Source organism: Pseudomonas sp. CFII64 (assembly GCF_000416235.1).
GTDB lineage: Bacteria > Pseudomonadota > Gammaproteobacteria > Pseudomonadales > Pseudomonadaceae > Aquipseudomonas.
Map to the genome: position 1 here is coordinate 168,633 of NZ_ATLO01000051.1, position 57,671 is coordinate 226,303.

The 57,671-nt window shown below is 58.1% G+C and carries 49 protein-coding genes and 2 pseudogenes (1 of these 51 only partly in view); 24 read left to right on the forward strand and 27 right to left on the reverse strand.

Annotation, left to right across the window (positions count from 1 at the left end):
- Positions 1-83: 83 nt before the first annotated feature.
- Entirely contained in the window at positions 84-788 is a 705-nt protein-coding gene (locus CFII64_RS26350) for a YafY family protein (RefSeq protein ID WP_020293921.1), read from the reverse strand.
- A 2-nt stretch (positions 789-790) separates the two neighbouring features.
- Positions 791-1,723: an NAD(P)-dependent alcohol dehydrogenase gene (locus CFII64_RS26355; RefSeq protein ID WP_020293922.1), complete on the reverse strand. Its 933-nt coding sequence runs from the start codon at positions 1,721-1,723 to the stop codon at positions 791-793.
- Between the two features lie 336 nt (positions 1,724-2,059).
- Between CFII64_RS26355 and CFII64_RS26360 the strand changes: the two genes are divergently transcribed.
- The 3 genes from CFII64_RS26360 to CFII64_RS26370 are packed head-to-tail and all read left to right on the forward strand — an operon-like array spanning position 2,060 to position 3,785.
- A complete protein-coding gene (locus CFII64_RS26360) occupies positions 2,060-2,401 on the forward strand; it encodes a putative quinol monooxygenase (protein WP_020293923.1) in 342 nt (113 codons plus the stop codon).
- 57 nt (positions 2,402-2,458) lie between these two features.
- Positions 2,459-2,854, forward strand: coding sequence for a DUF1330 domain-containing protein (locus CFII64_RS26365; protein WP_020293924.1), 396 nt, complete (start codon positions 2,459-2,461; stop codon positions 2,852-2,854).
- Between the two features lie 16 nt (positions 2,855-2,870).
- Positions 2,871-3,785, forward strand: a complete 915-nt coding sequence (locus CFII64_RS26370; RefSeq protein ID WP_020293925.1) for a LysR family transcriptional regulator — start codon at positions 2,871-2,873, stop codon at positions 3,783-3,785.
- A gap of 838 nt (positions 3,786-4,623) precedes the next feature.
- On the opposite strand, the gene CFII64_RS26375 is transcribed toward CFII64_RS26370, so the two are convergent.
- Genes CFII64_RS26375 through CFII64_RS26390 form a run of 4 tightly spaced genes read right to left on the reverse strand, consistent with a single transcriptional unit; the run spans position 4,624 to position 8,429 of the window.
- Entirely contained in the window at positions 4,624-5,241 is a 618-nt protein-coding gene (locus CFII64_RS26375; RefSeq protein WP_020293926.1) for a UbiX family flavin prenyltransferase, read from the reverse strand.
- The gene (locus tag CFII64_RS26380; RefSeq protein ID WP_020293927.1) at positions 5,238-6,182 is read right to left on the reverse strand and encodes a LysR family transcriptional regulator; all 945 of its coding nucleotides are present in this window, start codon (positions 6,180-6,182) and stop codon (positions 5,238-5,240) included. Before CFII64_RS26380 ends, CFII64_RS26375 begins: the two co-directional genes overlap by 4 nt.
- A 25-nt stretch (positions 6,183-6,207) precedes the next feature.
- Positions 6,208-7,650 carry an aldehyde dehydrogenase family protein gene (locus tag CFII64_RS26385; protein ID WP_020293928.1) on the reverse strand — a complete coding sequence of 481 codons (1,443 nt, stop codon included), beginning with the start codon at positions 7,648-7,650 and terminating at the stop codon, positions 6,208-6,210.
- A gap of 20 nt (positions 7,651-7,670) precedes the next feature.
- A complete protein-coding gene (locus CFII64_RS26390) occupies positions 7,671-8,429 on the reverse strand; it encodes an SDR family NAD(P)-dependent oxidoreductase (RefSeq protein WP_020293929.1) in 759 nt (252 codons plus the stop codon).
- 373 nt (positions 8,430-8,802) lie between these two features.
- Here CFII64_RS26390 and CFII64_RS26395 point away from each other — a divergent pair, with 373 nt between their 5' ends.
- From CFII64_RS26395 to CFII64_RS26410, 4 genes are read left to right on the forward strand one after another with little or no spacing between them, the layout of a single operon-like run.
- Positions 8,803-10,182, forward strand: coding sequence for a sodium:solute symporter family protein (locus CFII64_RS26395; protein WP_020293931.1), 1,380 nt, complete (start codon positions 8,803-8,805; stop codon positions 10,180-10,182).
- Complete coding sequence (locus CFII64_RS26400) at positions 10,179-11,831, forward strand: thiamine pyrophosphate-dependent enzyme (RefSeq protein ID WP_020293932.1); 1,653 nt, start codon at positions 10,179-10,181, stop codon at positions 11,829-11,831. Before CFII64_RS26395 ends, CFII64_RS26400 begins: the two co-directional genes overlap by 4 nt.
- Positions 11,828-13,093, forward strand: coding sequence for an alpha-hydroxy acid oxidase (locus CFII64_RS26405; protein ID WP_020293933.1), 1,266 nt, complete (start codon positions 11,828-11,830; stop codon positions 13,091-13,093). The genes CFII64_RS26400 and CFII64_RS26405 overlap by 4 nt, the downstream gene beginning before the upstream one ends.
- Positions 13,094-13,142: 49 nt before the next feature.
- On the forward strand, positions 13,143-14,549 hold the full coding sequence (locus CFII64_RS26410; RefSeq protein WP_020293934.1) for a UbiD family decarboxylase: 1,407 nt from the start codon (positions 13,143-13,145) through the stop codon (positions 14,547-14,549).
- Positions 14,550-14,717: 168 nt separating this feature from the next.
- Here CFII64_RS26410 and CFII64_RS26415 read toward each other — a convergent pair whose 3' ends face one another.
- From CFII64_RS26415 to CFII64_RS26425, 3 genes are all read right to left on the reverse strand, one after another.
- Positions 14,718-15,254 (reverse strand): cupin domain-containing protein, encoded by a 537-nt coding sequence (locus CFII64_RS26415; RefSeq protein WP_020293935.1) that lies wholly within the window; start codon positions 15,252-15,254, stop codon positions 14,718-14,720.
- Positions 15,255-15,318: 64 nt separating this feature from the next.
- Entirely contained in the window at positions 15,319-16,434 is a 1,116-nt protein-coding gene (locus tag CFII64_RS26420) for an alcohol dehydrogenase catalytic domain-containing protein (protein WP_020293936.1), read from the reverse strand.
- A 70-nt stretch (positions 16,435-16,504) separates the two neighbouring features.
- A complete protein-coding gene (locus tag CFII64_RS26425) occupies positions 16,505-17,086 on the reverse strand; it encodes an amino acid synthesis family protein (RefSeq protein ID WP_020293937.1) in 582 nt (193 codons plus the stop codon).
- Between the two features lie 124 nt (positions 17,087-17,210).
- Here CFII64_RS26425 and CFII64_RS26430 point away from each other — a divergent pair, with 124 nt between their 5' ends.
- The 3 genes from CFII64_RS26430 to CFII64_RS26440 all read left to right on the forward strand — a co-directional run bounded on the left by CFII64_RS26430 (position 17,211) and on the right by CFII64_RS26440 (position 20,403).
- The gene (locus CFII64_RS26430; protein ID WP_020293938.1) at positions 17,211-18,062 is read left to right on the forward strand and encodes a fumarylacetoacetate hydrolase family protein; all 852 of its coding nucleotides are present in this window, start codon (positions 17,211-17,213) and stop codon (positions 18,060-18,062) included.
- Positions 18,063-18,104: 42 nt separating this feature from the next.
- Complete coding sequence (locus CFII64_RS26435) at positions 18,105-18,665, forward strand: VOC family protein (RefSeq protein WP_020293939.1); 561 nt, start codon at positions 18,105-18,107, stop codon at positions 18,663-18,665.
- 100 nt (positions 18,666-18,765) lie between these two features.
- On the forward strand, positions 18,766-20,403 hold the full coding sequence (locus CFII64_RS26440) for a bifunctional 3-(3-hydroxy-phenyl)propionate/3-hydroxycinnamic acid hydroxylase (RefSeq protein WP_020293940.1): 1,638 nt from the start codon (positions 18,766-18,768) through the stop codon (positions 20,401-20,403).
- 87 nt (positions 20,404-20,490) lie between these two features.
- On the opposite strand, the gene CFII64_RS26445 is transcribed toward CFII64_RS26440, so the two are convergent.
- Entirely contained in the window at positions 20,491-21,177 is a 687-nt protein-coding gene (locus CFII64_RS26445; protein ID WP_020293941.1) for a GntR family transcriptional regulator, read from the reverse strand.
- A 234-nt stretch (positions 21,178-21,411) separates the two neighbouring features.
- On the opposite strand from CFII64_RS26445, the gene CFII64_RS26450 reads away from it, so the two are divergent.
- The 5 genes from CFII64_RS26450 (at position 21,412) to CFII64_RS26470 (ending at position 28,610) form a co-directional block, all read left to right on the forward strand.
- A complete protein-coding gene (locus CFII64_RS26450; RefSeq protein ID WP_020293942.1) occupies positions 21,412-23,064 on the forward strand; it encodes a DUF1302 domain-containing protein in 1,653 nt (550 codons plus the stop codon).
- Positions 23,065-23,088: 24 nt separating this feature from the next.
- Positions 23,089-24,441: a DUF1329 domain-containing protein gene (locus tag CFII64_RS26455; RefSeq protein ID WP_020293943.1), complete on the forward strand. Its 1,353-nt coding sequence runs from the start codon at positions 23,089-23,091 to the stop codon at positions 24,439-24,441.
- An 87-nt stretch (positions 24,442-24,528) separates the two neighbouring features.
- A complete protein-coding gene (locus CFII64_RS26460) occupies positions 24,529-25,623 on the forward strand; it encodes a YCF48-related protein (RefSeq protein ID WP_020293944.1) in 1,095 nt (364 codons plus the stop codon).
- Positions 25,620-28,022, forward strand: a complete 2,403-nt coding sequence (locus tag CFII64_RS26465) for an RND family transporter (RefSeq protein WP_020293945.1) — start codon at positions 25,620-25,622, stop codon at positions 28,020-28,022. The genes CFII64_RS26460 and CFII64_RS26465 overlap by 4 nt, the downstream gene beginning before the upstream one ends.
- On the forward strand, positions 28,023-28,610 hold the full coding sequence (locus CFII64_RS26470; protein WP_020293946.1) for an NADPH-dependent FMN reductase: 588 nt from the start codon (positions 28,023-28,025) through the stop codon (positions 28,608-28,610).
- Between the two features lie 348 nt (positions 28,611-28,958).
- On the opposite strand, the gene CFII64_RS30635 is transcribed toward CFII64_RS26470, so the two are convergent.
- From CFII64_RS30635 to CFII64_RS26480, 3 genes and pseudogenes are all read right to left on the reverse strand, one after another.
- Positions 28,959-29,822, reverse strand: a complete 864-nt coding sequence (locus CFII64_RS30635; RefSeq protein ID WP_371106474.1) for a methyl-accepting chemotaxis protein — start codon at positions 29,820-29,822, stop codon at positions 28,959-28,961.
- Positions 29,814-30,584 (reverse strand): annotated as a pseudogene (locus tag CFII64_RS30640) (MCP four helix bundle domain-containing protein); the annotation flags it as partial. The gene CFII64_RS30635 and the pseudogene CFII64_RS30640, both read right to left, overlap by 9 nt.
- Before the next feature lie 66 nt (positions 30,585-30,650).
- Positions 30,651-31,586 carry a LysR substrate-binding domain-containing protein gene (locus tag CFII64_RS26480; protein ID WP_020293948.1) on the reverse strand — a complete coding sequence of 312 codons (936 nt, stop codon included), beginning with the start codon at positions 31,584-31,586 and terminating at the stop codon, positions 30,651-30,653.
- A 148-nt stretch (positions 31,587-31,734) separates the two neighbouring features.
- Here CFII64_RS26480 and CFII64_RS26485 point away from each other — a divergent pair, with 148 nt between their 5' ends.
- Both CFII64_RS26485 and CFII64_RS26490 read left to right on the forward strand, forming a co-directional pair.
- A complete protein-coding gene (locus tag CFII64_RS26485) occupies positions 31,735-32,679 on the forward strand; it encodes a glycine betaine ABC transporter substrate-binding protein (RefSeq protein WP_177325455.1) in 945 nt (314 codons plus the stop codon).
- A gap of 82 nt (positions 32,680-32,761) precedes the next feature.
- Positions 32,762-34,795 (forward strand): NADH:flavin oxidoreductase, encoded by a 2,034-nt coding sequence (locus CFII64_RS26490; RefSeq protein ID WP_020293950.1) that lies wholly within the window; start codon positions 32,762-32,764, stop codon positions 34,793-34,795.
- 190 nt (positions 34,796-34,985) lie between these two features.
- Here the strand turns inward: CFII64_RS26490 and CFII64_RS26495 are convergent.
- Both CFII64_RS26495 and CFII64_RS26500 read right to left on the reverse strand, forming a co-directional pair.
- Positions 34,986-35,732: pseudogene (locus tag CFII64_RS26495) on the reverse strand (NADPH-dependent F420 reductase); the annotation flags it as partial.
- A 113-nt stretch (positions 35,733-35,845) separates the two neighbouring features.
- Positions 35,846-36,604: an SDR family oxidoreductase gene (locus CFII64_RS26500; protein WP_020293952.1), complete on the reverse strand. Its 759-nt coding sequence runs from the start codon at positions 36,602-36,604 to the stop codon at positions 35,846-35,848.
- A gap of 99 nt (positions 36,605-36,703) precedes the next feature.
- On the opposite strand from CFII64_RS26500, the gene CFII64_RS26505 reads away from it, so the two are divergent.
- A complete protein-coding gene (locus CFII64_RS26505; protein ID WP_020293953.1) occupies positions 36,704-37,294 on the forward strand; it encodes a TetR/AcrR family transcriptional regulator in 591 nt (196 codons plus the stop codon).
- Positions 37,295-37,527: 233 nt separating this feature from the next.
- On the opposite strand, the gene CFII64_RS26510 is transcribed toward CFII64_RS26505, so the two are convergent.
- Both CFII64_RS26510 and CFII64_RS26515 read right to left on the reverse strand, forming a co-directional pair.
- On the reverse strand, positions 37,528-38,238 hold the full coding sequence (locus CFII64_RS26510; RefSeq protein WP_177325456.1) for a hypothetical protein: 711 nt from the start codon (positions 38,236-38,238) through the stop codon (positions 37,528-37,530).
- Positions 38,239-38,500: 262 nt separating this feature from the next.
- Positions 38,501-39,484, reverse strand: coding sequence for an aldo/keto reductase (locus tag CFII64_RS26515; RefSeq protein WP_177325457.1), 984 nt, complete (start codon positions 39,482-39,484; stop codon positions 38,501-38,503).
- A 388-nt stretch (positions 39,485-39,872) separates the two neighbouring features.
- On the opposite strand from CFII64_RS26515, the gene CFII64_RS26520 reads away from it, so the two are divergent.
- On the forward strand, positions 39,873-40,868 hold the full coding sequence (locus CFII64_RS26520) for an AraC family transcriptional regulator (RefSeq protein ID WP_020293956.1): 996 nt from the start codon (positions 39,873-39,875) through the stop codon (positions 40,866-40,868).
- A 24-nt stretch (positions 40,869-40,892) separates the two neighbouring features.
- On the opposite strand, the gene CFII64_RS26525 is transcribed toward CFII64_RS26520, so the two are convergent.
- The 4 genes from CFII64_RS26525 to CFII64_RS26540 are packed head-to-tail and all read right to left on the reverse strand — an operon-like array spanning position 40,893 to position 45,494.
- Positions 40,893-41,348 carry a response regulator gene (locus tag CFII64_RS26525; protein WP_020293957.1) on the reverse strand — a complete coding sequence of 152 codons (456 nt, stop codon included), beginning with the start codon at positions 41,346-41,348 and terminating at the stop codon, positions 40,893-40,895.
- Positions 41,345-43,663 (reverse strand): ATP-binding protein, encoded by a 2,319-nt coding sequence (locus CFII64_RS26530; RefSeq protein WP_044901709.1) that lies wholly within the window; start codon positions 43,661-43,663, stop codon positions 41,345-41,347. The genes CFII64_RS26525 and CFII64_RS26530 overlap by 4 nt, the downstream gene beginning before the upstream one ends.
- Positions 43,660-44,313: a response regulator transcription factor gene (locus CFII64_RS26535; RefSeq protein WP_020293959.1), complete on the reverse strand. Its 654-nt coding sequence runs from the start codon at positions 44,311-44,313 to the stop codon at positions 43,660-43,662. The genes CFII64_RS26530 and CFII64_RS26535 overlap by 4 nt, the downstream gene beginning before the upstream one ends.
- Entirely contained in the window at positions 44,310-45,494 is a 1,185-nt protein-coding gene (locus CFII64_RS26540) for a sensor histidine kinase (protein ID WP_020293960.1), read from the reverse strand. Before CFII64_RS26540 ends, CFII64_RS26535 begins: the two co-directional genes overlap by 4 nt.
- A gap of 174 nt (positions 45,495-45,668) precedes the next feature.
- Between CFII64_RS26540 and CFII64_RS26545 the strand changes: the two genes are divergently transcribed.
- From CFII64_RS26545 to CFII64_RS26560, 4 genes are all read left to right on the forward strand, one after another.
- Positions 45,669-46,187, forward strand: a complete 519-nt coding sequence (locus CFII64_RS26545; RefSeq protein ID WP_020293961.1) for an SgcJ/EcaC family oxidoreductase — start codon at positions 45,669-45,671, stop codon at positions 46,185-46,187.
- 226 nt (positions 46,188-46,413) lie between these two features.
- Complete coding sequence (locus tag CFII64_RS26550; RefSeq protein WP_020293962.1) at positions 46,414-47,502, forward strand: ABC transporter substrate-binding protein; 1,089 nt, start codon at positions 46,414-46,416, stop codon at positions 47,500-47,502.
- A 24-nt stretch (positions 47,503-47,526) separates the two neighbouring features.
- On the forward strand, positions 47,527-51,240 hold the full coding sequence (locus tag CFII64_RS26555; RefSeq protein WP_020293963.1) for an ATP-binding protein: 3,714 nt from the start codon (positions 47,527-47,529) through the stop codon (positions 51,238-51,240).
- Positions 51,241-51,472: 232 nt separating this feature from the next.
- A complete protein-coding gene (locus tag CFII64_RS26560) occupies positions 51,473-51,865 on the forward strand; it encodes a VOC family protein (protein ID WP_020293964.1) in 393 nt (130 codons plus the stop codon).
- A gap of 86 nt (positions 51,866-51,951) precedes the next feature.
- Here CFII64_RS26560 and CFII64_RS26565 read toward each other — a convergent pair whose 3' ends face one another.
- The 4 genes from CFII64_RS26565 to CFII64_RS26580 all read right to left on the reverse strand — a co-directional run bounded on the left by CFII64_RS26565 (position 51,952) and on the right by CFII64_RS26580 (position 55,736).
- Positions 51,952-53,232 (reverse strand): TRAP transporter large permease, encoded by a 1,281-nt coding sequence (locus tag CFII64_RS26565; protein ID WP_020293965.1) that lies wholly within the window; start codon positions 53,230-53,232, stop codon positions 51,952-51,954.
- On the reverse strand, positions 53,233-53,850 hold the full coding sequence (locus tag CFII64_RS26570) for a TRAP transporter small permease subunit (RefSeq protein WP_020293966.1): 618 nt from the start codon (positions 53,848-53,850) through the stop codon (positions 53,233-53,235).
- Positions 53,851-53,938: 88 nt separating this feature from the next.
- Positions 53,939-54,994 (reverse strand): TRAP transporter substrate-binding protein DctP, encoded by a 1,056-nt coding sequence (gene dctP / locus CFII64_RS26575; RefSeq protein ID WP_020293967.1) that lies wholly within the window; start codon positions 54,992-54,994, stop codon positions 53,939-53,941.
- A gap of 73 nt (positions 54,995-55,067) precedes the next feature.
- Positions 55,068-55,736, reverse strand: coding sequence for an RraA family protein (locus CFII64_RS26580; protein ID WP_020293968.1), 669 nt, complete (start codon positions 55,734-55,736; stop codon positions 55,068-55,070).
- A 112-nt stretch (positions 55,737-55,848) separates the two neighbouring features.
- On the opposite strand from CFII64_RS26580, the gene CFII64_RS26585 reads away from it, so the two are divergent.
- Positions 55,849-56,748: a LysR family transcriptional regulator gene (locus CFII64_RS26585; protein WP_044901710.1), complete on the forward strand. Its 900-nt coding sequence runs from the start codon at positions 55,849-55,851 to the stop codon at positions 56,746-56,748.
- 73 nt (positions 56,749-56,821) lie between these two features.
- On the opposite strand, the gene CFII64_RS26590 is transcribed toward CFII64_RS26585, so the two are convergent.
- Both CFII64_RS26590 and CFII64_RS26595 read right to left on the reverse strand, forming a co-directional pair.
- On the reverse strand, positions 56,822-57,619 hold the full coding sequence (locus CFII64_RS26590; RefSeq protein ID WP_020293970.1) for an HpcH/HpaI aldolase/citrate lyase family protein: 798 nt from the start codon (positions 57,617-57,619) through the stop codon (positions 56,822-56,824).
- Positions 57,620-57,657: 38 nt separating this feature from the next.
- Positions 57,658-57,671, reverse strand: the end of a protein-coding gene (locus tag CFII64_RS26595; protein WP_020293971.1) for a carbon-nitrogen hydrolase family protein. Its footprint extends 790 nt past the window's final position; 14 of the gene's 804 nt are visible here — the last part of the coding sequence; its start codon lies beyond the right edge, outside the window; it ends in the stop codon at positions 57,658-57,660.

Here is a 57,671-nt window from a genome sequence, read left to right on the forward strand (position 1 = left end):
GCACTGAACAACTGCGCTTGATGCGGCCTGTGTGGCGTATCGGTAACCTTCACCCAGGCGTCCGACCTCTTTTATTCCTCCGATCAGCACACCTCGCCGGAGCCGCTACAAGGCAAGATCTCATGAGCTCGCCATTCCTTGATGAGCTGGCGTCGGTTACGACTGTAGCGCTCGGCAAGCACTTCCAGTTTTGCGATGTCATCCATAGCTATCACGCGGAACCGGTTGTCCGCTTCACACCACGCCGACAGGAAGCGCTTTGCGTCGATAAAGCCCAGCATGATCGGCCAGACAATTTGTTTATCTGCAGGTGCGTGGGTTATCGACAAGGTGATAAGCAGTTTGCGCTGGTCGCGCAATGCGAACCGGACTTCACTCAGGTCGATTGAAGTGGAAAGGTTGGAGTGGGCGCCCACGTAGAATGTTTCGTCGTCAAAGGTGTGACGCATATCCAGAGGCAACACGGCGTTAATTTTGGCCAGCGCGTTCTTTACCGCGAAGGCAAATTTATCGTCTGTCTGACGACTGACCCACTGGGCACCGACTACAAGCGCCTGTATTTCTTCTTCTGTAAATGCCAGCGGGGGTAACAGAAAGCCAGGTTTCAAAATATAACCCAAGCCCGGCTCACCCTCGATGTCGGCGCCCATCCCCTGCAAGGTCACCACATCGCGACGTATGGTGCGTAATGAAACGCCCAACTCCCGCGCAAGCGTCTGGCCCGACACCGTTCTACGATGTCGGCGCAGCACTTGCATTAGCTCAAACAAACGGTGACTCCTGGCCATGTCTACTCCATCGCGATGAGACCTTTACCGCCGAGCTTACGGCCTTTCTCAAGCTCAGTGATCAGTCGAGTCGCCTCGGACATCGACACGGTTTCTGCTACCCGAACGTTGTAGCGCCTCTCACTGGCAGCCTTGGCAAGCTGATCCAATATCTCGGCGCGCGGTGAGCCGATAATCATTTTGAGTCTGCGATCAAAAAAAGCGCGGACAAACTTACCTGGGCCAGGGTTTAGATCAAGAAATACGCCGCCCGATTTCAGTGTCGCAACGCCTTCAGATATCGGCAGCGTTGCCGCGGTGTCGTAAACCACGTCGAATCGAGTGGCAATAGTTGATAGCTGCATGTTCCGATAATCATAAACAGTGTCCATACCCAACGACTGTGCTAGCTGCATGTCCCTGTCGCTGCAACTGCCCGAGACGACGGCCCCCTGCATCAGAGCTATTTGTACAGCCGCTTCGCCTACGGCTCCGGCACATCCATTGACGAAGACATGCTGGCCGGCTCGCAGCCTGGCCTTGTCTATAAGGCCGTTCCAGGCGGTTATACCTGGAGTACCCAGGCAGGCGGCGTGCTCGAATGACACATCATCAGGCTTATGGGCTAAAAACGCCTCTTTTGTGATAACGGCTTGGCCAAACGCTCCGCTTTCTTTAAATCGGGCAAGTCCAAAAACCGCATCCCCGACCTTGAATCGCGTGACACCTGCGCCGACCGATATAACCCTGCCGGAGAAATCCATGCCCATCGCGCGAGGGAATTTCCTACCGGTAACGATCTTCATTTGCCCAGTCCGCAGCTTCCAGTCAATGGGATTGATCGCTGAAAACTTGACGCTGACACCGACCTGACCTTTGCCTGGGGCAGGCAGTTCGAAGTCCTGAACCTGCATGACCTCTGGCCCGCCATATCTGCTGTACTGAATGCGTTTCATGATGCGTCTCCAAACTCCGGCATACGATTGGGGTAGTCACCGGGCGGAATCTACAGGCCAAGGCGGTCAGTTTTTGTCACCATTCAATGAAATAGCGAGCAGGGCTCAGCAATGCGCGTTGAGTCCCTAGAGCGCATAGGGTTGGCGTCTTTGCAATCTTTGATCCTGGTTGGGCTGACGCTGCCCGCGAAGTGTTTTGGGTTCATAACAGTTATCTGATCTGCTCATGAATACTCTTGGCGCGTGCGCTGTAGCATGACTTCGCTAATAACTATCAGAGATCTATGAATGCGGATATCAGCCCTGCACGCCACTGTTGTCATGAGTTGCCTCTGGATGGGATCAGTGCTCGCCGCACCGCCGGCAGAACAAGTCGTGCGTATTGCGCAACTGGTGATTGATCCTGCGCAACTGGCGGCCTATCACGCTGCAGTCAAAGAGGAAATGGCTGATTCCGTTCGTCTTGAGCCGGGAGTGCTGGCAATTTATTCGGTCGCGGAAAAAGAACACCCGAACCGGCTGCACTTCTTCGAGATCTATGCCGATGAAGCGGCGTATCGAAGCCATATTGCGTCCGCGCATTTTCAGAAGTATGTGACAACGACCCAGCCGATGATCCTGTCCAGAGTGCTGATTGAAACCGATCCGGTTCAACTCAGCGCCCAGCCCGGTCGATGATCGATCTAAGGGGCCGGTCGGTGCGCCGAACAATTTGGTCTTTCAATGGAGGAAGTGATGAAAAATGTGAAGGTCATGGCACTTGCAATCGCGGGCCTGGCGTTTTTTGCAGCAGGTAGTTGCCGGGTAATGGCATCAGAAGCCTTGTCTGCAACAGCCCCGGCCTACTATGTTGCCGAGTTTGAGGTCACCGATCCTGAGGGGATGAAGCCTTACAGTGCGCAGGTGGAGGCAACCTTCAAACCCTATGGTGGGCATTTCATCGTGCGTGGCGGCAAGACCATTTCGCTTGAAGGTTTAGCGCCAAAACGTCGCCGTGTTGTCATTGAGTTTGCCAGCGTCGAACAAGCCCGGGCTTGGTATAACTCGGCGGAGTACACCGAGCTGAGGAAAATCCGCCAGCGTTCAGCCAAGACAGATGTCTATTTGATCGAGGGGGTATCAGCGCAATAGTCAAGGGAGTAGCAAAATGCTGCGCGAGAACGCGAACGACCTACTGGTCTTCATTGCAGTGGCGCGAGAAAGAAGTTTCACCAAAGCGGCTTCACAACTGCGAGTGTCTCAATCTGCGATGAGCCATACCATCAAGGCATTCGAAGAAAGATTAGGGATGAGGCTCCTAACCCGCACCACACGCAGTGTCACATTGACCGATGCCGGACAGGCGCTCTACGACAGCATGAACCCTCACTTCGAGGCCATGGAGGCCAATTTTCAGAGCTTGCTGGGCCTACGAGAAAAGCCCGCCGGCACCCTGCGGATCACTGCGGCAGACTTCAGCTTTCATACGGTGTTATGGCCAGTGCTGGAAACCTTTTTGGCGAGGTACCCGGACATCAACGTTGAGGTGAACTGTGACTATCGACTGGTCGACATCGTAGCCGACCGTTATGACGCAGGCGTCCGGTATGGCGACACGGTTGGAGAGGGGATGATCGCTACACGGATAGCCCCTGACATGCGCATGGCCGTCGTAGCGACGCCGGCCTACTTCGCGCTACATGTACCGCCTGGAGAACCCGACGAACTTGTCAGCCATAACTGCATCAACATGCGATTCCCCACCCATGGCGGTATCTATACTTGGGAGTTCGAAAAAGAAGGCACTACCAAGAATATTCAAGTCAGTGGGCAGCTCGTCGTCAATGGCGTTTATCAGACACTCGATGCCTGCCGGAGCGGGGCGGGGTTGGGGTATTTGCCGGAAACACTGGTTCTGCAGCACATTGACAAGGGCGAGTTGATTCGGGTGCTGCAAGACTGGTGCCCGCCGTTCGCCGGATTCCACCTGTATTACCCCAGTCGCCTTCAATCCTCACCGGCGTTCAGCCTTTTGGTAGAAGCACTGCGCTATCCCCGGCGCCCCCAAGTGGGAGAAGACTGAATAGCTCCGCGCGGCATCCCTTTCAAACCATCAAACAGCCTGCCCGACGACACCTACAGACTATCCGGATCGCCGAAAAACATTTTGACTTGGCTCTAGCACGGTGTTTACAGCCCGAAAAAAACTAATTGTGCCCCCAATTTTGCCCCCATTCGCACCGGGTGCGCGGGCGATCGCGAATGGCGATTTCCCACGGTCTCAAGTCTGGCAGTGCGTGGATCAGTGTATTTCGTTTGGGGTTCGGTGTGGGCTTGAGGTTTCTTCGCGTAAATAAGTCTATGGTTGTTTGAGATGAAGGTTTGATCGGCCATTTCCATAGCGGCCAGCGGTGCGTTGGCGCCCAATGCCCGTGCTCGAGCATAACCTCGGGTATCACGCCAATCCACAAGATGCGCAACCACTGTTTGCCGATGGGGCTTTGGGGACAGCCGGGCTTTCAACAATGACGCCGGCATGAGCGGTGAGGTGCAACAAGCCTAATCGGAGCAGGTCGGTTTTGGCCCCTATGCGATAACTGCGTGCGAAGCACAGGAATTTGGCAACCTGGGCCGCGCCAAGGATCTCAACTCTTAGAGTATCTCCGCCTTGGCCCCGTGCATATCTGCCTACCCCATGTATGGGGTGCTAGGGATCGAGTATTCGACTCGCTGCGTCCCGGCCATTTAATTCAAGGGGTTGCAGCTTTTTTCTCGCGGCCCCTTTTTTATTTTTAGCATTTTTACCCCTCCAACCGACCAGCCGTTGGCGGGACGTAAGTGCTGCCGATTGGGCGTCCGCAATGTTAGCAAGCGCGTTGTATGGTTACTTAGCACGTCGTCCTCACCTTTTCACCGATTGATCAGGTGCAGCCGTTCAGTTCGTCAAGGGTTAAAACGTCTTCGGCCTGTTCACGCCAGCGACGCACAATGCCCAGCTCTATGTCGAACATGTCCAGTACCCTTCCGACGGTGTGATCGATCATTTCCTCCAGGCTCTTGGGGCGTGCATAGAAGGCGGGCACTGGGGGCGAGATGATGGCTCCAAGCTCGGCCAGTTCGGCCATGCTACGCAGATGATTGCGGTGTAATGGGGTTTCACGAACCATCAAGACCAGGCGTCTGCGCTCCTTGAGTACTACATCGGCGGCGCGGGTCAGGAGGGAGGAGGTAACTCCGCTGGCAATCTCGGACAGGCTTCGAATGGAGCAGGGCGCTATGATCATACCCATGGTCTTGAATGATCCGCTGGCGATAGCGGCACCAATGTCCTGACTGGAATAACTGACGTCGGCCATGGCCTTGAGTTGTGTCCAGCTGATATCGGTTTCGTGGGCGAGGGTGATCATCGCGGACTTACTGACCACCAGATGCGTCTCGATCGGCGTATCGCGCAGCAATTCAAGCAGGCGCACGCCATAAATCGCCCCTGAGGCACCGGAAATCCCGATGATCAATCGCTGTGGGCGGCTATCGCTCATATGCGTTCTCCCAAGGGCTGTGAACCCTCTTTGTAATAAGGAATGGTGCTCAAAGCGGAAGTCAGGGTCTTGCCGATCACTTCGATAAATAATAATGCCGCCGGGGTCAGCGGACGGCGCACGTCATGTACACACATCATCCGACGGCTGATGCCAGGAGCGGCAAGGGGATAGGCACGCAATGCCCCTTGATGTAAACCTCGCTGCAGTACGGTGGCGGGCAGAATACTGACCCAGTCGCTACGCCGCAGAAACTCTTCGATCACAGCTAAGTCATCCACCTCCAGTTGCGGCGTGAGCTCAAGTCCGTCAGCCGCCATTCGTTGGTCGATGACGATTCTCAATCCGTGTCGTCTTGAGGGCAGCACCAGTTTGAGGTCCTGTAGAGCAGTCAAGGGAATCGGCACGGGGCAATTGAGCCGGCGTGCCGCGCCAGCGGCCACCAGCAATTCTTCGTTGAGGATGTCCTGGCAGTGCAGGTGGTCGTGCTGAAAGCTTTGATTGATGACAGCAAAGTCCAGAGTTCCGGCCAATACCTTGTCGATCAGCTCCTGGCTGTAATCTGACGTGACGCACAGTTGCACGTCAGGATGGTACTCGACGAAGTGCGCCAGTGTTGCTGCCAGCGCATGATTGGTCGCTGACGCAATCAGACCGGCATGCACCCGCCCGCCGATCTGCCCACTACGGTCGATGAGCGTTTGTCGTGCTTCGAGAAACTGCCCGAGAATCGGCATGAACAGCCGGTAGGCCTGATCACCGGCTTCTGTTGGGTGCATGCCTTTGGAGCTGCGCTCAAACAGTGTTTGTCCCAGTTCCTCTTCGAGCTTGGCAATCTGCATTGATAGCGCGGGCTGGACGATATTCAGACGTTGCGCAGCCCTTGTTACCGATCCCTCTTCGTAGAGGCAGGTGAAGTATTTCAGTTGGCGCAGCTCCATGGCGATTTTTCCTCATTTATAGGCATCAGCCCAAGGTGCCGACGCTCTGATAAATATGCTTGAGCTCGCTGAAATCCAGCAAGGCATCGACCCCATGCAACCGGCCAAGGCCACTTTTGCGATAACCACCGGTTTCGGCTTCGGCAAACAGCTTGTTGTGATCGTTGATCCACACGGTGCCGTTGCGCAACGCACGTGCCACCCGCCAGGCGCGTGCGCCTTGGTCAGTCCAGACGCTGGCCGAAAGACCAAACTCTGTATGATTAGCCCGTGCGACGGCTTCAGCCTCGTCCTCAAAAGGTTCGATGACCAGCAACGGGCCGAAGATTTCTTCCTGGCAGAAGAACGCACTGCTGTCTCGATGGGTAATCAACGATGGCGCCAGATAAGCGCCTTTGTTCGTCAACCCTTGTGGGCGACCACCTGGAAGCAGGACCTGGTCACAACTGTCCAGCGCCTGAGCGATACGCTGTTCGACCTTATCCCGGGACTGCCAGTCGATCAGGGGCCCCATTTGTGTCGTCGGGTCGGTTCCCGGCCCGATTTTGATAGCAGTCAGCGCTGCTTTGAGCGCGTTTTGCATTTCGTCAAAACGGCTGGAGTGCACGAGAATCCTCCGCGCAGCGGTGCATTGTTGTCCGGAAATAATCGTCGCCGCTGCGGCAAGTCTGGGGGCGATAGCGGTGATATCCGCATCCTCGAATACCAGGCAGCAGGATTTACCCCCCAGTTCCAATGACAGCTTTTTCATCGTCGCGGCGGCGTCCTGCATGATGCGCTGACCGGTTGCCGTTGAACCGGTAAAGCTCAACACGTCGACCTCGGGCGACGCCACCATATAGCTGGCTCCGGCGTGGCCGGTTTCAGCGAACAGATTCACCGCACCGCCGGGCAGTCCCGGCAAACTGAGCAGCGGTTCAAGTATCGCGGCATTGAACAACGCCGTTTGCGGTGCGGGTTTAATCACTATGGTGCAGCCGGCAGCAATGGCTGGTGCCATAGCTCTGATAAGTAATACCGCGGGCGCATTCCACGGGATGATCAGCCCGGCTACGCCTGCTGGCTCGCGCAACATACTGGAAAATTCACCCGGTGCGACTTCCAGAATATGGCCAGGGTTGTGGCGCGCCAGCCCTGCGTAATAGATGATCTCTGAAATGGCCCCGGCTATCTCACCCCGGGATTGAACCAATGCCTTGCCGTTTTCGCGACTCAGCAGTTGCGCCAGTGGTTCATGCCGGCTCTTGAGTTCAACCGCCCAGTCCAGCAGCAGTTGCTGACGCAGGCGCGGATTCTGCGACCACTGTGGATTGGCGAAAGCTGCAGCAGCCGCCGCGACGGCCGCTTGGGCCTGAGCTTCACCGCCATCGGCGAAACGACCGATGACTTCGCCAGTGGATGGGTCGAGGCTATCAGCCCACTGGTTGTCATGAGTCCAGTGGCCATCGATGAAATGTTGGCTTTGCATGAGTGCTCCCGGGTACAGGATCAATGGGTGACCGAGCCGCCGTCGACCACGATGGTCTGGCCGCTCATGAAGTCGCTGTCGGCGCTGCTGAGGAACAGCAATGCGCCGATCAAATCCTCAGGCACTGCCTCCCGCTTGATGCAGCGGCTGGCAATATTGGCTTTGACAATTGCCTCGGCCCAGTCGGCATTGGCCTGCACATTAGCGCTCATGGTCAAACCGGGCGCCAGGCAGTTACAGCGGATGCCCGCATCGCCCACTTCGCGGGCAATGGAGCGCGTCATGGCAATGATCGCGCCCTTGGAGGCGACGTAGGCCAGCATCATGGGCGCTCCTTTGAACGCGGTAGCCGACGCAATGTTGACGATTTTGCCGTAGCCCTGCTGGCGCATGACTGGCAACACTGCCTTGGCGCATTCGAAAGAGCCGCGCACGTTGACGGTCATGATCCGGTCCCATTCAGCGGATTCGGTTTGCTCGAAGGGCTTGAGTTGCAGGGTGGCAAACAGCGCGGCGTTGTTGACCAGGATATGTATCCCGGCGAAAGCTTCCAGTGCAGCACTGACCATCGCCTGCACTGCGGCGCCGTCGGTGACGTCACAGGCGACTGCCAGTGCCGTGCCGCCTTTGGCACGGATTGCGCTGGCCGTTTCATCTGGGGCGTGCAAGTCGCATAACACTACCTTGGCACCCTCGGCAGCCAAGGCCAGCGCATAAGTGGCGCCGATACCCTGAGCTGCCCCGGTGACGATGGCCACTTTCTCGTTGAGCCGATTCATGACGTTACCCTCTTATTGTTATTGGCCGCCGATCACCGTCGGTTACGGATGAGTTGCGGCATCCCGTTATCTGCATCGAGTCTGATAGATAGTCATGCGCTGCGCCTTGCCCTGAGCACCGGAATTTAGCGCCACAGTCGGCAGATTTGCCTTGCAGTCTGATCCACGTTCGAGTGGCGGGTACCGGTTGCATGCAGAAGTTATTGCTGATGGTTCGTATCAATATTTCTTAGTAGGCAAGAGCTGCAAAGGCCTGTTTAGCTTGATTGCAATCGAAGCCGCCAATGCAGTGGTTTCGTCCGACACAACAACAAAAAATCGGAGAGACACCATGGGATCCAGCTGGCTAGTGCTGTCCATCACGCTCATATACATGTTCGCCCTCGCTGTGATCAGCTACGCGGTACGCCGCCATTCCCGCAGCGCCGCCAACTACACCACGGGGGGCAGCCATTTCCCGGCAGTGTTGATCGGCTTTCTGATGATGTCTGAATTCATCGGCACTACGGCCAGTGTCGGTACGGCGCAGGCGGCCTATACATCGGGTATTTCTGCTGCCTGGAATCTGGCATCGCTCGGCGTTGGTTTTGTGTTGTTCTCGCTGCTGCTGGCGCGCAAGTACCGCGAGCTGGGCGAGAACACCATTTCCGGCGCATTGGCTCGCACCTATGGCGAACCTGTGCGTTTCGCGACGTCAGTGATCATGATCTTCGCCTTGATGATCGTTGCCGTGTCGGTGTATGCCAGCGGTGGCGCGGTTTTGGCGGGGTTGCTCGGTATAGGTAAAGCGCCGGCGATTGTCATTACAGGTGTGGTGGCGGTGATTTTTGTCAGCGTCGGCGGCATGCGCTCGGTGGTGTACACCAACTTCCTCCACGCGCTGATCAAATACCTAGGGATCATTCTTACGCTGGGGTTTGCCTTGAGCCGCGTCGGCGGTATGGAGGCTTTGCTGGAAAAACTGCCGGCCCCCATGCTCACTGTCGACAATGTCGGCTGGAGCCAGATCATGGCGTGGATGGTTGCAGGGATTGGTGCGACCTTCGCCACGCAGTATGTGATTCAGGCGGTAAATACCGTCAGCAATGGTGACAAGGCGCGCCATGCGGCCTTCTATTGCGCGGTCATGCTGGTGCCTTTCGGAATCTGCGCGGCACTGATCGGCATGTGCAGTCGCGTGCTTTTCCCGGCAATTCCGCCGTTGCTGGCGTTCCCAGCGTTGATCGGTGAGATGGACAGCATCATGGCCGGTGTCGTCGTGGCGGGGTTGGCCGGCTCCCTGTTTGGCACCATTTCCGCGCTGACCATGGGTATTGCTACCTTGGCGCTTAAAGATTTCTATCAGCCGTTTTTCAACAAAACCAGTCAGGTGAAGCGTGACCTGGTCTTCGTCAAGACGGCCACGGTAATAGCGGGCTTGTTGCCCATCAGCCTGGCTATTTTTGCCTCCGGAGTGCTGGAAGTGACCTTCCTCGCCAAGGCGCTTCGCGCTTCCCTCGCCGTGCTGGTCGTGATGGTGTTTTACGCCCCGACGTTCGGTACCCGGCGCGGCGCTTTCCTGAGCATCATCGCGTCACTGATTGTGACCGTGGGTTGGTTCCTGATGGGCAATCCTTACGGAATCGACAACGCCTATGTGGCCCTGGCGACGCCGCTGGTGATCATGACGTTGAGCCACATCATGCGCCGGGGTGAGGAAGCTCCCCTGCAGACCGAACCGTCTCTGGAAAAGTCTGAAGGAGTTCACTCATGAAGATGTCTGGAGCCCAGGCCATCATCGAGGTTCTCAAACGCGAAGGCGTTCGGCACCTGTTTGGTGTTCCCGGCGAAAATTTCACGCCGATGATGGACGCCTTGTACGACGAACCGTCCATTGCGTTCATCGTTGGTCGCCAGGAAGGTGGCGCGGCGTTCATGGCTGAAGCTTATGCTGGAGCCGGTGGCGGGGTGGGTGTGGTTCTGGGCGCACGGGCCGTGGGTGCTACCAATCTGAGTATCGGTGTGCATACGGCGATGGAAAACTCCACGCCCATGGTGGTGTTGCTCGGCCAGCTGGATTCAAGGTTCCGTGGTCGCGAAGGTTTCCAGGAAGTCGATCTGGATCGTATGTTCGCCCCGTTGTGCAAATGGTCGGTGGAAGTAAGCAATGCACAACGCTTGCCGGATATCCTGCAGCGGGCCTTCCATCTCGCGCGCAGCGGCAGGCCTGGTCCGGTGGTGGTTTCCCTGACCGAGGATGCTTTGCACGATGAGCTGCAAGCACATTTCAGTGAGCCTCTGGCTATCAGCCGACCGCGTCCTTCACCTGACGAAGTGAGCGGTTTTGTGCGGCGACTGGCTGAGGCCCGGCGTCCGGTGATCATCGCCGGGGCAGGGGTCAAGCGTGCTGGGGCCGAAGCGCTGCTGGTGCAGTTCGCCGAACGTTGTGCGATTCCGGTACTGGCTGCATGGCGCCGTCACGATGTTTTCCCCAATGGTCATCGGTTGTATTGCGGGCACCTGCAAATGGGGACTCATCCGGCGTTGGTCGATACCCTGCGCCAGGCTGACATGCTGATTGTTATTGGCGCGAGGCTTAACGAGATCACCACCCAGAATTACGCGGCGGTGAGTGTCGGGCAGCGCATCCTGCAAATTGACATCGACGACCGCATGCTGGGCAAGGCCTACCCCATCGAACAAGGCATTGTTGCCGATGCAAACCAGGCCCTTGAAGCGCTGCTGGAGCACACATTCGCTGTGCCGTCGGAGGGCTGGGCGCAATCGCGACGCGCCGTCTACGAAGACGTTACCAGGCTGATCGTCGAACCTCATGAGGATTACGTCGACAATTGGCAGATCATTCGCGAGTTGCGAGCACAATTGCCGGACGATGCGATCCTGACCAATGACGCCGGGAACTTTGCAGGCTGGATGCATACGTTCTTCAGCTTTCGCCAGACCAATACCTATGTCGGTGCTGCTTCAGGTGCCATGGGCTATGGCATGCCGGCCGCCCTCGGCGTGCAGCTGGCTCATCCAGACAAAACCGTGGTTTCCCTGTCCGGCGATGGCGGTTTGATGATGACCATTCAGGAACTGGAAACCGCAGTGCGCCTGAAGCTGCCGATCATTGCCCTGGTGTTCAACAACAACATGTACGGCTCGATCCGCATGCATCAGGAAAAAGCCCACCCTGGGCGGGTGATTGGCTCGGATCTGGGTAACCCTGATTTCGTACTGTTGGCCCAGGCATTTGGTGCACAGGGTTTGCGCGTTACCAATGACGCTGCCTTTGCCAACGCCTTGCGGGTCGCGCTTGCGGCCTCGGGTCCGGTTCTGATCGAAATTGTCTCCGATCCGCAACGCATCTCCGTGCGCCAGACCATAGATCAGATCCGCCAATCAGGTATCCGGCAATGAGCGCGGGGGCCGACATGGACAGTGCAGGTATCGAGCTCGATCAATCGACCGTTTCTGCACAAGCCTGGGGCGCCGGCAGCGGCACCGGAAGAGCGGCGAAGCTCAAACAACGGCTACCCACTTTCAGCTTTCTAGAAAAAGCAGCTCGACGAAGAATTCCGGGTTTCGCGTTCGACTTTGTGGATGGCGGGACAGGGGAGCATCTGGCGGCCGCGTGCAATCGCAATGCGTTGGACGCGGTCCAGATCATCCCCCGTTATGGGGCTAGCGCAGTTGTGAATACTGAAATTGAGCTGTTTGGGCGGCGCTACGCCAGCCCCATCGGTATTGCTCCGGTCGGGGTTGACGGCTTGGTATGGCCGGGGGCAACTCAGTTGTTGGCCAAGGCTGCGCAGCGGGCACGGATTCCCTACATCACCGGTACGCTGGCCAGCGGTTCACTGGAAGAGGTGGCGCGACTCTGCCCCGACAATGTCTGGCTGCAGCTTTATGGTCTTCCAAGGGATGAGCATCGGGTCACGTTCGATCTGATCCGGCGTGCCGAAGACTGTGGTGTGCATGTGCTGGTCGCCACCCTGGATGCACCGGTGCGCGCCAAGCGGCCTCGGGATTTGCACAACGGCCTGATCGTTCCGTTTCGCATGACGCCGCGCACCGTCTGGCAAGTGGCGATGTCACGGCACTGGGCGCAAGCGTTGCTCAAGAACGGCGCACCGGGGTTTCCCAATATCGAGCGCTATGTCGGCGGCGGTAGCGGCATGGCAGCAACCGCTGGTTTCGTGCAGCGCGAAATCAAAGGCACCTTTGATTGGGAGACGTTGGCGCGCATGCGCGACGCGTGGCCCAGGGCACTGGTGGTCAAAGGGGTGTTGCATCCGGACGATGCCGAACGCGCGATCAGTCTCGGTATCGACGGGGTTCTTGTCTCCAATCATGGCGGGCGCCAATCCGAGGCTGCGCCACCTTCCATCGATATGTTGCCAAGTATCGCCCGGGTCGTAGGAGCGCGCGCCACCGTACTCTTCGACAGTGGCATTCGTAGTGGTCTGGATATCGCGCGTGCCATGGCATTGGGGGCTCATGGCACCTTTTGCGGGCGAGCGTTTCTCTATGGCCTCGCAGCGCTGGGGAGCGAGGGTCCTGACCATGTAGCGCAATTGCTTGACGACGAACTGCGTACAGCTCTGGCGCAGAACGGTGCCTACAACTGCGCGCAGCTACGTAGTGCTGCCGTGCGTCATCCTGCCGCCTGGCAGGCTTGATCGTTTGTGATCAAGGCCATCGATAACAATTTCAATAGCGAGATTACCCATGTCAAATGACCAAACTGCTGATTTCAACCCACTGCCGCCCGGTGCCACCTTGCGTGGCTGGCTGGATCATTTGCAAAGCAGCCAGCGCCTGACGCTGGTCGAGGCTGGTACGGCGTTGCGCTTTGGCGTAGCGGCAGTCGCCAATCGTCTGGATGGCCAGAGTGCTTCGCTGTTTATTGCCCCCGACCAGCACGAAATCCCGGTGGTTTCCGGCTTGCTCTCGGACCGTCTGTGGATGGCTGAAGCCATGGGTGTCAAACCCGCCGAGGTGCTCAACCGCTTTCAGGATGCCAGTCTCAACCCCATTGCCGGTCAGGAAGTGCCGGATGCTCCGTGTCAGACCGTGGTGCACCATCAAGTGGATCTGTTGACGCAGCTGCCCATCCCGACCCACAACGAGCATGACAGCGGGGCCTACATCACGGCGGGTCTGCTGATTACCCGCAATCCGCGCACCGGTATCCAGAACGTCTCTATCCACCGGCTGCAAGTCAGTTCGGCCAATCGCCTGGGCGCGCTGTTGTTGCCGCGACATGCCCTGGCGTTCTTTCAGGAGGTCGAAGGCACGGGAGAGGATCTGGAAGTTGCGGTGGTGATCGGTGCAGACCCTCTGACCCTTCTGGCTTCTCAGGCCATCGTGCCCATCGATCACGATGAGCTGGAAATCGCCGGGGCGCTGCATGGACGTCCGCTGCGGCTGGTGCGCTGCGTGACCAATCGGATTCGTGTCCCGGCCGATGCGGAGATCGTTCTGGAGGGACGCCTGCTGGCTAACGTACGTGAGCTGGAAGGACCTTTTGGAGAATTTCCGCAGTACTACGGCGAACGTGCCGAACGCCACGTAATTGAGGTAGACGCCATCACTCACCGGCTGGCGCCGATTTTCCACACCATCGTTGGCGGCGGGCTGGAGCATCTGTTGTTGGGCGGCATTCCTCGGGAGGCAACGCTGCTGGCCCATCTGCGGCGCAGTTTCCCAGGGGTTCGTGACGTGCATCTGGCCAAGGGCGGAGTTTGCCGTTATCACCTTTACGTGCAGCTGGATAAACGCTCCGAGGGTGAAGCGAAGAATGTGATTTTAGGCGCGTTCGGCGGTCACTACGACCTCAAGCACGTGGTGGTGGTCGACCTCGATGTGGACATTCACAACCCGACCGAAGTGGAGTGGGCGATTGCCACGCGCTTTCAGGCCGACCGTGATCTGGTTCTCGTGCATGAGACCCAGGGTTCGAAGCTCGATCCATCAACCCGCGACGGAGTCGGCTCGAAGATGGGCTACGACGCCACGGTGCCGTTGTCTGCGCCAGAGATGCGCTTCACTCGCATTCGCGTGCCTGGCGAAGCAGAGGTCGACCTGGACGCAGTGACGCGCCCGGCACCTGTAGATTGGCAGCGCCTATTCTGACTCAGCAAGCCGTTATGACTTTCTGAATGAGGCGCCGCTAAACTTGCGGCGCCGTGCTTAGGACCTGCCCGATCAGGGCTTTCCTGCACCATTGCCGGGCTGCCACAGGTACGGCGGTTTAGTGCCGTTGATGCGCCAGTCACCGATAATCCGCGCTTTATAAATCGACTAGTCGCGCTTCGTGCCTATCATCACGAACAGCGCGCGGGCGATCTGATCGCTCTTATTGCGCCAGGCGTGGCGGGTTCCATGCTGGATGACGACCTCGCCGGGGCGGATCAGTTTTTGTTCGCCATTGTCCAGTTCCAGCCAGAGTTCGCCTTGGAGCAGGATGCCGTAGTCGATGGTCGGGGTCGTGTGCATGCCCGGATGGTCCGGTTCGAAGCATTCGAACAGGCCGGGCAGGGCGCCGCCCAGTTCCTCGATCATCTGTCCGACATCCGTCGGGTTCTGCATCACGGTGTCCGGTGGAAAATCATAGATTGCCAGACTGGTTTCGCCCGGCCCGGGCACCAAGGAAGGGTGTCCCAGGGTAGGGTCCTGCTGCGCGCCGAACGTTCCGGCCGTTGAGCCGGTGGACCACAGGTGCGCCATGGCATGGCCGGGAATGGACTCAAAGGCGCAAGACCGTGGTGCGGCGTCATCGCTGATGAATACGGACTGACCCGCAGAATCCAGGCCGGTGACGACTCTTCGAATTTTCATGGCATTTCCAGGTTCGGTGGGCGGGCATCACCGTGCCCGCCGTTGTTGACGGGTTTCGTTAATGTCAGGGGCAGATGACGTAATTGCTGAAGCCGCCATGTCGATTTTCGATACCGGTAATCGCGTCGTTCACTTTTTCCAGGTTGAAGGCGGTGTTTTCGAAGAATGAAAGATCCAGCGTGCCGGATTCCACCATGTCCGCCATGGCTTGTCCTTGCCCAGTGGTGAACCAGGCCGAACCGCTGATCTGGATGTCGTTGTCCATGATCCAGTGCAGGTCGATCGGCACGTCACCGGCAATGGCGCCGATGTTGACCAGATGCCCGCCGCGGTGAATGGACTTGAGGGCTTGGGTCAGGGTTTCGTGTGGTGCCCCTGGGCCCAAGGCATCGATAACGACGTCGACACCTTCACCGTGGGTGACTTCGCTAACCCACTCGTTGGTTGGAACCGTACCCAGTGTGTGGATCTCAATTCGACCTGGCGCGGCGAGATCTTTCACCCGCTGGAAGAGCTCCTGGTTGCGGGCCGTGCCGAGAATCTTGCGAACGCCCATCGCCAGCGCCAGTGCGACGGCGCCCAAACCGAGCGTGCCACTGATGCCATTGATCAGCAGGGTGGTGCCAGGCCCGACACTGGCCTTGAGCATTGCCTTGTAGGCGGTACCCAGGTAGCCCAGTCGCGCGGCCGTCTCAAAGCTGAGGTTGTCGGGTAGTTTCACCAGGCTGTATTGCGGAGCAGGGATGTACTCGCAAAGGCCGCCGTAGGGGTAGTCTTCGAACATGCGCGAGCTTTTTGGCGTGAAGCCGAAATAGCCATTGAAGGTATAGGCAGTGCAAGCGATGGCATTGCCCGCACGACAAGCCCGGCAGGAGCCGCAGTGGCGGCCCGGATTGACGTAGACCCGGTCACCGACCTTGAAGTCGTAGACCTGTTCGCCTACTGCCTCGATGACTCCTGTGGGGTCCAGTCCGAAAGTCGCCGGCAGTTTCGGCAGGGGATTCTGGGGGAACCATTTGACCCAGTTGGTCAGAATGTTATGGAGGTTCGGGACGATTCCGCATGCCTTGATCTTGACCAGCACTTCAGTCGGACGGATTCCCGGTACGGGTAATTGCTCGATGACCATGGGTTTGCCGCCTTCATAAAGGCGTGCGGCGCGCATCGTTTTTGCAGTCATGATGTTCTCCGATACTCATATTATTTTTGTCGTAGTGCGTAACCCGTGGAGCTCGCTTCAAAGCCTTGTATCAACGCAACCCGTCTTCGCCCTTCACCTCGGCAGCGCTCAAGCCGCCCAGTCGCGCATGAACCCTGCCACCGGTGGCCATGGCCAGGCTAAAAGCGATTTCGCCGCGGCGGGGGCCATCCCACACGGTCATTTCCGCCACACCGAAGTGGCTGCGAACATAGGCCGCCTGGATATGCCCCAGCGGGATCATCACCCGGCAGCCAGGGCCACCGATGGTCTTGCCCGCCGGAACGATTGCCTTGGGATTGCCCAACGCTTCGCGCATCGCCCACCCACCGGCTTCGTGCCAGACCGCTCCGTGTTCCAGTTCGCCGTCTTCACCGACGATGGCGCCCTTGCCGTAGGCCTGTATTTGCGCGACGCCGCCCAGAGCATTGATCAGTTGCTCAGACAGTTGCGCACCTAATCCCCTGAGTTCCTGCATGAACGGCAACAAGTTTTCTTCATACCTCCCGGCGTAGGGATTGGCGACCACGGCGGTGGCGACCGCAATGCGCAACGGGGCAGACCCACGCGGGCCTCCCTCGTGGAAGATCTCTTCGACGTCCAGCTTGATCTTGCGAACCATCACCAGCGACATGCTTGCCTCCAGAACCAGGAGCCTCAAGGGACTCGTTATTTTTTTTCGCGACCTTTTGCATTATGCATTTAATGATGTATGGTGCAAGAAATTAGTTTTTGTGCATAAAAAAGAGGAAAAGAACATGAAGCTGATTTCGTACCGCAAAGAAGGGAAGGCCCATTTTGGTGCTGTGTCAGGTGACGGGGTGGTCGAGCTGACACGTCGTTTTGCGCAGGTTCCGGACCTGGCTTCCTTTCTGGCCAATCGACTGCTGGTACAGGAGGCCCGCGAGATCGTAGAGACCGTCCAGCCCGACTATTCGCTCTCCAGCGTGCAACTGGAGGCCGTCATACCCAATCCCGGCAAGGTGATCTGCGTGGGCATCAACTACGTGGCTCACGCCGAAGAGGCTGGCAGGAAGGTCGGGGAATTCCCGGTGATATTCCAGCGGTTTGCAGAAACACTACTGCCTCACGGTGAACCTCTGGTCAGGCCAAAAGTCTCGGAGCAGTTCGATTTCGAAGCTGAACTGGCCGTCGTCATTGGTAAAGGTGGCGCGCACATCGATCCGGCCGATGCTATGGACCATGTGGCGGGTTACACCTGTTTCAATGATGCCAGCGTTAGAGATTGGCAGTTCCATACGCACCAGTACGGTATGGGCAAGACGTTCAGGAAAACCGGCGCACTGGGCCCTTGGGTCATTCCAGCAGCGGAAATTTCCGATTACCGTAAGCTGGTGGTGCGGGGTGTTCTCAACGGCGAACAACTGCAGGAAGGCAGCCTCTCGGAGTTGGCTTTCGACATTCCGCATTTGATCTCCTACGTGTCCAAGGCGCTGCCGTGGAACCCGGGCGACATTCTAGCAACCGGCACGCCGAGCGGGATCGGCTTCAAGCGCAAACCGCCGATTTTCCTGAAACCCGGTGATGTGTTCGAAGTGGTCATCACTGAAATCGGGACGCTATCGAACGGCGTTATTGACGAAGCCTGAGCGTTGTCCTCTACACAATCATAAAAAAACTGGAGGTTCCACATGCCCGCGTTACCCACTATCAATTTCACCCATTCCGGTGTGTTCTGCTCAGACCTGGATCGGATGGTCGATTTCTACTGTCGCGTCCTGGGTTTCATCGTCAGCGATGAAGGCGTGGCCTCGACTGGGCATCGCCTGTTCTTCATGACGCAGAATCCGGAGCTGCATCATCAGGTCGTGCTCTTCGATGGTAAGCCTGTCGATCTGCCGTTCAACCCGATCAATCAACTGTCGTTCCTGCTCAATTCGTTGGATGACCTGAAGACCTACTACCAATTCGCCAAAAAAAGCGGCATTGAAGGCATCGCCCAAGTGGATCATGGGAATGCCTGGTCGATTTACTTCAAAGACCCTGAAGGCAACCCCGTCGAAATGTATGTCGATACACCGTTCTATAGCGCTCAGCCGTGCAAGGAGCCACTGGATCTCGAACTGGCGAGCGAGGTCATCCTGGCCCAGACCGAGGCGATGTGCAGACGTCGTCCAGGGTTCCAGACGCGCGCACAATGGATGGACTCCATTCGCGCGAGAATTGAAGAACAGCGGGTCCGAATCGCCTGACCGTTCCGTCCGGTACAGATGAAGCCTGGTTGATGGGCAGGAGTACCTATCGACATCAACCAGCATTCGCAATCTACAACTACAAGAAGCGGAGTAGACGATGGACTACGATGTCATCATTGTTGGAATGGGACCGGTGGGTGCCTTGTGCGCCAACCTGGCCGGTCTGTGGGGGCTCAATGCCTTAGTCGTGGACAAGTCCGAAACGGTCTATGCCAACCCACGGGCTATGGGCTTTGACCATGAGGTAATGCGCGTCTTCGGCAATATCGGCCTGTCTGACGACATTGCCGAACATGTCATGCCTTATCGACCCTCGGAATACCGCACGACCGGTTCGCAGTTGATCAAGCGCATTGACGCTGCCAAGCCGCCTTTTCCACTGGGTTGGGCGCCAAACTATGTGTTTTCCCAGCCTCCGGTGGAGCGTGCACTTCGCGAAAAAATTGCCCGTTTCAAATCGGTAACCGTTGAGCTTGGCTCCGAGGTGCTGTCGGTCGACTCCGCCGAGTCCCAGGCTAATGTGCGCATCAAGGCGAAGGACGGGAACGACCGTACGGTCACGGCAGCCCATGTGCTGGCCTGCGATGGCGGCACCAGTCCGATCCGCACCCGCTTGGGGTTGAAGATGGACGACCTGGCGTTCGACGAGCCGTGGCTGGTGGTCGATGTGATCCTCAACGAAGGGGCGGGGGAGGAGCTTCCGAAAACCAACATCCAGTTCTGCGAACTAGCCAGGCCGTGCACCTTTGTCGTCGGCCCCGGGCGACATCGTCGGTGGGAGTTCATGATCAATCCGGACGAGCAGCCTTCGGAAATCTCACAACCTGAAACGATCAAGAAGCTGATTGCACGCTGGTTGCCGGAGCAGGACTATCAGTTATGGCGGGCGTCGGCCTACCGATTCCATGCATTGATCCTCGAGCAATGGAAAGCCGACCGGGTGTTCTTCCTCGGGGACGCGGCCCACATGACGCCGCCATTCCTGGCACAAGGCATGTGCCAAGGGATTCGCGATGCTTTGAACCTGGTCTGGAAAATCGCCCTGGTGAAAGAGGGGCTGGCGGCTCCGGATTTCCTGGAGACGTATCAAATCGAGCGTATCCCTCATGTGCGCCAGACCACCCTGGCGGCCAAGGAATTCGGCGGTGTGATCTGCGAGCGCGACAGCGAAAGAGCGGCGAACCGGGATGCACGGCTGATCGAACATATGAAGGAGAACCCAGGCGGAACCATCCGGCAATCGCTGATCCCCGGCCTGTCCCTGGGGTTTATCGCACAAGTGTCGCCGGCCGGTGAGCTGTTTCCCCAGCCAATGGTGATCAACCATGCCGGCAAGCAGGCCCTGCTTGATGAGTTTACCGGCCAGGCGTTTCGTGTGGTCGTTGCCCCCGGCTTCGATGCCACTGCGTTGTTGAGGTGTCTGCGTAGCAGCCAGTCGCTCAAAGGCTTGCCTATACATGTCGTGCGGTTGGTCAACCCTGAGCAATCAGGCGCTCGCGCGGCTGATGAGTATCAGGAAGTCGATGGGCTGTTGGCGCAATGGCTGGAGCAGCGAGGATGCAATGTGGTGATCGTGCGGCCCGATCACTACGTGTATGGCGGGGCGGTCACGGTGGCCTGGGCCATGGAGTTGCTCGAGGGCATGGAGCTTGCGCTGTGGTGCAGGCCGCCGCAGAAATCCACGCCGGCTCAAGGTGGTGTTTGTGATAAGACGATCAGGTTCGCACAGGTTTAAAGCCTGAAAGGCAACACGCCCTTCGCCTGGCACTGTCCACGAAAACAGTCCCAGGCGGAGGGCTTTTTTATGATCGCTGAGTAAGGCTTATTGAAGCGTGGCTTGTCGACGCTCTATGGCTTCGACGATCCGACCCAGGGTCTCCTGGATGTGATTGCGCAGTAAGGAGACGGCTTTCTCAGTGTCGCGAGCCAGGGCCGCTTCCATCAACTTCTGATGCTCGTTGCCCTTGTGCCGCTGGGTGAGCCGTTGCTGGGCGGAAACGCGCCGGTAGCGTTCGGCCCGATCAAACAGCGAGTCGATCATCTTCAGCAACAATGGCGATGGGCACGCCGCGAACAGGGCGAAGTGGAAGGCCTTGTGTCGGGTCGACCATTCATCATCGAGCACCAGCACTCCGCTTCCGAGCTTTTTCTCGACCAGATTCAGGCGGTGAAAGGCCCCGAGCACATCGGCCTCCCAGGCATCGTCGCCATATTGAATGGCATCGGCCAACGCCTCGCACTCCAGCAGACAGCGCATGCGCGTGATGTCGCGAAAATCAGTGACGGAAATGGGGGCAACCCTGAAGCCCTTGTTATCGCTGGCTTCTACCACGCCATCCTGGGTCAGTCGATTGAGGGCTTCACGAATCGGTGAGCTGCTGAGTCCATAGGTTTTGGACAACTCTGCAACCTTAAGCTTTTCGCCGGGGGCCAACTCACAACAGACAATCGCTTTCTTCATCTTCGTCAACGCGACATCGATCAGCGGAATGCTGGGGGAGGGAATCATGGTCGGAGTCGTCCTGAAATTTGCACCAAACGGATTTTATGCGCAAAACCAAGTTTAGTGCAAAGACTGATTTATCCGCTTGACTTTGAATTTGCGCAGGGATAGGTTTTGTGCACAAAATATATTTAGGTGCATCAATTATATTTTTACGCACATAAGCAATGCCAGCGGTATTCGCGGCCAAGGCTGCGAGTGGATGACCTTTTACAAAAACAAAAAAACAGGAACATCTCCATGAAAACAGCCAACCAGCGGTTCTGCCCGTTGCCGGTATCCAGCCTTGCCTGCGCAGTCAGCGCAACGGTACTGCTGGGTCTTTCAACCCAGGCTCAAGCCTTCCAGATCGACACCGGCAACCCCGATCTTTCGGCGACTTGGGATAACACCATCAAGTACAGCAACGCCTGGCGCGTGAACAAACTCGATCACAAGGTGGCGGTAGGCCCTGGGACATCCAACAGCAACTCCAACCTGGACGACGGCGATCGAAATTTCGATCGCGGGCTCATTTCCAATCGCCTGGATATCCTTTCCGAGTTCGACATCAAATACAAAGATGTTGGTGCACGCCTCAGCGCGGCGTCCTGGTACGACAACGTCTACAGCCAGGACAATGACAACGATTCGCCGGGCACTGCCAACTCGGTGAGTGTCGACCACGACGAGTTCACCAGTGACACCCGCCGGATCCACGGCCAGCGCACTGAAATCCTCGACGCTTTTGTCTATGGCTCGACGGAGATCGGCACGACCTCGTTGTCCGGGCGGCTCGGGCAGTTCACGCAGATCTACGGTGAAAGCCTGTTCTTTGGCGCCAACGGCATTGCCAACGCCCAGTCCACCGTGGACCTGGTGAAGCTTCAGTCAGTCCCTGGTTCTCAATTCAAAGAAATCTTGATGCCCACCAAGCAGGTGTCCGGCAACTGGCAACTGAATGACACCGTGAGTGTGGGGGCCTACTACCAATTCGAATGGAACAAGACCCGTTTGCCCGCCGCGGGCAGCTACTTCAGTGGCTCGGACTTTGTGGGTGAAGGCGGGGAACGGGTGTTCTTTCCAACCGGTGAACTGCGCCATGGCAAGGACAAGGATGCAAGGGATTCCGGGCAGTTCGGCGCGCAGTTGAAGTTCGCTGTCGAGGACTGGGAGTTCGGTCTCTACGCCGCGAAATATCACGAAAAGACGCCGGTATTTTACTTCCGTCCGGCCGCGCTGGTGCCGGGCGCCGATGACTCGTTTATCAATGTCTATCCCGAGGATGTGAAGGTCTTCGGCGCGAGCTTCAGCACGCTGGTGGGCGAAGCCAATATCGCCGGTGAAACATCCATCAGGCTCGATACGCCCTTGGCAGGCGTCGGCGGAACCATCATCACTGGCATGGACGCCGACAACGATTCCAACCCCGCGTACCCGATCGGTCGGTCGTGGCATGCCCAGGTATCGATGATCAATGTCTATGGAGGATCCGCTCTGTGGGATGGCGCTTCCCTGGTCGGTGAATTGGCGTTTAACCGACGGCTGAGCGTCACCAAAAATGCCGATCAACTGGACCCCAACACCACGCGCGATGCATTCGCCATGCGCTTCACGTTTGAACCGCAATATTTCCAGGTCTTTCCCGGCATCGATGTCCAAGCGCCGATCACCCTTGGCTACAACCCGTCCGGGCGTTCTTCCGTCACGCCGCAGGCCTTTGGACCGGAACATGGCGGCGACCTGACGCTGGGTCTCAAGGCCGATTACAAGAAGCAGTGGTACGCCTCGCTGAGCTACACCAACTTCTTTGGTGAGGCCGGGCCGGTTATCAACTCAGCCAACTCCTTTACCTACCAGCAAAACATGAAAGACCGAGATTTCGTGGCGTTTTCGATCCAGCGAACCTTTTAAGCAAAGAACAGGCGGGCCCTGATAATGATAAAAATCAAACTGCTATTGCTGTCCACTCTGTCGATTTCCCTGTCTGTCGGTACCGCGCTGGCGGCGGTCAGTCCTGAGGAGGCGGCAAAGCTCAAGACCACGCTGACGCCGATGGGAGCCGAAAAAGCCGGCAACGCCGACGGCTCTATCCCGGCCTGGACCGGCGGCTTGACCAAGGACGTCGCCGGGGCCAAGTTCGGCGATATGCCTGCCGATCCGTTCCCCGGCGAAAAACCGCTGTTGCAGATCACCGCCAAGAACGCTGCGCAGTACGCCGACAAGTTGAGTGAAGGAACCAAAGCCCTGTTGGCCAAGTTCCCCGACACCTTCCACCTTGATGTCTACGCGACTCACCGCAGCGCCGCGGCACCGGACAGCGTCTATCAAAACACCTTCGCCAACGCCACCAACTGCAAGACCACCAGCAATGGCTTGTCGGTAGAGGGCTGCTACGGCGGTATCCCGTTCCCGATCCCAAAAAATGGCAACGAGGTCATCTGGAATTTCCTGCTGCGGGTTGAAGCCGAATCCATACAGATGGGCTATTCCAACATCATCGGCAACGCCGACGGGACTCGGACGCTGGCCAGCCGGGGCGTGGAAAACTGGCAGTACCCGTACTACTACAAGGACGGTGCCGCGGATAAATGGTCCGGGCAGTATGCGCTGCTGCGGTTCCTGACCAGCGAGCCGCCGTTCAAGGCCGGGGAATCACTGGTGACCCATGACAGCATCAACGCTCAGCAGCCGCGGGACGCCTGGCAGTACCTGGTCGGCCAACGCCGTGTGCGGCGGGCGCCTACCGTGGGTTATGACACCCCGGACTTCGTCGCTTCGGGCGCCAACTATTTCGATGAGGTGCACGGCTTCATCGGTCATCCGGATCGCTACGACTGGAAACTGGTGGGCAAGAAAGAACTGTACATCCCTTATAACGACAACAAGTTCCACGCCGAAAAACGCGACGATGCCTTTACCGCCAACCACCTCAATGCGGACAAAGTGCGCTGGGAACTGCACCGTGTCTGGGAGCTGGAAGCCACGGTGGCACCGGGCAAACGCCACGCCGTGCCCAAGCGTCGATTCTTCATTGATGAAGACAGCTGGACCATCTCGCTGGTGGATGGCTACGACGCCGAGGGCAAACTCTGGCGTGTCTCCCAGGTGCTTCCATTCGTGGTGCCGGCCATCCCTGCGGTGGTGGTCAAACCTGTGGTGATCTACAACCTGCAGGCCAAGACCTACAGCGTCGTCCAGGGTCTGAACGGGGAAACCTACAGCGTGATACCGCGCAAACCCGAGAACTTTTTCACCGGCACCGCGGTGGCATCCGGGTCGGTTCGCTGAGCCTCGCAACGGTTGATTAATACGTTTGTTTTCTGGAAGCGGTGCACGGTCATCGCTTCCAGAGAGCGGCATCATCGAGGTTCAGACATGCCTACTTTCTATTCAGGCCCTATAAAGGCCTTCATTGCCAGCCTGTGGATGGTGACGACGTTTTATGGCGCGGTCGCCGTAGCGCAAACGACGGGGTTGTCCCAGCAACCGGCGATCCACAGCGCGATGGCAACGCAATCGGTCATGCTCAGTGTGGCCCGGGCAGGGCAGCGGTTGGTGGCCGTGGGCGAGCGCGGTTTCATCATTGTCTCGGATGACAACGGGGCGACCTGGCGGCAAGTCGGCTCGCCGGTCAGCGTGACATTGGTCAAAGTGCGTTTCATCGATGACAACCAGGGCTGGGCAGTCGGGCATGCTGGCACCGTGCTGCACAGCCAGGATGGCGGATCGACCTGGGCCAAACAGCTCGACGGTGTCCAAGCCGCCGAAATCGAACTGGAGCAAGCCAGGCGTGACACCGATGAGCGGACACCGGAGCGTCTGTCCCAGGCTCAGCAGTTGGTGGATGAAGGGCCTGACAAACCTCTGCTCGACCTGCTTTTCCTGGACGCGCAAACCGGCTGGGTGGTGGGCGCTTATGGCCTGGCTTTCGTCACCCATGATGGCGGGCTCAGTTGGCAGTCCATTCGTGCCCATGTCGATAATCCAGACGGATTACATCTCTATGGCATCGCGCGAACAGGAACCGATATCTTCGTCGCTGGGGAACAAGGGACATTGCTACGTTCCAGCGACACCGGCCAGACCTTCGAGGCGCTGACGCCGCCTTTCGAGGGGACGATCTTCGGTCTCGCACCGGCCGCCAATCATTCGATCCTGGCGTTCGGACTGCGTGGCAAGGCCTTCGAGTCCCGGGATCGCGGCGAGACCTGGAAGCATCTTGACACCTTGCAGCCGGTGACGTTGACCAGCGGCCTGCGTCTTGATGATGACGCGGTCTTGCTGGCGGACGAGTCGGGGCGGGTGCTGCGTTTTGCCGATGGCGACACGCATGCCGCTGTTCTTAAGATACCTCAACCTCGTTACTTCACGGGCATGACGCAAGCGGCGAACGGTGACCTGATCATCAGCAGCACGCGTGGCATGCTCTCGTCCGCCATAAAAGTGGAATCGTCGGAGCCGCCACAATGAACAGTTTTACGCACTCTGCCGAACACTCGCCTGCACTTGCATCACCTGCCTTTGATCCTGCTTCCGGGACCCTGGTCGAGCGGCTGCTGTTCAATCATCGCAGCATCGTGTTGGGCATCTGTGTACTGATTAGTCTGGTGCTGGGCTATCAAGCGCTAAGTCTTAAGCTCAATGCCGCCTTCGAGAAAATGATCCCCACGGACCACCCCTTTGTGCAGAACTATCTGCAAAATCGCAGTCAGCTGGGGGAGGGTGGCAACACCTTGCGGATTGCGATCGAGGCCAGGCAGGGCAGCATTTTCAATGCCGAGTACCTGGAAACGGTCAAGAAGATCAACGACGAAGTGTTTTTGCTCCCCGGTGTCGACCGCTCCTACATGAAGTCCCTGTGGACGCCGGCCACGCGCTGGATCGGCGTGACCGAGGAGGGTTTCGATGGCGGGCCGGTCATCCCGGACGATTACGATGGTTCAGCCAACAGCCTGGAACAGGTACAGCAGAACATCGAACGGTCGGGTGAGGTGGGGCGGCTCGTGGCCTCCAACTTCAAGTCCAGCATCGTGCTCCTGCCGCTTCAGGAAAGCGCCTCGGATGACGGTACCCCGCTGGATTACAACGCACTGTCAAACCGACTTGAACAGATTCGGGCCAAGTACGAAAACCAGAACATCCAGATTCACATCACCGGTTTCGCCAAGGTGGTGGGGGATCTGATGGACGGCATGCGGCAGATGCAGTTGTTCTTCGCCGCGACCTTGGTGATCTGCGGGCTCGTGTTGTTCTGGTACACCCGTTGTGTGCGTAGCACGGTGCTGGTGCTGCTGTGCTCGATCATCGCGGTGGTCTGGTTGCTGGGCTTGCTGCCGACACTGGGGTTTGACCTGGATCCGTATTCCATCCTGGTTCCATTTCTGGTGTTTGCCATCGGCTTGAGCCATGGCGCGCAGAAAATGAATGGCATCATGCAAGACATTGGACGCGGTGCCGACAAGCTGGTGGCTGCGCGCTTCACCTTTCGCCGGCTGTTTTTGACCGGGCTGATGGCGTTGGTGGCAGACGCCGTGGGCTTTGCGGTGTTGATGATCATCAAGATCCCGGTGATCCAGGACCTGGCCGTCACCGCGACCATCGGTGTGCTGACGCTGATTTTTACCAACCTGATCCTGCTGCCGATCCTGTTGTCATACACCGGCGTGAGCAAAGTGGCGGCGCAACGTGAGGCGGCCAACGACCGGTTTTCCAAGCTGGACGGCCATCACGCCCGGCATCCGTTCTGGGCCTTCCTGGACCGCTTCACCGAGCGTAAATGGGCCAGCGGCGCGATCTTCATCGGCGCGGTGCTGGGTGCGCTGGGCTTTGCCACCAGTCTGCACGTCAAGATCGGCGACTTGAATCCTGGAGCGCCGGAGTTGCGTCCTGAGTCGCGCTACAACATCGACAACCGCTTCATGGTCAGCAACTTCTCCGCCAGCAGCGACAAGTATGTGGTGATGGTCAAGACCCCGCAGTACTTCTGCGCCAACTACCAGACGTTGGTAACGGTCGACGCGCTGGAAGCGCAGTTGCAGCAGTTGCCGGGTGTGGTGTCCACCACCTCTCTGGCGGCACTGAGCAAACAGGCCGCCGCGGGGATGAACGAGGGCAGCATGACCTGGTACGAGATACCGCGTAACCAGGGGCTATTGAACGCGATCATCACTCGCGCACCGCGGGAGTTGTTCAACCAGAACTGCGATCTGCTGACCGTGTATGTCTACCTGACGGACCACAAGGCCGATACGCTCACCCGCGTGGTGCAGACGGTCGAACAGTTTGCGGCCAGCCATGACAGCGATCAGATTCAGTTCCTGAACGCGGCGGGTAACGCCGGTATCGAGGCGGCCACCAACATCGTCGTGAAGCGTTCGAACGTGCAGATGTTGTTTATGGTGTACGCAGCGGTCATTGCCCTGTGTTTTATTACCTTCCGTTCCTGGCGCGCGGTGGTTTGCACCGTACTGCCGTTGATGCTCACGTCCGTGTTGTGCGAGGCCTTGATGGTGGGGCTCAACATCGGTGTAAAAGTGGCGACCTTGCCGGTGATCGCCTTGGGGGTGGGGATCGGTGTGGATTACGCGCTCTACATCCTCAGCGTGACGCTTGCCAACCTGCGCAATGGTTCAAGCCTTTCGAATGCCTACTACCTGGCGTTGTTGTCCACCGGCAAGGTGGTGGTGATGACCGGGATTACCTTGGGTGTAGCCGTGACAACCTGGGTGCTGTCGCCGATCAAGTTCCAGGCCGACATGGGCATTTTGCTGGGCTTCATGTTCGTCTGGAACATGGTAGGGGCGTTGATCCTGGTGCCCGCGCTCGCGCATTTTCTCCTCAAGCCCAAGCCACAGACCGTGAGTATCTAAATGACCGCAACGATAAACATCCTGGGCTTGTCCGGCAGCTTGCGTCGGCAGTCGGCGCATACAGCGATCCTGCGTACGGTGGCCGAAGGGTTGCCTGGGCATGTTCGGTTGACGCTCCATGGCTTGGACAGTATCCCGCCGTATAACGAGGATGGCGACGGCGCTCATGCCCCCCAGGCCGTGATTGCCTTGCGCGCCGCCGTGGCGGCGGCCGATGGGGTATTGATCGGCTCGCCGGAGTACAACCACGGTATGTCCGGCGTGTTGAAAAATGCGTTGGACTGGTTGTCCCGTCCCCATGGGAAATCGGTCTTGCTGGGCTGTCCGGTATTGAGTTTCACAGCCTCGCCGGCGTTCACGGGTGGGGTGCGTGCGCATCAACAGCTCAATGAAACGCTCTGGGCGATCCAGGCAATGCAGGTTGTATATCCGCAGATCGTGATCGGTAATGTGACCAGCAAAATAGATCAGGGGCAGCTACGGGACGAATCAGCTCAGGCTTTTTTACTGGATGGAGTTGTGGCGTTGATTGCGCAGATATCTAAGGGGCCTGCGAGGGGAGTTTACGCTGCTCTTGATACCCGCTAAAAACAAGTCCAGAATCAAGTCTTTTCCTGCTCCGACAAGAAAAGAAACCCCTTATATTTCAATGGGTCGGACGCCAGATGCGAGTTTCGTTTCCCGCTCCAAACATAGCACTGACAGAATTCCACTGGATTCTGTCAGTGATTGAAACAAGGACCTTCGGGTCCTTTTTTCGTTCTGGTGGGAACCACTGAAATCCGGCAGCATTCGCGGACATTTACTATGCAATCAAGCATGATAAAACACCGCGTAGACATATCAGACCCAAGTCGTACTGCACTCGCGTCTGAAATCCGGCGAAAAGGGACTCGTGCTGGCCGGTCGCTCAGCGACCTTCACGACTCACCCAGCTTAAATTTTGAAGCGTCTAACCATCTGATTCAGCTCAACCGCCAAGCGCGAAAGCTCATGGCTCGCCGAGTTGGTCTGATGGGCACCTGCCGATGATTGCACTGATAAATCACGGATGTTAACCAGATTGCGGTCAACTTCCCGGGACACTTGGGCTTGCTCTTCGGCAGCGCTGGCTATGACCAGATTCCGGTCGGAGATTTCGCTAACGCTGCGGGTGATTTCTTCCAGTGCATCACCCGCACTGCGGGCAACGTCGAGCGTGCTCTGGGCACGAACACTGCTGTTTTGCATCGAAGCCACCGCCTGGCTACTGCCTTGCTGTATGCCGCTGACCATCACCTCAATTTCCTGAGTGGATTGCTGGGTGCGATGAGCCAGCGCCCGCACTTCGTCGGCAACGACGGCAAAGCCTCGCCCGGCCTCACCCGCTCGGGCAGCTTCAATGGCAGCGTTGAGCGCCAACAGGTTGGTTTGCTCAGCGATGGCACGAATGACATCCAGTACTTTGCCAATGTCTCGCGTCTGATCAGCCAGGCTGCGAATTTGCTCAGCCGTCACCTCGACATCGTTGTTCATCTGCTGGATGGCATTGACCGTTTCCTGGACTCGCTGACGGCCCTGTATCGCCGAAGCACTGGATTGTTGCGAAGCGGTAGATGTACTCACAGCGTTGTTGGCAACTTCTTCAACTGCGGCGGTCATCTCATTGACAGCTGTGGCAGCCTGCTCGATTTCATCATTCTGTTGCGCGAGCGCACGTGAGCCTTCCTCGGTCACGGCATTAAGCTCTTCGGCGGCCGAGGCCACTTGAGTCGCCGAGCCGGAAATCTGCTGCAAGGTATCGCGAAGATTAGCCTGCATTGTTTTCAACGCTTGCTGCAGGCGCGTTACTTCGTCACGGCCCTGGGTATGTATCGTCTGGGTCAGATCCCCTCGCGCCACGTCTTCGGCCGCCCGTACTGCGTCGTTCAAAGGTCGAACAATACTGCGCGTGAGGATGACAGCCAGTAATGCCGTCATGATGGCTGTCAATACAAGTACCGCGATGATGACGTTACGTGCGGCGACATAGTTGCTGGAGGACTCGGCTACTGCAGCCTCGGAATCCTTGCGATTAACTTCCAGAAGCCACTCCACCAGTGGCGCCATTTGATCTGAATAACGCTTGAGATCCCCACGAATCAACTCCGCTATCTCAGCTTCGCGCTTTGCCTGCGACGCCTGCCGCAGTTTGTCCTGAGCCGTCAGGTAATTACCCAGCGCCTCCTTGAACTCGCGAAACTTGGCAGCTTCTTCAGCTCCGCTGACCAGAGGTGCGTAGTCATCGACAATCCGCTTGGCCTTATTAGTCAAAACTTCCAGACGCGCATCTGCCTTATCAATATCGGCTTGGCTGCGGTTGACCATTATCAGATACGACATTGTGCGAAAGCGCGTTGTTGTATCCGCCAGCTCGCCCAGAAGCCTGGTGGGGGTCAACCCGTCATTCGCGATGGACAGTGTTGAGTTGTTCAGATCTGCCATTTTGTTCAGGCTCATCACCCCGAGAAAAAGGACGAGCAACGCCATGAGGGCGAAACACAGTGAGGCCCGCGGGGCGATACCAAGATTACGTAGCGTCATGATTGCTCGACTCGAATGAGATATTGGAAAGCTATCGGCAGCAAAAATAGGAAATTAAGGCATTTTTCAATTGGAGGCCTCAAACCGGGAGGCGATGTCCGCCAATAGCCATTCACGAAACACCTCGGCAGCCGAAACACCGATGCTGGTGGGGTTCAGTGCCAGGTAATAACCTCGGCTGGTGCGATACTCGTGGGGCAGTACCCGAACAAGGGCGCCTGACTCCAGCAGATCGTCAATCATCGCTCCCCATCCCAGCGCGATGCCTTCGCCTTCCAATGCGGCTTGAAACAACAGCGCGGAATTATTGAACGACAGCGCGGGTGTAGGAGGTGCAAACCTGACACCCATCTGTTGCAGCCAGACAGGCCAATCCACCACGGGCCAGCGAATCCAGCGCCAGTGTTCACGGTCCAGGTGAAGCAAGCGTTCCTCCAGCAATTGCTGTGGCTCATGCAATTGGCGATCTCCCAGGTAGGACGGGGAGCAGACCGCAAGTATCGTTTCATCGAAAAGCCGATCCAGCCTGACCCCGGGGCCCTGTCCTTCGCTGCCAGTCGTGAATCCTATATCGATGTTTTCGCCCACCAGATCAAAATCGCGATCCATTGCCAGCAGGCGCACGCCAATGTCCGGATGCGCTCGTTGAAAAGCTTGAAGGCGAGGGCGTAGCCAGTACGTCGAAAAGCCGATGGTTGCCGCGAAGGTAATGACTCCGGAAACACCGTTGCGCAGATCGTGCACGGTGTCGGCAATGCGCTCCAGGCTTTGGTCCACGGTGGCATAGAGTCGGCGGCCTGCCGAGGTCAGGCTGATATTGCGATGGCCGCGCACGAACAGCGGCTGCCCCAATGACTCCTCCAACACCCTGATCTGCCGGCTCACTGCGGCCTGGGTTACACACATTTCCCGCGCTGCCGAAGTGAAGCTCAGCAGGCGTGCGGCCGCTTCGAAAATCACCAGGCCAGTCAGCGGTGGCAGGCGACGACGTAGTTTTTCCATCAATAGCGTCCCCAGCGGCTGTTACGGAATGACTCGGAACTCACATTACAAAAAGTTATCCAGCAACCTGACTTTAAATCGTTTGAGCGGCTTGACGTCGTCTGGCTTGATTGAGGCGTACCGATCAGGCCTACCAAGCCTTCCGGGCTTGGCCTATTCGTCAAACCTTGCAAAAACGATACCGTCAGAGGTCACTATGAACGCACTGATGAAAGGACTAACGCACGGCCTGAAAGTAATGACAGTCGCGGGTTGTCTGCTGGGTGGCACTGCCTGGTCCGGCGAGCCGCAGCCGATCCGTATTGGCTGGGTGGCCTGGCCCGATGCTGAAATCAGCGCCAAGCTCGCGGCTTACGCCATCGAACAACAATTGCAACGCCCTGTGAAGCTGGTGATGGCCGATATTGGAATCCAGTTCAAAGCGATGGAGAGTGGCGCCATCGATTTCATTCCAATGGTATGGCTGCCCACCACTCACAAGGGGTACTGGGACAAATATCAGGACAAATTGGAAGATCTCGGTGTGCTCTACGAGGGCCGCATAGGTTGGACCATTCCTGATTCCATCCCCCGTGAAACCCTGAGTAGCATTGCCGACCTGAACAAGCCAGAAGTGCGCGAGAAATTGCGCGGCACGATTCTCGGGCCGGAGCCGGGCACCGGCCAATCCACGTTGTCGGAAAAAGCTATCGAAGTCTATGGGATCACGGGCTACAAACTGGTGTCGTCGTCCGGCGCGGCTGAGGTGGCGCAGTTCGCCCGGGAAACCGAGCGCGGGCGTTGGAGTCTGCTCAATGGCTGGAACCCGCATTGGATGTTCGCCAAATGGAGGCTGCGTTATCTGGATGACCCCAAAGGCGTTTTCGGTAGCACCGAGCAGGTGCATGTCATCGGTCGCCCTGGCTTTCGCGAAGCGGAACCAGCCGTTGCAGCCTTCCTGAAAAACTACAAATTGCCGTTACCGCAGCTTGAAGCGCTGCTATTGCAAGCCAAGGACAGCTCGGCCGACGCCGCGGTAAAAGCCTATTACGCAGCCAACAAGCCGACTTTCGATGCGATGTTTGCGCCCCAGGCGACAGCGGCCACGCAGTGATTGCCTGATAGGGCCTTCGTGTACAAGCCCAAGCCGTGAGGCTTGGGCTGTCTCCTTCAAGGATTTTAGTGTGAGCACAGCCATGTCCAGCAATGATCCGCTGTTGCAACCCTTCGCCATCAAACACCTGCAGTTGCGCAATCGAGTAATCAGCACTTCACATGAACCGGCGTATACCGACCAAGGCATGCCACGGGAGCGCTATCGGCTCTATCACGAAGAGAAGGCCAAGGGCGGTGTCGCACTGACCATGATCGGAGGCTCCTCCATTGTGGCGCCGGACAGTCCACCTGCCTTCGGCAACCTTGAAATGTACCGCGACGAAATTGTGCCCTGGTTGCGTGAGCTCAGCGACGGCGTGCACCAACATGGCAGTGCGGTCATGTGCCAGATAAGCCATCTTGGCTGGCGAGGCAGTAATTTTCACGCTGACTGGCTGCCGCTGGTGTGGCCTGGCCACGGGCGCGAACCGGCCCACCGCAGTTTTACCAAAAAAGCCGAAGACTGGGATCTGGCGCGAATCATTCAGAATTACGCCGATGCCGCCGAGCGCTGTAAGGCGGGCGGGTTGGACGGCATCGAACTGGAAGCCTATGGCCATTTGATGGATTCGTTCTGGCTTCCGGCAAACCAACGTGACGACGGGTGGGGAGGCAGCCTGGAAGGGCGCATGCATTTCTCGCTGGAGGTGTTGAGGGCGATCCGCAAGGTTGTGGGCACTGAATTCATCGTGGGCATTCGCATGGTGATCGAAGATGATATGCCCGGCGGGCTAGGCCGCGAGGAGGGCTTGACCATCGCGCAGACCTTGGTCGATCACGGCATCGACTTCATCAGCGTCATCAAAGGGCGTATCGACAATGATGTCGGCATCGCCAAAGTGATTCCCGGAATGGGCACGCCTGCCGGACCGCACCTGGAGTTGGCAGGGGCCGTGAAGCGTGCGGTGCCGGTGCCGGTGATGCAGGCGGCACGGATCAGCGATGTCGCCACGGCACGCTATGCCCTGCGCGAGGGCTTGGTGGACCTGGTGGGGCTGACTCGACCGCAGATTGCCGACCCGTACTTGATTGCCAAAGTCCTGGCAGGCCAGGAAGACAGGATTCGTCCCTGCGTGGGTGCCAGTTACTGCATGGACCAGATCTATATCTCGGGCCAAGCTCATTGCCTGCATAACCCGGCTATTGGGCGAGAGAGCAAGTTGCCTCATGAAATTACCCCGTCAGGCGGACCCGTCCGTAACGTGCTGATCGTCGGAGCCGGTCCTGCTGGACTGGAGGCGGCGCGGGTATCTGCCGAGCGCGGACATCAGGTGACAGTGATTGAGGCCAACAGTCGGGCGGGCGGGCAAGTCCGTTTGGCATCTGTGCCATTGCGCCGTCGTGAGTTGATCGGTGTGGTGGACTGGCGGGTCAGCGAATGCGAGCGCCTGGGTGTGCAGTTTCGCTACAACTGCTATGCCGGGATGGAAGAAGTGTTGGCCGCGGCGCCGGATGTAGTGATTATTGCCACCGGAGGTTTGCCAAACACAGACATTCTCGAGTACGGCAATGAGCTGGTCGTCAGTACCTGGGATATCTTGGGCGGTGACGTCAAGCCCGCTGCGTTGGCGCTGGTGTTTGACTATAACGGCGGTCATCAGGCACTAACGGCTGCGGAGTTCATGCTCGATCATTGCCGGGAACTGGAAATCGTCACGTCCGAACGCATGCTCGGTCCGGACATTGGCGGGTTGAACACACCGCCTTATCTGAAGGCCTTTGCCGAACATGGCGTGCAACAGACCTTGAGTCATCAACTGACTGGCGTGCGTCGCGAAAACGGCAGGCTGGTGGCAACCTTGCGTAACAGATATGCCGACATCACCAGCGAACGGGTGGTGGATCAGGTAGTGGTTGAGCACGGTAACCTGCCGCTGGACGATTTGTATTTCGAACTCAAGGCGCTGTCGCGCAATCGTGGAGAATTGGATCATCAAGCCTTTATCGACATAGAGCCCCAGTTGCTGGGTCGGGGCGGGGTGGGGTTTCAGTTGTTCAGGATTGGCGACGCGGTGAACAGTCGGGACATCCACGCTGCGATTTATGACGGAATGAGGTTGTCCATGGCGCTTTGACCGAGTGTTCCTGGCAGGATATCCGCGCCGGGATGAGCCTCGCTCCCACAGAGTCCGGATAAATCGGCAAGCCGATCTGACTTTCTAAACTAAGCGCCGCGAGGTTTGCGGCGCGTTACTCGGAATTGCTCGGTCTGGGTTTTCCAGAGCCGTTGCCGGTACTTAGGCGGGCGTCTATCCAAGCCGATGGTCAGGCTGTCATCGCCCGATTCATGGCAACAATTTCCTCGTGTGTAAAATTACCGTTTGGAGCTATGAATATGCCCAGAAGTGCGTCCCGATTTTGAGGTGCCCTCATCTTGTCTGCCGCGCACAAGGCCGATTTCAACTCTGGCAATTTCAATTCGGTGCAGTAGGCCGGTGTGCCTGGTTGCTGACGCCATGAGTGTTCGAGGCTTCCAGCGGCAAGCGCGGTAAAGCCGGTATCCTCTACAAGATCCTGCGCGATTGCCTCAGCATCGATGTCACCGCCAGCCACAGGTATGGCTATGCGTGAGGAAGACCCGACTGGTTGCCCGTGGTCATTAAGAGTCGCCGCGAGGACTGCATTCCATGCCTTGACAACCGGGCGGCCAATCTGCTCGCTTACCCAGATGCTCTCAGGCTTACCGTCGTCAACTTCCTTGATTGCCCCGTCGCGGCCCGGATAGTAATTGGACGTGTCAATGACGACGGTTTTCTCCGGAACATGACTCAAGGTCTGCTTGAGATCTGGGTAGTTTGCAAAGGGGATTGAGAGAATCACCACGTCTACCCCGGACACAGCGCCTTCCTTGGTCACCGCCTGTACGCCGATCTCACTGGCAAGGTTCTGAATAGTCTGAGGGCCTTTCGAGTTGGCCAGTTTGACTTCATGGCCGCACGCAGCGAGCTTACGGGCAAGCGTCGCCCCAATGTTGCCAGCACCGATAATTCCGATTTTCATTTCAATAACCTCCGTACCTACAAATGATAATCAAGCTATTGCCTGGCATCTCTTTAGCGTTCGAGCACGCTGAGCAACAGGCGAGTTAGGATCCAGGCCAGCAGATCCTACCCACACCGTTGACATCATTCTGCCGGGGGTTTGTACCCCGCAAGCATTTTCAAGACCTCATCATGTGAACCGCTTGCTTCAGCGAACCGTAATGGCTTGGCGCGCTCGACGACAAGTTCCTGCGGCGTTGGCGAGATCTTGAGCAGTTCGAAGATTTCGTCCAGGAACTCCTCCAGGGGCATGGCGTGTTGGTCATTTTCCTGCCCAAGCAACGTGGTACGCACACCCGGTGGCGCAAGCTCGATAACCTCCACCGGCGAGGCCTCTAGCTGCACTCGAAGACTTTGAGTGAACGAATGAACGGCCGCTTTGGTTGCGCTGTAGGTCGGTGTTGCAGGGAGCGGGACGAATGCCAATGCCGAACTGACATTCACAATCGTTGCACTGGGCTGCTTGAGCAACTGTGGGGTAAATGCATACACCATGCGAATCGTGCCCAGTAAGTTGGTTGTCACGATATCTTCGGCGGTGCTCAGGTTTTCCGGAGCAGTCAGATCCTCCCAGTGCATGATGCCGGCGTTGTTTATGAGAACGTTCAAAGTCGGGTGGCTGATCGCAAGTGCTTCGCTGGTGCGCTGAATGGATTGCGGATCGCAGACGTCCAGCACTACTGATTCCAGGCCTGGATGTTGCGACGCGATCTTGTCGAGCAGCGTCTTGCTGCGTCCCGCGATGATGACTGTGTTGCCCGCCTTGTGAAGCCTGAGCGCCAGACCAAGCCCTATGCCTGAGGTGCCGCCAGTAACCAGAATCGTATTGCCAGTGCTGTTCATAGTAAACTCCAGAAACGCTACGTAAGCGGACAAGTGTCCAGTTTCAAACCGTACCGGACAACTGTCCGCTTAGCAATATGTTGAAGGAAAACTTTGCTCATGCCTGACGAATTGGTGATGCGTTCTGACGCCAGAAAAAACCGCGAACGGATACTGGAGGTCGCCGTAGTCGAGCTGATTAACGACCCTGCGATTGCGCTGAGCACACTGGCAAAGAAAGCCGGAGTAGGACAGGGCACGTTCTACCGCCACTTCGCCACCCGAGAGAAGCTGGTATTCGAGGTCTATCAATTCGAGATGCAACAGGTGGCCTCCCTGGCGGAACAGCTGCTCGCGACAAAACCACCTAAGGAGGCGCTCCGGGAATGGATGGACTGCCTCGCTGAATACGCAATGACCAAGGCAGGGCTCGCTGCTGCGATTCAACAAGCGGCGTCTGTTTACGAGTTTCCCGTGAAGTCGGGATACGCTCCAATCCAGGCAGCCGCCGAGTTACTTTTAAGGGCGAATGAAAAGGCCGGCACGATTCGTTGCGGGGTCACTAACGACGATTTTTTTCTAGCCATCGCCGGAATATGGCAGATGGATTCCCAGAGCGAATGGCGCTCGCGTCTCGCCAGGTTGATGAATCTGGTGATGGATGGTCTGTGCGCTGGCAGCCCCGAAAGCCTGAAGAAAAATGGCGCGTAGCATTGGCCTGAACGCGTTGCTCTGGTGGGAGAGGACTCGTCCTCGAAGGATTGCCGTGCAATGAAGAGCTGTCGGGCAGATTGAGGTTGGTCGGGCTGACTCATCGAGGACAAGTCCTCTCTCACAATGACGGGACAAAGATCATTTCATCAGAAAAAAAGGGCCAGTTAAGGCCGTCAAATGAGATGAGCCGTTTCGTCCGGGTAGTTAATATTCAGGATGATCATTGTTTGTTAAGTTGGAGGACTGGATGAAGGCGGTTTTCTTGCCGCCGCCGCAGAGTTCAACCAGAGTAGAGTTGCTCCGATAGAGGCGGCTACTATTAGCGTAAGCCACATGATGACCAACAGGGTTAATGTGACACTGTTGTTTAACTCGCGAAAAAGGCCGAAGGCAAAAGCGGTGTACCAAGACACACCCGAAATCGCACCCGATGCGAGAAATAAGGCAGCTCTTGTGCGGGAAACTCCGAAGAGCAGGGGGCGACTCAAGTCGCGTAATGCTTCGGGCAACACAAACGCGTGGATGATTATTCCGTTGATGGTCAGGACGATCACCACAATCACCTTTGCCCAGAGCTTGGGATTTTCAAATTTTTCCGGCGACTCCATCGCGTAAAGGGCAAGAAAACCAAGGCCTGAAAGCCAAAGGAGGCAGAGTCCGATAGTGACGGCCTCGCTGATGAAGTGAAAGATGCGTCCGATTTCAGCCGGGAGGCTGCCCTTACGCATCCAACGCAAAATCCATAGGTCTAGCATCGTTGCTCCACCGAGACCAAAGCACATGCCGAGCAAATGTAAACCTACAAGAAGTGTCAGAACCTTTAGCTGTGGAAGTGGATCAGGCAACGGAACGCTGAGCGTAAGTGGGTCCGCCAGTAAATGACCACTGCTGAAGAGCGCAAGCAGGCCGCCGACAATCATGAGAGATTTTGGTGTTTTCATTTATTACGATCTCAGGCTAGCGTTCTTATTTGAACGCGTGCGCAGTTTGTTTGCTGGAGAATAATGTCCTTGTATTCTCAACGTTATGAATATAAGTGATTGCCATGAAAGAAAGTTAAGGCTTGCTCCGGAAAGTGTCCAATAAGGCACGCTGCTGTCGTCGTTGCTGCAAACAGGAAGATAAGTTTGAAACCCACCATCGGATAAATAAGCCTGGCGACGACAGCTTCACATCAGCAAGTAGCACGGCCGTGGAGATTGCTCAGGAAGGAACCGGTGCTTGAGCATCAATCAAACTCTGACTTTTGAGCTCCTCCCAGAACCCTGCCGGAATACCAACTTTCATGGCTTGTACATTGGAAACTATCTGCCCTGTCGAACGCGCCCCCGAAATGATCGCGGACACTTGCGGATGTGCCGCTGCGAACTGGAGGGCGGCAGTATGGATGTCGATGCCATACCGGCTGGCAACTGCCATGATTCGGCCGCGCTTTTCTACTGCACCGGCAGGTAGGTCCAGGCTGAAGTTATATCGACTGCGACCTCCCAGAAATCCATCATTGAGTGGTGTTCCAACCATGACGCTGGTGCCTTTCTTTCTTAACGCCGGAAAGGTGCTGCGCAGCGCATCGTGGTGGTCAAGGAGGGAATACTGGCAGGCAAGCAGCACGATGTCGGGAGTCGGATCATCACTGGCCAGCGCCTGAACCACAGCATTCGGTGTATTGACGCCGAAGCCCCATGCCTTGATGAGTCCCTCGTTACGCATCTTTTCAAGCTCAACCATCGCCCCTGTGCGCGCGATTCGATACGCCGCTTCCCATCCGCCTTCCAGTTCGGTGTTATCTGGCGAGATGTCATGAATGAAAACGATATCGATACGCGGTAGCCCCAGTCGCTGCAGGCTGTCTTCCACGGAACGACGCGTTCCCGCTGCGCTGTAGTCATACCGGTAGTTGAAGGGCGCTGGTGACTTCCAGATGTCATGGTCCGCGCGCGGGCCCCCAGCGGCAGTCAATACGCGGCCTACCTTGGTGGAGACCACATAGTCATCTGGATTCTTGTCCCGCAGAAAGCGGCCCAGACGATATTCACTCAAGCCAAATCCGTAGAACGGCGACGTGTCGTAAAGCCTTACACCTGATCCCCATGCCGCCTGCAGAACCATAGCCGCTTGCTCGTCGCTGATCGGCGCAAAGATATTGCCGATCTGCGTCCCGCCCATACCAAAGCGTTGAGGCGTCATGTATCTCATGGTAGGCGAGGGCAAATTGAGGGGCAGGTCCGCGCGCACTAGCCGACCTTCAGTGCGCATCACGCTCCCGCGCGCTGTCAGCGAAGAGGGCGCTGAGGCGTCAGCTGCCGAACTGGCGACACTCGATGCTGGCAGCCAGGCAGCTGCAACAGCACCCGCCGCCGAATAGGCAAGAAAATTTCGTCTGTCCATCCCACTTTCCTTTCGCGACTGAGGTTTCACGGGCTCATCGAAGCCGGTATTCGTACTACAAATTAGAGCAACCAGGCTTAGCCAAGTGACCCTAATTCACCGTATTTTGTGCACAATCCTGCCGATACGCTTGTGCCGCTCATACATTCTCAGCAGACTCGAACATTCCGTTAACAGGATGCATGTGATGACGAGCGCTTCCCTCTCGCAGTTCGGTTTCAGCCATATGCAATCCCTGAGCTTGCGCGAGCCCGCTCAGCCCAACGAGCGCCTCCAGACACTCGGGCGGCTTGTCGAAAAAGTCACGCTGCAGATCGGTTTGAACGAGGTCTGCACGACATCGATTCCAGGCTTGACCTTTTATCGATTAGCCGAGCTAGGTACGCCCGCTTACTGCATTTATGAGCCTTGCGTGGCCATCATTCTGCAGGGCGCGAAGGAGATCACGTTCGGCGAGGAAGCCTGTCAGTTCGAGCAAGGGGCGTTTTTCGTCACTTCGGTCGATATACCGACTCTGGCTCGCGTGACCGCAGCTAACGAGCAAACCCCTTATTTGTCAGCTGTGCTGAAGCTCGATTTTTCCATGCTCAATGAGGTGATCCTGAGCCTGGAACCGCCAAAGCAGGAACTGGCTACTGAGCCGCGGGGCTTCGTATCCGGTGTGGCGACGAGTGAGATGCTTGATGCGTTCGCTCGACTCGCCACGCTGATCGAACGGCCGCTTGAAGCAGGCTTGATGGCGGGTCTTATCAAGCGCGAGATATGCGTCAGGCTACTGCTCAGTGAAGCGGGGCATTTGTTGCGCAGCGTCACTCGCGATGGTTACCGGGACAAGGGCATCGTGAGAGCCATTGAGTGGTTGAAACATCACTACGACAAGCCGTTGCACGTGGCCGAGCTCGCCGAACGATCAGGCATGGCCAGCTCTACTCTGCATCACAACTTTCGCAAGCTGACCGGCACCAGCCCCGTTCAGTATCAAAAATCGTTACGTCTGCAAGCCGCGCGCAGCCTGATGTTGACCGACAGGATCGACGTGAACACCGCCGCGCTGCGGGTCGGCTATGAAAGCGTCGCCCAGTTCAGTCGCGAATATACCCGACGTTTCGGAGCCCCACCCTCGAGAGATATCAGGCTCGCACGGGAAAATAGTGGGCGGCGCGACTCGCCGCTCCACGCCTGAGACGGGGCGATAGATAGGGCGAGGCTAAAAAGTACTGCGCCGTTTTAACAAGTCAATCTGATCCGCAGGTATCAGCGTCCTGAGGGTCTTGTACAGGGCGCGGGTTTCCAGCAGGTTCCACACCCGCAGCATGGTTTCCAGGGCATCCAGCGGTTTGCTGATGAAATCCTTGGCGCCCAGCGCCAGCGCCCGCAGGCGGGTGTCGCGGGTGGCGTCGGCCGTGAGCACGAGGATCGGCAGGTATTCGTCACTCGGGATGCGTCGGTTGAGTTGTTCCAGGACGGCAAATCCGTCGAACTCGGGCATGTGCAGGTCGAGAATCACCAGATCCGGTTCGAAGCTGTTGAACAGGTCCAGGGTGCGCAGCGGTTGGGTGCTGCTCAGGACGTTGGTCAGTCCCTCGCGCACCAGCAGTTGCTCCACCAGTTCGAGATTGGGGCGTTGGTCGTCAATGATCAAAATACGCAGGTCAGTGTTCACATTGGCTCCGGAAAGTATTGATCGAGGTAGGCGAGGAACGAAGGAACGTGAATGGGTTTGGTCAGCACGGCCGTCGCGCCAGCCTTGCGCAAGGTCTGGCCTGTGAGGTCACTGGCGTCTGCGGTGATCATCAACACCGGCGTGGTACGGGTGAACGCGGACTGGCGCAAGCGCTGCAGGACATTGAGCCCTTCGATGTCCGGCAGGGAAACGTCCAGCAGAATCAGTTGCGGTGCGTGTTGTGCGGCCAGGTCCAGGCCCAATTGCCCTTGCATGCTCGAAAGCAGTTTTATTCCGGGTCGCTGTTGCAGCAAGGTTTCGATGAGGGCAAGGCTGGAGAGGTTGTCTTCGATGCATAACAGCTTGCCCCGGACCTTGGCACCGGGGATCAGCGCCAGGGCGTCGATGGGCGCAGCAACGGGCCCGGCGGGTTGCTGCAGGCGCACAAAAGGCAGTTCCAACGTAAATCTTGAACCAGCGCCAGGTTGGCTTTGCACGGTCAGGCTGCCGCTCATCATTTCCAGAAGGCTCTTGCTCAGCGCCAGGCCGAGGCCACTGCCTTCAACGTTCGGATTCGTCTCAAGTCGCTCGAACGGCTTGAAAAGCTGGTTCAGTCGATCAGCGGCAATGCCCTTGCCGGTATCGCACACTGACACGGCAGTCCGTTGTTGATCAAACTTGACCTCTATGCGCACCTGACCCTCGGGCCGGTTGTACTTGATGGCGTTGGACAGCAGGTTCAAGAGCACCTGGGTCAGGCGTTGTCGATCAGCGACGATCCCGTTGTCAGCGTCCAGCGTCGGTAATGACTCCAGATGGATGCCAGCCTCTGCAGCCATCGGCGAGACCAGTGTCAAGGCTTCTTGCAGCGCAATTGCCAACGGCACCGATTCGATGTTCAGCGGCAGGCGTCCGGCTTCGATCTTGGCAATGTCCAGCACTTCGTTGATCAGCGTCAGCAAGTGCTGGCCGGCGCGCAGGATATGGCCAATCTGGGTCTTTTGTTCTGGTAGTGAGTCCATGTCCAACAGTTGCGCAAAGCCCAGAATCGAGTTCAGCGGTGTGCGCAGTTCGTGGCTCATGCGCGACAAAAATTCGCTTTTGGCCCGACTGGCGCGCTCGGCTTCTTCGCGGGCGGTGCGCAGGGCAATCTCGGCCGCACGGCGGTCGGTAATGTCCCGGGTGATCTTCGAGAAACCGCGTAACGCACCGCTGCTGTCGTATTGAGCGGTGATCACCACGCTGGCCCAAAAGCGGCTGCCATCCTTGCGGCAACGCCACGCTTCTTCCATGTAGTGCCCGTCGCGCATGGCTTCACGCAGGGCCATCTCGGGATGTTGCGGGCACTCTTGCGTCAGGTAAAACACGGAAAAGTGCTGGCCGATGATTTCCTGTTCGGTGTAGCCCTTGATCCGCTCGGCGCCAGCGTTCCAACTGGTGACATTACCCTGGGTGTCGAGGGCGAAGATCCCGTAGTCCTTCACGCCGTCGATGATCAGTCGCAAGCGCTCTTCATTGTCGCGCAACGCTCGCTCGCGCTCGGCCAGCAGAATGCCAGCCTCCACCAGGCGCGTGCCCAACTGGCCAATCTCATCTTGCTCTGGCGGCTGCGGCAGCAACGGCTGACCAAGGGCCAGGCGTTGGGCGTTGCCTTGGACTTGCTGCACCCGGGCGACGATGCCCTTGGACAAAAACAGCACCGCAACGATGGCGCCAAACAACCCGCAGAGGGCGGCCAGCAGCGTTGAAAGCAGCAACCGCTGGCGAGTCGCGGACGCCGCCGCAGTACGCTCGGCAAGTAATGTGTCTTCCAGGGTGAGCATGGTGCTGATGTGCTCGCGTAATTCGTCGAGGACGTGTTTATTGTTGATCAGGATGGTGGTGAACGTCTCGGGGTTTGTCTGGCGATCACTCAGCAGTTCCTCCAGACCATCGACTCTGGTGTTGATCAGCGGCGTGATGGCGATGAGTTGTGCACGCACCCGTTCATCACGAACGTTGCTGTCGAGACGGCGCAGGGCCGATTCGATCAGGGGCTTGGCGTTCAGGTAGCCCGGCAGGAAGTCTTCCCGCCGTGTCAGCAGATAACCGCGCACACTGGCGGCGGCTTCGGCGAGCAAGGTGTGCACGGTCTGGATATCGCCTTGGACCAACAATACTCGGCGTACGTCTTCTTCGGCGCGGGCGGTCTGGCGTTCGGCGATATAAATCAACACCAGAGACAGCAGCAGGACCACCAGGGGCAGTGAAATCACCACCAAGGCCTTGCTCCGTAGTGGCAGGTCGGCCCAGCGTCTGGCGTTAGACACCCTCATGGTTGAGTCACCAGGCCCAGGGCAATGCCACGGACCGCCGCCTGGGTTCGATCCGCAGCCCCGAGTTTGCCGATGACCCGTTCGACGTGGGTTTTTGCCGTGCCGGTGGTGATGCCCAGTTTCTCGCCGATTTCACGATTACCCATGCCGGCCGCCACCAGTCCAAGCACTTGGCGTTCCCGAGCCGTGAGGTTTTCGGCGGGTGTGGCGCCGCAGGTGTTGCGTTGGGTCATGCGCCGCAGCAGGCGGGCGCTGACCGTGCTATTGAGGGCCTCTTCACCGGCGGCGACCCGCTGCAAGGCGTCGATCACTTCACTGCGGCTGGCGTCCTTGAGTAGATACCCCATGGCGCCAGCATTCATTGCCGCTTCCAGGTGATCGGGACTGTCGTCCATGGTGAAGATCACCACTTTCAGCGCCGGCAGGCGTTGCTGAAGAATCCGTGCCGCGTCCAGACCATTGAGCCCCGGCATGCGAATATCGAGGATGACGATGTCCGGAAGCAACTGTTCGCACAGATCCACCGCTTCCTGACCATCGCAGGCCTGGCCGACTACTTCAAATTGTGGATGACCCGCCAGCAGCGCGACGAAACCGGTACGCGTGACTTCATGGTCGTCGGCCAGCACCAGACGGAAGGCTTGGGTCATTGAGGTGTTCCATTCAGGTGGGTTGGCACGCGGGCATACAGTTGAGTGCCGCCGTCGATTGCGCTGGTGCAGGTGAGGCTTCCACCCAGCATGCTGGCGCGTTCCTGCATGGTGGCCAGGCCCAGGTGCCGAGTGCCATCGGTGTCGAGCGGTTGTACCAGGGCAAAGCCTTTGCCGTTATCGGCCACTCGCAGCAAGGCATGGTCTTCGTGCAACTCCAGCGTCAGCTGTACCTGGCTCGCCCGGGCATGTTTGAGGGTGTTGTTCACTGCTTCCTGAGCGATCCTGAACAACGCGATCTCAACCTGGCTGGGAAAGCGCGCCTCGCAACGTGCAAGCCACTGCACGCTGATCCCGGCGTCTCGCAACCGATCTGCCTCTTTGTCGACGGCCTTCAGCAGTCCGAAATCGTCGAGAACCGTCGGGCGCAAGCCGCCGATCAGCTGCCGGCTCTCGCCCACAGAGTGCTGGGCCAGCGCCAGAATCGCCTGCAAGTTCGCCCCAAGGGCGTCCGGCAGTGGAGGGCAGTTCCCGGCGAAACCTTGCAAACGCTGATGCAGTCCAGCGAGGGTTTGGGCGAGACCATCGTGCAGGTCGTAGGCCACGCGTTTACGCTCGTCTTCCTGGGCGCGGAACAGTCGATTGACCAGGTCCGACAGGGTCCGATCCCGGGCCTTGAGCGCCATCAGCAATCGATCGTTTTCAAGGTGCGCGGCCAGCAGGGTGGCGAGCAGTTGCAGCGATTCGCTGTCTTCGTTGTCTGGCGTCCTCAGGCTGACGCTGTTGGCCAGAACCAGGGCGCCAAAGGCATTGCCGTCGCCGCCGCGCAGCGGAACCCGCAGCACGCAGGGCAGGGTTTCCTCCGGACGCTCCTGCCAACATGGCGTGCGCATGGCACAGTCGGCGACCGTATCGAGGCTGCTCAGTCGATCACGACTGCCATGCCGGGCAGTGGTACTGACGCGCCCCTCAGCGTCCCATTCCTGCAGCAACCCATGGTCCATCGCGAGGAAGGCGCACGCCCGCGCCAACACGCGCTCGCGCATGGCGTCAGGGGCCAGTTGGGTCAACTCCTGCCCGGCATCCACCAACAGCCGCAGGCGCGCCGCGCGACTCTCGGATTGTCGATATTGAGTGCGGATGGCCAGGGCGCTGCCGGGGTCGTGAGGAGGGCGCTGCATGGTTAGATTCCGGCGTTGAGACAGGCCCGCGGGCGCAGGGGGAGGTCATTAAACCTTGTTAACGGGCTTGAGCGCCATCTGCCAAATGGCATAGGTAAATGACTCTGATTGGCCGATGTCGGCTGGCTGGCGAGTCGGCAAAGTGGGCTCACCAACCATTCATGGAATATCGCAATGAAACTGAAAATCCCGGCCATCGCCCTGTGTTTTGCCCTTGGCGCCTCGTTTGTACAAGCAGCAGAGACCGCCCCGTACGTTTACCGCGGAGTAGCCCAAACCCCGGCCAACGTGAAGGACCGAGAGATTGCCGGTTTGTTTGATCGCTGGAACAGCGCCCTGAAGACCGGCAATGCGCAAACCGTCGTGGACCTCTACGCCCCGAACGCCGTGCTGCAGCCGACGGTGTCCAATCAGGTGCGCACCACGCCAGCGGAGATCAAGGACTACTTCGATCACTTCCTGCCGATGAAACCGGCGGGCCAGATCAACTACCGCGAAATCCATCAACTGGGCGCCAATGTCGCCATGGACAGTGGCGTCTATACGTTCACGCTGACCGACGCCAACGCAAAGACCCGTCAAGTACAGGCGCGCTACACCTTCGTCTACGAACAAGTTGACGGGCAGTGGAAAATTCTCAACCACCACTCTTCAGCGATGCCAGAAGCACAGGTACTGCACACCGCAAAATGAGCGCGTTGTCCGTTGCTGATCTGCAAAGCCCGCGAATGTGGTTCGCTCAGTTGACTGAAATCCTTCATGGCTTCGCGCGAAGAGGGCACTTTGATACTATGCTCAGTGCCATTGCAGGCAATGTGCTGGTTTCAATTGTCGGCCGCGTCGTTGACCAGTCGATCCAGGCTGTCGGCAGGTGCAGGTGGATTACTGCTAGTCAATCCCAAGCACGATGGAGAACAGCATGAACACTAAACCGATCCCCCACATCTTTTGGCGCTTCGCCGGTTGCGTGACCGCGCTGGCGATGGTGGCTGCCAATCCAGCCCAAGCTGCCGCCGGTGGCCCCACCGCAAATCAGAGCATTGCCTTCAGCAACTCCTACGCGGGCAGCGATTTCCGCAAGGTGATGGTGCGCAACTGGCAGGAGATCGCGGTCCAGGCGCAACAGGATGGCTTGATCCGGGAGGCTCCGGTGGTCAGCGCCAATAACTCGGCGTCGGAACAGGCGGCCCATATTCAGGACATGATCGTCAAAGGCGTCAACGCGATCGTCATCCTGGCCGCGTCCGACACAGCCCTCAACGGGGTGATCCGCGATGCCTGCAACGCTGGCATCGTGGTGGTCGTCATGGCCAGCCTGGTCACCGAAAGCTGCGTCTATACCGTGGACTACAATTGGTCCGCCATGGGCCGCGTGGAAATGGACTATGTCGCCGAGCGCCTCAAGGGGACCGGAACGCTGCTAGAGATCCGTGGCATTGCCGGCGATGCCACCGATAAAAACATCAGCGACGGCATTCGCAAAGCCGCGAGCGACTATCCGGGCTTGAAGTTCGTCAAGACCGTGTACGGAAACTGGACGGCTTCCGTCGCACGCAAGGAGGTGGCGCTGGCGCTGCCGTCGCTGCCCAGCATTGATGCCGTCGCGACTCAGGGGGGCGACGGTTATGGCGCGGCCATGGCGTTCAAGGCGGCGGGACGCCCTTTGCCGATCATCGTGATGGGGAACCGTCAGGACGAACTTGCCCTGTGGAAACAGGAGCGCGATGCCAATGGCTACGAGACTGTCTCGGTCTCCGCCTCCCCGAGCGTCTCCCAGGTAGGTTTCTGGGTGGCTCAGCAGGTTCTCGCGGGCAAACAGGTGCCGAAGTTCGTCGAGGTGCCGCTGGTACGCATCGATGCGAAAGACCTGGACGCCTGGCTCGCCACTATGCCCGTGGGCGGCGCCGCCAATCCTATATACAGCCAGGCTTCCGTGGTGGCGATGATCGACGCGGCCATCAATAACACGGCGCCGCCGACGCCTTTGCCGGAGATTTTGAAGCAGTAGCGGCGGGCGAGGATGCGAGGCGCCATGTTGACATTCAAACCCGTCAGGGACAGGCCCATTGCCGTCAAAATTGGCCTGGCGGTCGCCGCACTGGTGTTCCTGATGCTGGCGGTCTCGCTAGTGAACCTCTATGGCTTGCGCGGCATGGTACGTGCTGTGGATTCGGCCAGCCATTCCGCGGAAATTCTGGCGTCGGTCAACGGGGCCACCGGGCGAGTGGAAAACTTCATCGCCACCCGCGATCAGGAAAGCCTTTCGCAGGCCGAAGGCATGGTGGCGACGGCTATCGCGGGCCTCAGCGCCATTCCGGTGGCTGAGGCGGAATCGCTCAAAGGCAGCCTTGATAGGCTCGCCGGGGCGATCGCCGCCTTGCGGGCGGCGACCCTGACCATGGATGGCGAAACGGAGAACATGACATCCCACTACGGCCGGATGCGAGAGGCGACGATCCTCGTCGAACAGGGTATCGCCGAAGGGCTGAAGGGTGTTGATTCCCGCGCCGCTGACCACCAGACGCGGGTGAGCGACATCGAAAGCGCTCATCGCATTCTGGATATCCTGCGCAACGGCGAACGGATCATCACCGCCAATGTGGCCAGGATGCTGGTGACCGGCGATGATTCGGCCGCCACTGCAGCCCGCAACGCCTGCGCGGCACTCCCGCCCGTGGTCGAGCAATTGCGTGAGATGATGGGGACGCCGCAGGAGGGAGAGATCCTGGACCAGTTGGCGACGGCGGTCGCTGCTGCCAGCCTGGCGGTCGAGCACCTTGGCGAGGCGCCCAGGCTTCGGGGAGACGAGGCTTTGCGGCATCTCGCCGCCGTCGGGGATCTGGTCGAGCGCCTCGAGGTAATGTTGGGTGAAGTGGACGAGCACGTTGCCCATGACGCAAACGACATTCAGGCTGCAACCGGTTTGCTGCGCAATGCAGCTGCGTTGTCCAAGCGTTTCGCCGAGCGCGTGGCCACCCTGGAGGCACAGACCTTGTCGTTTCGCCTGTCGCCGTCGGCCGAAGTCGCCAGCTCGGTCGGCGCTATCCTGGACGAGCTCTCCCGTCTCGCTCGCGTTCTCCCTTCAACCGTGGGGCTGCAAGCCAAGGCTACGCCTTTGACGGTCAGCGATCAGATTGTCGGCTACCGGGCGGCATTCGCCCGGTTCCATCAGGCGAGCAACTCATTGAGCGACGCGCGCGACCAGGTTCGCAACGAGGCGCGCAGCGCCGGTCTGTTGGTTGCACGCTTTGCTGGAGAAGCGCGGTCCGATGCCCTGGCCCACAATGATCGCGGCATGTTTGCCACGGTGATCGCCGGTAGCGTCGCTATCCTGCTGGCCGGCGCCATCGCCTGGAGCACCTCGCGATTTATCGCGCAGCCCATCGTGGCCTTGGCCTCGGCGATGCGCCGGCTTGCGGCCGGCGACCTGACCACCGAGATCGCCAGCGCCGGACGCGGCGACGAGATCGGGATCATGACCCGCGCCGTACGGGTGTTCCAGGAGAATGCCCTACGCATCCGGGTGTTAGAAGCCGAGGCCGAAGCCGAACGACAGCAAGTGCAGGCCTCTCTGGAAAGAATGGTCGCCGAACGGACCGACGCGCTGCACCAGCAGACCGAGGTGCTGGAGGCGCAGGCCGTCGAACTCATTCAGGCACGCAATCAGGCCGAGACGGCGAACCAGGCAAAGAGCGATTTCGTTGCCACGGTCAGCCACGAACTGCGCACCCCTCTGACTCTCATTCTCGCCCCCCTGGAGCAGCTCTCGACGGCGACCCTCCCGCCGCCGGACTGGCGTGTGCAAATCGACCGCGCCCAACGCAACGCGCTGCGCCTGATGAACCGGGTGAACGACATCCTCGATTTCTCCAAGGCCGAAGCGGGCAAGTTTGAGCTGTGTCCGGCACCCGTTGACTTGAACAAAGCGGTTGGCGTGCTGGCCGAGGACGCCGCGATGGTGGCCAAGGGCAAAGGCTGTACGTTAACTTGCAGCATCGATCCCGCGCTCGGCACGGTTTTCCTGGATCCCGGCCACTTCGAAAAGATTCTTCTCAATCTGGTGAGCAATGCCATCAAGTTCACGCCCGCTGGCGGCACCGTGCACCTGGCAGTAACTGCGCTTGAGGGCGAACGATTTGAACTCGCGGTGCAAGATTCGGGGATTGGCATTGCGCACGACAAACTGCCGCTGCTGTTCCAGCGTTTTTCCCAGATCGACAATTCCGCCACGCGCCACTACAGCGGCACAGGCATTGGTCTCGCCCTGGTCAAGGATCTGGTCGAACTGATGGGGGGCGAAGTCGGTGTCAACAGTGAGCCCGGACGAGGGGCGTGCTTCTTCGTTCGACTGCCGCTGGGGGCTGAGCAAAACACCGTGCCGACCGAAACCAGCACGATGCACGAGCGATCGTCACCGAGTACAACCGAGCAGCGCCACCTGCGTTTTGACGACGGCCGCCACGGCAGTAGCAATGACCAGGTTTCGACGCCAGGCACAGACAGCGAGCAGCACCCGGAACGCGCCTTGCAGTCCAGGGTGCTGGTGGTCGACGACAGCCCGGAAATGCTGAGCTACGTGAGTGAGCTTTTGCAGAACGACTACATCGTCGCCACTGCAGTTGATGGAGAACAGGCCTGGGCACTCTTGCAGCGTCGACCCATCGATGTCGTCGTCTCGGATGTGATGATGCCGGAGCTCGACGGCCTTGGCCTGACAGCCAGAATCAAAGCCAGTGCCGGTTTCGCCCATTTACCCGTGATCCTGTTGACCGCTCGCGGCGGCGGCGAGGCCTGCGTCTCCGGGCTGGAGAGTGGCGCCGATGACTATATCGCCAAACCCTTCTCGCCGCTGGAACTCAAGGCACGCGTTCGCGCGGTGCTGCGCATGAGCAAAGTGCAAACCGAACTTCATGCAAAATCCCGTCAGGCGGGCATGGCCGAAATCGCCACGACTGTTCTGCATAACGTCGGCAACGTCCTCAACAGCGTGAACATATCGGCAGAACTGGTCAGCAGCCAGATGCGCACCTCTAAAGCACTGGGGCTGGGCAAGGTGGCTCAACTGATGAACGAACACGTTAATGACCTGAGCGATTTTCTCACCAGCGACCAGAAAGGAAAGCTGCTGCCCGGCTACCTGCTCAAGCTGGCGGAGGTGGTGACAGCAGAGCAACAGGGCATCATTGAGGAGCTTGAGCGACTCACCAAGGGCGTTGACCACATCAAAACCATTGTCGCTGCCCAGCAGTCCTATGCCGTTGCCGTCAGTGTCGTCGAGACAGTGCCGGTCCCGGAGTTGATCGATGATGCCTTGCGCATGAGTGCTGGATCACTGACGAGCCAGGACGTGACGGTGGTCAAGGAGATTGCCGACTTGCCCCTGCTGTCGCTGGACCGGCACCGGGTGTTGCTGATTCTGGTGAACCTGATCAGCAACGCCAGGCAAGCGCTGGGCGGCGTGGTTGATCGCAGCCCGTGCATCACGTTTGTCGCCTCCCTAGCTGAGGGGCCAGCACTGCGTATCACGGTGGCGGACAACGGCAATGGGATCGCGCCAGAGCACATGGCGAGTATCTTTTCCCATGGATTCACTACTCGCAAAGACGGCCACGGTTTCGGCCTGCACAGCTGCGCGCTGGCCGCGCAGGAAATGGGTGGCAGCTTGGCCGTGCACAGCGACGGAGTCGGGCAGGGCGCCACGTTCACCCTCGATGTCCCTCTCGATGCTCCGCAGGATAAGCAATGAACACCGAACCGGCGCCCCGTGAGCCTCGTGATCAAACTGCCTGCCGCAATTCTGCAGCCCATACGCGCCGTTGGTCTTTGCAGGCCATCGGATTTTTCATGACTCAGCGGTCGACCCTTGGTGCACCCCGGATTCGCTGTCTAGAATCCTGAGTATTTCGGTCTCTGCAGCATCGTTTGGCCGCTTCCGGGCTCGGCCAGCCTTTACACCCATGCCCGGTCAGGAGGAGATCATGCTCAGCTATTTGTACATAGGCGCCAACGACGTCGAGGCTTCCGGTCGATTCTATGACGCTGTTCTTTCACCGTTGGGTTATGAGAAAGAAGTGGCGCAAGAGCAGTATTGTTTTTCGCTGCCGGATGTCGCCGACAAATCGAATGGGCCGGGGACGATCCATGTCGCGCAACCCTTTGATGGCGAACCAGCGACGGCTGGAAATGGCGTCATGCTGGCGTTTCGGACCGATTCAAAGGCGCAGGTTGAAGCGGCTTATACGGGCGGTCTGGCAAACGGAGGAACGGATGAAGGCGCCCCGGGCTACCGAGACGCCTACGACGATGATTTCTACGTCGCGTACCTTCGTGATCCCTTGGGAAACAAGGTCGCAGTGTTCTTCATTGGTTGACGGATCGTCTGACAATTAACGCTGTAACGCGGAGCCTACGGAAAATGCGTTTACACGCGGCCCGGACCCCGCAGGGACGGCTTGCGTCAAGCAAATTGTGGCAGCCAGAGCGCGATCTGCGGAAACATGATCAAGAGCACGATCAACATCAGTAATACAAAACAGAAGGGTAAGGCCCCGTAGACCACATCCAGGAACTTGCCTTTATTGCGGATGCTTTGCACCACGAATAGATTCATCCCGAATGGCGGAGTGATTTGTCCCATCTCGCAGAGAATGATAAGTATCACGCCAAACCACAGGGGATCGAAACCCAGGGCGACAATCACTGGCACCACCAGTGGGGCCGTGGTGATCAGCATCGCCAGCGTATCCATGAAGCAGCCGAGGATGATGTAGAACACGATGATGGCCAGCAGCGTGCCCATCGGCGACATGTTGAGGTCCGTCACGAAACTGACCAGGGTGGATGTCAGGCCTATGGAAGACAGCACGAAGTTGAGGAAAAACGCCGACAAGGTAATGAATATGATCATTCCGGTGGTGCGCATGGTGGATTCGAAGGCCTGCGCCAGATTTTGCCAGGTAAACGCACGTCGCCACAGGCCCAGGGCGAACGCTGCAATGACCCCCAGGGCGGCCGACTCACTGGCCGTTGCGAAGCCGCTGTAGATGGCGCCGACCACCAGAGCGAAGATGGCCAGCGGCGGCAGCAGGTCAGGAATGCTGGCCCGTCGTTCAGCCCAGGTTGAGTGTTCTTTTTTACCCCCAAGTTCGGGGCGGATGATGCAAGCCAGGACGATCATTGCGACGAACATGAAGCTCAGCAGAATGCCGGGAATCGTCGCTGCCAGATAGAGTTTCGGCACCGACAGGTTGGCGATCAGCGCGAAGAGAATCATGTTGATCGAGGGTGGGATCAATATGCCAAGGGTTCCGCCAGCGGCGATAGAGCCGAGGAACAGCGGCGCCGGATAACCTTTTCGCTCCTGCTCCGGCAGGGCTATGGTCGAGATCGTTGCAGCGGTCGCCACGCTGGAGCCGCTGGTTGCCGAGAACAGTGCGGAGGCGCCAATGTTGGAGTTCATCAAACCGCCGGGCAGCCACGAAAGCCATTTGGCGACGGCGCCGTACATGCGTCCTGCGACGCCAGAGCACACCAGTAACTCACCCATGAGGATGTAAAGCGGAATCGCCACCAGCAGGAATTCGGCGCTGGTGCTCCAGGCGATTTCGCCCATGGCGTTGCTCAGTGGCAATGTCGAAAACAGCTGCGACAGCGAAATGCCCAGCAGCCCGACGCTGACCGCTGCGGCCACGCTCAAGCCCAGCAAGGCGAGCAGGGTGAAGAGGGTAAAGGCCAGCATCTAGTGCGCTCCATTCGATTGGGAAGTGGTGAGCCCCGGCGCGGGACTGTGGATTTCTTCTTGAATCTCCTCCTCAACAGAGTTGATACCGATCAGCGCAGTGATCGACGCCCATCTTTGGTGACGCAGATGGGCCAGGCTCGCCCAAGCCAGTACCAAAATAGTCAGGGCAAAGAACACATAGCCTGCGAACCAGACTGATTGAGGCACCCACTGTGGAATCTGCAGCGGCGTGGTAGAAACAGAGCGGTACTGGATGGAGTCCCACAGCACACCCCACGCGTGGAACAGCAAGGTACTGACGAAAATCGCCATGCAGCTCAGGGCCAGCAGATCCAGCCACGTCCTGGTTTTCGGCTTGAGCCGTGAGTAGAGAATGTCGACCCGAATATGGGAGCGCTTCAACAGGGCGATGGGGAACGCCCAGGTGCTGACAATAGCCAGCACATAACCGGCTATTTCGTCGGCGCCGCCCATGGACAGGCCGATGGTCTTGCGCAGAATCAGGTCGATTCCGATCATCAAAGCAGTGCCCATCAACGCAATGCCGCCAAGCCAGGCGCTCAGCCGGGAGATGCTGTTTACGAGCCTGATACCAGAAAATTCAGTGGGTTTCATGGCTGGGGTTCTCCGAAAACGGGGTGTTCAGAACGCGCAACAATGGTTGTCGCGCAGATTCACAGTTATTCAACGGATCGGGCACGCGTCAGGGTTTTTGCAGACTGACGCCAAGGGCAACGCCGGCCGTGGCATTCCACTGCTCGACACATTGCACCCCGCAGCGTTTGCCCCAGTTATTGGCGATATTGAGAACGGCGTCCCGCACAACCTGTTTCTCGGCATTCGTCGGTGTGCTGACCTGCATATGGGCGGGATGGTGAATCTGGCAGTCAGGCGCGCCGATATTGCACGCCAATGCGGAGTGATTTTCTTTGGCGGTTTCTTCCCACCACTTGGCTTCGAGTACGTCGGACTGTTCCTGCAGCAGGCGCTGCACAGGTTCGGGCAAGGACTGCCAGCGCTTCAGGCCAATGGCGTAGAAACCGATCGACCAGTCCACAGGCAGGTTATAGATATGGTTGGCGACGTCGTACCATCTGGCCGCGTTGCCTGAACCAATGCCGGTCACCGCACAATCAATGACACCGGTCTGCATGGCCGTCACGACCTCGGCGAATGGCAAGGTCATGGGCGAGCCGCCGAGCGCCTTGATCATCTCGGACATATTGCGCCCGCGAACGCGAATCTTGCGGCCCTTGAAGTCCTCTATCGAGGTGACGGGGCTACGACAGAAGAACACTTGCGCCGTATAGGGCACCGTTGCCAGCAGCTTGACGCCGTGTCGTTCGGCCATGCGTTGGGCCAATACCGGTTTGAACGCTGCCGAAACCCGATGTGAGGTATCGATATCGGCTGCCATACCGGGCAGATCGATCCCTTCGAAGAATGGATCATCACCGGCAACGAAAGCGAAGACGCCCATGCCGACATCAACGGCGCCAAGACGTATCAGGCGAACCATCTCCGGACCTTTGAGGCCGCTTTCCGACAGTCCCCTGAGGCGCGCCGTGACGGTCCCGCCAGAACTCGCGGGCAGGATCGTGTTCCAGAAGGGCTTTTCCACTGCGCGAAACGTGTAATTGTGGCTGCCACCACCGATGACATTGAAATGGGTGGTTGCCGGGGGTTGCGCGAAGGCTGCGGGCCCGATCAGACCGCTGAGCAGGGCAATGATCAGGGGCGGAATCTTGAACGGTTTCATGGTAGTCCTTTTGTTTTTTTGAGGGAGCTACATGGCAGAAAGGGGGCCACAAAACGGGGTGTTGTTCACCTGTTCAGAGGTTCCCGATTGCAGCGTTGATGATCGATCTGGAACCCACGACATCCGGGAATTTCTCGCCGTTTGCCAGTCTTGCCAAGGTGATTTTTTCGTTCTCCTGAAACTCGATGGCGCGTCGGGCCAGCGTGATGACCTGGTCTGGCTTGATGATCACGATGCCGTTCTCATCGGCGACCACGGCATCACCGGGATGAACAACCACACCGCCGCATTGGACCGGCGTGCAAAACTCACCTTCATCGCCCTTGAGCCGGGTGGTGACGGCACTAGCGCCCCAGGACCATATGGGAACCCCATGCTGGCGCAATTCACCCAGGTCGGTGACGAACCCATCTATGACGATTCCGGCGATTCCAGCCTGTCTGGCTGCGTAGGCCATGGCCCCACCCATGGCCGCCGTGACGCGCTCACCGCAGCGATCCACGATCAGGAAATCGCCTGGCCTTGCGCAGCCCATCGCGTAATGCAGAATTCCCCCATCGGCTCCGGGCATTCTTACAGTGACTGCGGTTCCAGCGGTTCTAATGTCCTGGAAGTGCGCTTTTATCCGGGGACTTAAAATACCTTTAGTGGTGAAGTGGCCGATCGTTGCCGGCTCCGCTGCGAGAAGAATCGAAAGTTCTTCCCTGGCGATCTGTCGTGGTAGTTCTTCAATAATATACATGCTGGAATTTACTTGTTTTTGATGAATGTCTGATACAGTCCGTCCATCCTAACAAGCATGATTTTAATGCGATAATAAAAAACAACGAGTCAACGGCGGGACGATTTTTATCATGAGAATTACCCTGATGCAGATCGAGGCTTTCTATTGGACTGCCCGATTGGGCGGTGTCCATGCCGCCTCCCGACATCTTCATCTGACACAACCGGCAATTTCCTCTCGTATTCGCGAGATGGAGTCTTTGTTGAGTGTGAAACTTTTTGATCGCAGCAAGCAGCGCATGATCATCACCGCCGATGGCCTGATCGCCCTGCAACATGCGGAACTGGCGCTTGATAACAGCGTGAAGCTTGAACAGTTTGCCGCCAAGCAAAAGCAGAATCGCAGATTGCGCGTGGGTGCTGACGAATGTTCGGCAATGGTCGGGTTGACCGCAGTCATTGCCGAGATCAAGGCGCATTATCCGGAAATCACCCTTGAAATCACCATTGATGTGGGGGCGGTGCTGAACCAGAAGCTCAATGATCATGAGCTTGACCTGGCGCTGCTGACCAATCCGATGACGCGCGACGATGTCACTGACGTCTTTTTAGGATGGATGACCTTTCAGTGGGTCGCCGCCGCACAATTGGAAATCGAAGGTGGGGAATTTCTTCCAGAACACGCTTGCGCCCATCCCATCGTGACGCATTCTGCGCCCTCGACGTTGTACTCAGTCGTTGAACGGTGGCTGAAAGAGGGCGGGAGTGTGTCCGAGGCGTTCCACTCCAGTAATTCCCTGGCGTTCATCGCGAAAATGATCTCCGCCGGATACGCTATCGGGATTCTTCCGGTTCCGTTGATTCGGGATATGTTGGCCGTTGATTTATTGAAGGTGTTGCCCTGCAATCCACCTATTGAACCGGCCAGGTTCTGTGTGTCTTATGTAACGGAAAGGCCTGATGTTCAGCTCGATGAATTGGTCGCACTTACTCAGGCGACACTGTTGCGTCAAAACTTTTTGGTCAGCTAATGTTTCGGGATACTGATTGTTAAAGCCGAATCAAGTTGTTGATTCGGCTTTTTGTTGTTAATGAAGCATTTCTTTATTCCTGAAGTGTCTTCTGAATGTCCGAGATCTGTTGTCCCGCCTGGTTCAGCCATGACAGATCACTGCCCATCAATAACATGTCGCAACCCATCTCCATGAGGCGCCGGGCGGTTTCGGTGTCTGCGGGAAAGCAGGGCACCATGACCTGAATCGAGCGGCCATGACATTTCTCGATCAGCAACGCCAGACGCTCCTGCACTTCGGGATTGCCAAGGCGATAGTCGACCGGCAATTGACGTGACAGCGAGTAATCCGCCGGGCCGAAGTGCACCGCATCAATACCTTCGACGTCGAGAATTTCATCGATGTCGTCGAAGAACTCGTAGCTCTCGGCCATGGGTACGATGACGCTACGAGCGTTTTCCGTTTGCGTGTAACTGGCCCAGTCAAATCCGGGACCTGCGTAATTCGCCGAGCGAACCGAGCTGTCACCGCCGCGACGCCCGAATGGTGGGAATTTGCTGTAGCGGATGATTTCCCGCATTTGTGTGGCGCTGTGGACTTGGGGAACGATGACCCCGCAAGCGCCCATTTCCAGGGCTTTACGGATGTCCCATTCGAGTGTTCCGCGAACGCGCACCAGGCTATGGATAGAGGCAAGGTTGGCCGCCAGAATCAGTTTTTCCATGTCTTTGTCGACGCCAAGAGCGGTGTGTTCGGCATCAACGAAAACAAAATCCAGACCCCAGTTGCCAGCCACTTCGATGGCCATGCAGGACGTACTGTAGATGTTCATCCCGAATGTCGGGCCTTGAGCCATTCGATCTTTCAGTGACGTGATCTTCTTGTGCATTGCGAGTACCTGAGAATGCGTTGGCAGTGTCTGTGGCGTCAGAGGCGATAGG

Bases quoted from the DNA above. Each gene is read 5' to 3' on its own strand.
- CFII64_RS26350 (WP_020293921.1), bottom strand. From the start codon at position 788: ATGGCCAGGAGTCACCGTTTGTTTGAGCTAATGCAAGTGCTGCGCCGA.
- CFII64_RS26355 (WP_020293922.1), bottom strand. From the start codon at position 1,723: ATGAAACGCATTCAGTACAGCAGATATGGCGGGCCAGAGGTCATGCAG.
- CFII64_RS26360 (WP_020293923.1), top strand. From the start codon at position 2,060: ATGGGATCAGTGCTCGCCGCACCGCCGGCAGAACAAGTCGTGCGTATT.
- CFII64_RS26365 (WP_020293924.1), top strand. From the start codon at position 2,459: ATGAAAAATGTGAAGGTCATGGCACTTGCAATCGCGGGCCTGGCGTTT.
- CFII64_RS26370 (WP_020293925.1), top strand. From the start codon at position 2,871: ATGCTGCGCGAGAACGCGAACGACCTACTGGTCTTCATTGCAGTGGCG.
- CFII64_RS26375 (WP_020293926.1), bottom strand. From the start codon at position 5,241: ATGAGCGATAGCCGCCCACAGCGATTGATCATCGGGATTTCCGGTGCC.
- CFII64_RS26380 (WP_020293927.1), bottom strand. From the start codon at position 6,182: ATGGAGCTGCGCCAACTGAAATACTTCACCTGCCTCTACGAAGAGGGA.
- CFII64_RS26385 (WP_020293928.1), bottom strand. From the start codon at position 7,650: ATGCAAAGCCAACATTTCATCGATGGCCACTGGACTCATGACAACCAG.
- CFII64_RS26390 (WP_020293929.1), bottom strand. From the start codon at position 8,429: ATGAATCGGCTCAACGAGAAAGTGGCCATCGTCACCGGGGCAGCTCAG.
- CFII64_RS26395 (WP_020293931.1), top strand. From the start codon at position 8,803: ATGTTCGCCCTCGCTGTGATCAGCTACGCGGTACGCCGCCATTCCCGC.
- CFII64_RS26400 (WP_020293932.1), top strand. From the start codon at position 10,179: ATGAAGATGTCTGGAGCCCAGGCCATCATCGAGGTTCTCAAACGCGAA.
- CFII64_RS26405 (WP_020293933.1), top strand. From the start codon at position 11,828: ATGAGCGCGGGGGCCGACATGGACAGTGCAGGTATCGAGCTCGATCAA.
- CFII64_RS26410 (WP_020293934.1), top strand. From the start codon at position 13,143: ATGTCAAATGACCAAACTGCTGATTTCAACCCACTGCCGCCCGGTGCC.
- CFII64_RS26415 (WP_020293935.1), bottom strand. From the start codon at position 15,254: ATGAAAATTCGAAGAGTCGTCACCGGCCTGGATTCTGCGGGTCAGTCC.
- CFII64_RS26420 (WP_020293936.1), bottom strand. From the start codon at position 16,434: ATGACTGCAAAAACGATGCGCGCCGCACGCCTTTATGAAGGCGGCAAA.
- CFII64_RS26425 (WP_020293937.1), bottom strand. From the start codon at position 17,086: ATGTCGCTGGTGATGGTTCGCAAGATCAAGCTGGACGTCGAAGAGATC.
- CFII64_RS26430 (WP_020293938.1), top strand. From the start codon at position 17,211: ATGAAGCTGATTTCGTACCGCAAAGAAGGGAAGGCCCATTTTGGTGCT.
- CFII64_RS26435 (WP_020293939.1), top strand. From the start codon at position 18,105: ATGCCCGCGTTACCCACTATCAATTTCACCCATTCCGGTGTGTTCTGC.
- CFII64_RS26440 (WP_020293940.1), top strand. From the start codon at position 18,766: ATGGACTACGATGTCATCATTGTTGGAATGGGACCGGTGGGTGCCTTG.
- CFII64_RS26445 (WP_020293941.1), bottom strand. From the start codon at position 21,177: ATGATTCCCTCCCCCAGCATTCCGCTGATCGATGTCGCGTTGACGAAG.
- CFII64_RS26450 (WP_020293942.1), top strand. From the start codon at position 21,412: ATGAAAACAGCCAACCAGCGGTTCTGCCCGTTGCCGGTATCCAGCCTT.
- CFII64_RS26455 (WP_020293943.1), top strand. From the start codon at position 23,089: ATGATAAAAATCAAACTGCTATTGCTGTCCACTCTGTCGATTTCCCTG.
- CFII64_RS26460 (WP_020293944.1), top strand. From the start codon at position 24,529: ATGCCTACTTTCTATTCAGGCCCTATAAAGGCCTTCATTGCCAGCCTG.
- CFII64_RS26465 (WP_020293945.1), top strand. From the start codon at position 25,620: ATGAACAGTTTTACGCACTCTGCCGAACACTCGCCTGCACTTGCATCA.
- CFII64_RS26470 (WP_020293946.1), top strand. From the start codon at position 28,023: ATGACCGCAACGATAAACATCCTGGGCTTGTCCGGCAGCTTGCGTCGG.
- CFII64_RS30635 (WP_371106474.1), bottom strand. From the start codon at position 29,822: ATGCAGGCTAATCTTCGCGATACCTTGCAGCAGATTTCCGGCTCGGCG.
- CFII64_RS26480 (WP_020293948.1), bottom strand. From the start codon at position 31,586: ATGGAAAAACTACGTCGTCGCCTGCCACCGCTGACTGGCCTGGTGATT.
- CFII64_RS26490 (WP_020293950.1), top strand. From the start codon at position 32,762: ATGTCCAGCAATGATCCGCTGTTGCAACCCTTCGCCATCAAACACCTG.
- CFII64_RS26500 (WP_020293952.1), bottom strand. From the start codon at position 36,604: ATGAACAGCACTGGCAATACGATTCTGGTTACTGGCGGCACCTCAGGC.
- CFII64_RS26505 (WP_020293953.1), top strand. From the start codon at position 36,704: ATGCCTGACGAATTGGTGATGCGTTCTGACGCCAGAAAAAACCGCGAA.
- CFII64_RS26510 (WP_177325456.1), bottom strand. From the start codon at position 38,238: ATGAAAACACCAAAATCTCTCATGATTGTCGGCGGCCTGCTTGCGCTC.
- CFII64_RS26515 (WP_177325457.1), bottom strand. From the start codon at position 39,484: ATGACGCCTCAACGCTTTGGTATGGGCGGGACGCAGATCGGCAATATC.
- CFII64_RS26520 (WP_020293956.1), top strand. From the start codon at position 39,873: ATGACGAGCGCTTCCCTCTCGCAGTTCGGTTTCAGCCATATGCAATCC.
- CFII64_RS26530 (WP_044901709.1), bottom strand. From the start codon at position 43,663: ATGAGGGTGTCTAACGCCAGACGCTGGGCCGACCTGCCACTACGGAGC.
- CFII64_RS26535 (WP_020293959.1), bottom strand. From the start codon at position 44,313: ATGACCCAAGCCTTCCGTCTGGTGCTGGCCGACGACCATGAAGTCACG.
- CFII64_RS26540 (WP_020293960.1), bottom strand. From the start codon at position 45,494: ATGCAGCGCCCTCCTCACGACCCCGGCAGCGCCCTGGCCATCCGCACT.
- CFII64_RS26545 (WP_020293961.1), top strand. From the start codon at position 45,669: ATGAAACTGAAAATCCCGGCCATCGCCCTGTGTTTTGCCCTTGGCGCC.
- CFII64_RS26550 (WP_020293962.1), top strand. From the start codon at position 46,414: ATGAACACTAAACCGATCCCCCACATCTTTTGGCGCTTCGCCGGTTGC.
- CFII64_RS26555 (WP_020293963.1), top strand. From the start codon at position 47,527: ATGTTGACATTCAAACCCGTCAGGGACAGGCCCATTGCCGTCAAAATT.
- CFII64_RS26560 (WP_020293964.1), top strand. From the start codon at position 51,473: ATGCTCAGCTATTTGTACATAGGCGCCAACGACGTCGAGGCTTCCGGT.
- CFII64_RS26565 (WP_020293965.1), bottom strand. From the start codon at position 53,232: ATGCTGGCCTTTACCCTCTTCACCCTGCTCGCCTTGCTGGGCTTGAGC.
- CFII64_RS26570 (WP_020293966.1), bottom strand. From the start codon at position 53,850: ATGAAACCCACTGAATTTTCTGGTATCAGGCTCGTAAACAGCATCTCC.
- dctP (WP_020293967.1), bottom strand. From the start codon at position 54,994: ATGAAACCGTTCAAGATTCCGCCCCTGATCATTGCCCTGCTCAGCGGT.
- CFII64_RS26580 (WP_020293968.1), bottom strand. From the start codon at position 55,736: ATGTATATTATTGAAGAACTACCACGACAGATCGCCAGGGAAGAACTT.
- CFII64_RS26585 (WP_044901710.1), top strand. From the start codon at position 55,849: ATGAGAATTACCCTGATGCAGATCGAGGCTTTCTATTGGACTGCCCGA.
- CFII64_RS26590 (WP_020293970.1), bottom strand. From the start codon at position 57,619: ATGCACAAGAAGATCACGTCACTGAAAGATCGAATGGCTCAAGGCCCG.